This is a genomic window from Alicycliphilus denitrificans K601 (assembly GCF_000204645.1).
In the GTDB taxonomy this organism is placed as follows: Bacteria; Pseudomonadota; Gammaproteobacteria; order Burkholderiales; family Burkholderiaceae_C; genus Alicycliphilus; species Alicycliphilus denitrificans.
This window is the reverse complement of the sequence record NC_015422.1, coordinates 1,387,203-1,443,026: the sequence shown is the minus strand read 5'-3', so window position 1 is coordinate 1,443,026 and position 55,824 is coordinate 1,387,203. Positions and strand designations below refer to the sequence as shown.

The 55,824-nt window shown below is 68.3% G+C and carries 51 protein-coding genes and 1 pseudogene; 23 read left to right on the top strand and 29 right to left on the bottom strand.

Annotated elements, in window-relative coordinates:
- The first annotated feature begins 239 nt into the window (after positions 1-239).
- On the top strand, positions 240-1,085 hold the full coding sequence (locus ALIDE2_RS06855) for a symmetrical bis(5'-nucleosyl)-tetraphosphatase (RefSeq protein WP_013519880.1): 846 nt from the start codon (positions 240-242) through the stop codon (positions 1,083-1,085).
- A gap of 101 nt (positions 1,086-1,186) precedes the next feature.
- On the opposite strand, the gene ALIDE2_RS06850 is transcribed toward ALIDE2_RS06855, so the two are convergent.
- Together ALIDE2_RS06850 and ALIDE2_RS06845 are read right to left on the bottom strand one after the other, a co-directional pair.
- Positions 1,187-2,227 (bottom strand): FAD:protein FMN transferase, encoded by a 1,041-nt coding sequence (locus tag ALIDE2_RS06850; RefSeq protein ID WP_013721663.1) that lies wholly within the window; start codon positions 2,225-2,227, stop codon positions 1,187-1,189.
- Positions 2,228-2,246: 19 nt separating this feature from the next.
- Positions 2,247-2,660, bottom strand: coding sequence for a c-type cytochrome (locus tag ALIDE2_RS06845; protein WP_013519882.1), 414 nt, complete (start codon positions 2,658-2,660; stop codon positions 2,247-2,249).
- A 227-nt stretch (positions 2,661-2,887) separates the two neighbouring features.
- Between ALIDE2_RS06845 and ALIDE2_RS06840 the strand changes: the two genes are divergently transcribed.
- From ALIDE2_RS06840 to ALIDE2_RS06805, 8 genes are all read left to right on the top strand, one after another.
- The gene (locus ALIDE2_RS06840; RefSeq protein WP_013519883.1) at positions 2,888-3,247 is read left to right on the top strand and encodes a hypothetical protein; all 360 of its coding nucleotides are present in this window, start codon (positions 2,888-2,890) and stop codon (positions 3,245-3,247) included.
- Positions 3,248-3,268: 21 nt separating this feature from the next.
- Positions 3,269-5,203, top strand: a complete 1,935-nt coding sequence (gene nosZ / locus ALIDE2_RS06835; RefSeq protein WP_013519884.1) for a TAT-dependent nitrous-oxide reductase — start codon at positions 3,269-3,271, stop codon at positions 5,201-5,203.
- 63 nt (positions 5,204-5,266) lie between these two features.
- Positions 5,267-7,888, top strand: coding sequence for a NosR/NirI family protein (locus ALIDE2_RS06830; protein ID WP_013721662.1), 2,622 nt, complete (start codon positions 5,267-5,269; stop codon positions 7,886-7,888).
- The gene (locus ALIDE2_RS06825; RefSeq protein WP_013519886.1) at positions 7,885-9,153 is read left to right on the top strand and encodes a nitrous oxide reductase family maturation protein NosD; all 1,269 of its coding nucleotides are present in this window, start codon (positions 7,885-7,887) and stop codon (positions 9,151-9,153) included. Before ALIDE2_RS06830 ends, ALIDE2_RS06825 begins: the two co-directional genes overlap by 4 nt.
- Positions 9,154-9,157: 4 nt before the next feature.
- The gene (locus ALIDE2_RS06820) at positions 9,158-10,060 is read left to right on the top strand and encodes an ABC transporter ATP-binding protein (protein WP_202190501.1); all 903 of its coding nucleotides are present in this window, start codon (positions 9,158-9,160) and stop codon (positions 10,058-10,060) included.
- Positions 10,061-10,075: 15 nt separating this feature from the next.
- Positions 10,076-10,891, top strand: coding sequence for an ABC transporter permease (locus tag ALIDE2_RS06815; RefSeq protein WP_013519888.1), 816 nt, complete (start codon positions 10,076-10,078; stop codon positions 10,889-10,891).
- Positions 10,888-11,424 (top strand): nitrous oxide reductase accessory protein NosL, encoded by a 537-nt coding sequence (locus ALIDE2_RS06810; protein ID WP_013519889.1) that lies wholly within the window; start codon positions 10,888-10,890, stop codon positions 11,422-11,424. The genes ALIDE2_RS06815 and ALIDE2_RS06810 overlap by 4 nt, the downstream gene beginning before the upstream one ends.
- A gap of 51 nt (positions 11,425-11,475) precedes the next feature.
- Positions 11,476-12,090: a nitrous oxide reductase accessory protein NosL gene (locus tag ALIDE2_RS06805; RefSeq protein WP_013721661.1), complete on the top strand. Its 615-nt coding sequence runs from the start codon at positions 11,476-11,478 to the stop codon at positions 12,088-12,090.
- Positions 12,091-12,190: 100 nt separating this feature from the next.
- On the opposite strand, the gene ALIDE2_RS06800 is transcribed toward ALIDE2_RS06805, so the two are convergent.
- From ALIDE2_RS06800 to xdhC, 5 genes are all read right to left on the bottom strand, one after another.
- Positions 12,191-13,633 (bottom strand): DEAD/DEAH box helicase, encoded by a 1,443-nt coding sequence (locus ALIDE2_RS06800; protein ID WP_013519891.1) that lies wholly within the window; start codon positions 13,631-13,633, stop codon positions 12,191-12,193.
- Positions 13,634-13,721: 88 nt separating this feature from the next.
- Positions 13,722-14,585: a KPN_02809 family neutral zinc metallopeptidase gene (gene ypfJ / locus ALIDE2_RS06795; RefSeq protein WP_013721660.1), complete on the bottom strand. Its 864-nt coding sequence runs from the start codon at positions 14,583-14,585 to the stop codon at positions 13,722-13,724.
- Positions 14,586-14,649: 64 nt separating this feature from the next.
- A complete protein-coding gene (dcd, locus tag ALIDE2_RS06790; RefSeq protein WP_013519893.1) occupies positions 14,650-15,216 on the bottom strand; it encodes a dCTP deaminase in 567 nt (188 codons plus the stop codon).
- 117 nt (positions 15,217-15,333) lie between these two features.
- Positions 15,334-16,551: a urate hydroxylase PuuD gene (locus ALIDE2_RS06785; RefSeq protein ID WP_013519894.1), complete on the bottom strand. Its 1,218-nt coding sequence runs from the start codon at positions 16,549-16,551 to the stop codon at positions 15,334-15,336.
- A 281-nt stretch (positions 16,552-16,832) separates the two neighbouring features.
- Positions 16,833-17,666 carry a xanthine dehydrogenase accessory protein XdhC gene (gene xdhC / locus ALIDE2_RS06780; RefSeq protein ID WP_013519895.1) on the bottom strand — a complete coding sequence of 278 codons (834 nt, stop codon included), beginning with the start codon at positions 17,664-17,666 and terminating at the stop codon, positions 16,833-16,835.
- A gap of 137 nt (positions 17,667-17,803) precedes the next feature.
- Here xdhC and ALIDE2_RS06775 point away from each other — a divergent pair, with 137 nt between their 5' ends.
- Positions 17,804-18,256, top strand: a complete 453-nt coding sequence (locus tag ALIDE2_RS06775) for an energy transducer TonB (protein WP_174764560.1) — start codon at positions 17,804-17,806, stop codon at positions 18,254-18,256.
- Between the two features lie 158 nt (positions 18,257-18,414).
- Here the strand turns inward: ALIDE2_RS06775 and uraH are convergent, their stop codons facing one another.
- The gene (gene uraH, locus ALIDE2_RS06770; protein WP_013519897.1) at positions 18,415-18,765 is read right to left on the bottom strand and encodes a hydroxyisourate hydrolase; all 351 of its coding nucleotides are present in this window, start codon (positions 18,763-18,765) and stop codon (positions 18,415-18,417) included.
- Between the two features lie 142 nt (positions 18,766-18,907).
- On the opposite strand from uraH, the gene ggt reads away from it, so the two are divergent.
- Positions 18,908-20,698, top strand: a complete 1,791-nt coding sequence (gene ggt / locus ALIDE2_RS06765; RefSeq protein WP_013721659.1) for a gamma-glutamyltransferase — start codon at positions 18,908-18,910, stop codon at positions 20,696-20,698.
- On the opposite strand, the gene ALIDE2_RS06760 is transcribed toward ggt, so the two are convergent.
- The 5 genes and pseudogenes from ALIDE2_RS06760 to gcl all read right to left on the bottom strand — a co-directional run bounded on the left by ALIDE2_RS06760 (position 20,695) and on the right by gcl (position 25,315).
- Positions 20,695-21,240 (bottom strand): CcdC protein domain-containing protein, encoded by a 546-nt coding sequence (locus tag ALIDE2_RS06760; protein WP_013519899.1) that lies wholly within the window; start codon positions 21,238-21,240, stop codon positions 20,695-20,697. The genes ggt and ALIDE2_RS06760 overlap by 4 nt on opposite strands.
- 137 nt (positions 21,241-21,377) lie before the next feature.
- Positions 21,378-21,553 (bottom strand): annotated as a pseudogene (locus ALIDE2_RS24230) (NAD(P)-dependent alcohol dehydrogenase); the annotation flags it as partial.
- Between the two features lie 179 nt (positions 21,554-21,732).
- On the bottom strand, positions 21,733-22,647 hold the full coding sequence (gene glxR / locus ALIDE2_RS06755) for a 2-hydroxy-3-oxopropionate reductase (RefSeq protein WP_013519900.1): 915 nt from the start codon (positions 22,645-22,647) through the stop codon (positions 21,733-21,735).
- 47 nt (positions 22,648-22,694) lie between these two features.
- Complete coding sequence (gene hyi / locus ALIDE2_RS06750) at positions 22,695-23,495, bottom strand: hydroxypyruvate isomerase (RefSeq protein ID WP_013721658.1); 801 nt, start codon at positions 23,493-23,495, stop codon at positions 22,695-22,697.
- Between the two features lie 29 nt (positions 23,496-23,524).
- The gene (gene gcl / locus ALIDE2_RS06745; RefSeq protein ID WP_013721657.1) at positions 23,525-25,315 is read right to left on the bottom strand and encodes a glyoxylate carboligase; all 1,791 of its coding nucleotides are present in this window, start codon (positions 25,313-25,315) and stop codon (positions 23,525-23,527) included.
- A 110-nt stretch (positions 25,316-25,425) separates the two neighbouring features.
- Between gcl and ALIDE2_RS06740 the strand changes: the two genes are divergently transcribed.
- A complete protein-coding gene (locus tag ALIDE2_RS06740; RefSeq protein ID WP_013519903.1) occupies positions 25,426-26,355 on the top strand; it encodes a LysR family transcriptional regulator in 930 nt (309 codons plus the stop codon).
- 78 nt (positions 26,356-26,433) lie between these two features.
- Here ALIDE2_RS06740 and ALIDE2_RS06735 read toward each other — a convergent pair whose 3' ends face one another.
- Both ALIDE2_RS06735 and ALIDE2_RS06730 read right to left on the bottom strand, forming a co-directional pair.
- Complete coding sequence (locus ALIDE2_RS06735) at positions 26,434-27,324, bottom strand: amino acid ABC transporter substrate-binding protein (RefSeq protein WP_013519904.1); 891 nt, start codon at positions 27,322-27,324, stop codon at positions 26,434-26,436.
- A gap of 51 nt (positions 27,325-27,375) precedes the next feature.
- A complete protein-coding gene (locus ALIDE2_RS06730; protein WP_013721656.1) occupies positions 27,376-28,704 on the bottom strand; it encodes an aspartate aminotransferase family protein in 1,329 nt (442 codons plus the stop codon).
- 197 nt (positions 28,705-28,901) lie between these two features.
- Between ALIDE2_RS06730 and ALIDE2_RS06725 the strand changes: the two genes are divergently transcribed.
- A complete protein-coding gene (locus ALIDE2_RS06725) occupies positions 28,902-29,795 on the top strand; it encodes a LysR family transcriptional regulator (RefSeq protein WP_013519906.1) in 894 nt (297 codons plus the stop codon).
- Between the two features lie 27 nt (positions 29,796-29,822).
- On the opposite strand, the gene ALIDE2_RS06720 is transcribed toward ALIDE2_RS06725, so the two are convergent.
- The 3 genes from ALIDE2_RS06720 to ALIDE2_RS06710 form a co-directional block, all read right to left on the bottom strand.
- Entirely contained in the window at positions 29,823-31,145 is a 1,323-nt protein-coding gene (locus ALIDE2_RS06720; protein ID WP_013721655.1) for a glycerate kinase type-2 family protein, read from the bottom strand.
- A 78-nt stretch (positions 31,146-31,223) separates the two neighbouring features.
- On the bottom strand, positions 31,224-32,207 hold the full coding sequence (locus ALIDE2_RS06715; protein ID WP_013519908.1) for a tripartite tricarboxylate transporter substrate binding protein: 984 nt from the start codon (positions 32,205-32,207) through the stop codon (positions 31,224-31,226).
- 34 nt (positions 32,208-32,241) lie between these two features.
- Positions 32,242-33,309 (bottom strand): tartrate dehydrogenase, encoded by a 1,068-nt coding sequence (locus ALIDE2_RS06710; protein ID WP_013519909.1) that lies wholly within the window; start codon positions 33,307-33,309, stop codon positions 32,242-32,244.
- A gap of 126 nt (positions 33,310-33,435) precedes the next feature.
- Here ALIDE2_RS06710 and ALIDE2_RS06705 point away from each other — a divergent pair, with 126 nt between their 5' ends.
- The 5 genes from ALIDE2_RS06705 to ALIDE2_RS06685 all read left to right on the top strand — a co-directional run bounded on the left by ALIDE2_RS06705 (position 33,436) and on the right by ALIDE2_RS06685 (position 39,128).
- A complete protein-coding gene (locus tag ALIDE2_RS06705) occupies positions 33,436-34,350 on the top strand; it encodes a LysR family transcriptional regulator (protein WP_013519910.1) in 915 nt (304 codons plus the stop codon).
- A 54-nt stretch (positions 34,351-34,404) separates the two neighbouring features.
- Entirely contained in the window at positions 34,405-35,082 is a 678-nt protein-coding gene (locus ALIDE2_RS06700) for a GntR family transcriptional regulator (protein WP_013519911.1), read from the top strand.
- Entirely contained in the window at positions 35,079-36,038 is a 960-nt protein-coding gene (gene puuE / locus ALIDE2_RS06695; protein ID WP_013519912.1) for an allantoinase PuuE, read from the top strand. Before ALIDE2_RS06700 ends, puuE begins: the two co-directional genes overlap by 4 nt.
- A gap of 64 nt (positions 36,039-36,102) precedes the next feature.
- Positions 36,103-37,878, top strand: coding sequence for a 2-oxo-4-hydroxy-4-carboxy-5-ureidoimidazoline decarboxylase (gene uraD / locus ALIDE2_RS06690; protein WP_013519913.1), 1,776 nt, complete (start codon positions 36,103-36,105; stop codon positions 37,876-37,878).
- Positions 37,875-39,128, top strand: coding sequence for a M20 family metallopeptidase (locus tag ALIDE2_RS06685; protein WP_013519914.1), 1,254 nt, complete (start codon positions 37,875-37,877; stop codon positions 39,126-39,128). Before uraD ends, ALIDE2_RS06685 begins: the two co-directional genes overlap by 4 nt.
- A 61-nt stretch (positions 39,129-39,189) precedes the next feature.
- Here ALIDE2_RS06685 and ALIDE2_RS06680 read toward each other — a convergent pair whose 3' ends face one another.
- The 3 genes from ALIDE2_RS06680 to ALIDE2_RS06670 form a co-directional block, all read right to left on the bottom strand.
- Positions 39,190-39,615 carry an EAL domain-containing protein gene (locus tag ALIDE2_RS06680; RefSeq protein WP_049787096.1) on the bottom strand — a complete coding sequence of 142 codons (426 nt, stop codon included), beginning with the start codon at positions 39,613-39,615 and terminating at the stop codon, positions 39,190-39,192.
- A 15-nt stretch (positions 39,616-39,630) separates the two neighbouring features.
- The gene (locus ALIDE2_RS06675; RefSeq protein WP_041700734.1) at positions 39,631-39,816 is read right to left on the bottom strand and encodes a hypothetical protein; all 186 of its coding nucleotides are present in this window, start codon (positions 39,814-39,816) and stop codon (positions 39,631-39,633) included.
- Between the two features lie 500 nt (positions 39,817-40,316).
- A complete protein-coding gene (locus ALIDE2_RS06670) occupies positions 40,317-41,792 on the bottom strand; it encodes a methyl-accepting chemotaxis protein (protein WP_013721654.1) in 1,476 nt (491 codons plus the stop codon).
- Positions 41,793-42,142: 350 nt separating this feature from the next.
- Here ALIDE2_RS06670 and ALIDE2_RS06665 point away from each other — a divergent pair, with 350 nt between their 5' ends.
- On the top strand, positions 42,143-43,630 hold the full coding sequence (locus ALIDE2_RS06665; protein ID WP_013519916.1) for a nucleobase:cation symporter-2 family protein: 1,488 nt from the start codon (positions 42,143-42,145) through the stop codon (positions 43,628-43,630).
- 137 nt (positions 43,631-43,767) lie between these two features.
- The gene (locus tag ALIDE2_RS06660; RefSeq protein WP_013519917.1) at positions 43,768-46,077 is read left to right on the top strand and encodes an NADP-dependent malic enzyme; all 2,310 of its coding nucleotides are present in this window, start codon (positions 43,768-43,770) and stop codon (positions 46,075-46,077) included.
- A gap of 69 nt (positions 46,078-46,146) precedes the next feature.
- On the opposite strand, the gene ALIDE2_RS06655 is transcribed toward ALIDE2_RS06660, so the two are convergent.
- Genes ALIDE2_RS06655 through ALIDE2_RS06645 form a run of 3 tightly spaced genes read right to left on the bottom strand, consistent with a single transcriptional unit; the run spans position 46,147 to position 47,981 of the window.
- The gene (locus ALIDE2_RS06655; protein ID WP_013519918.1) at positions 46,147-46,722 is read right to left on the bottom strand and encodes a YceI family protein; all 576 of its coding nucleotides are present in this window, start codon (positions 46,720-46,722) and stop codon (positions 46,147-46,149) included.
- A 54-nt stretch (positions 46,723-46,776) separates the two neighbouring features.
- Positions 46,777-47,397: a YceI family protein gene (locus ALIDE2_RS06650; protein ID WP_013519919.1), complete on the bottom strand. Its 621-nt coding sequence runs from the start codon at positions 47,395-47,397 to the stop codon at positions 46,777-46,779.
- Entirely contained in the window at positions 47,394-47,981 is a 588-nt protein-coding gene (locus tag ALIDE2_RS06645; protein WP_013519920.1) for a cytochrome b, read from the bottom strand. Before ALIDE2_RS06645 ends, ALIDE2_RS06650 begins: the two co-directional genes overlap by 4 nt.
- A 257-nt stretch (positions 47,982-48,238) precedes the next feature.
- On the opposite strand from ALIDE2_RS06645, the gene ALIDE2_RS06640 reads away from it, so the two are divergent.
- From ALIDE2_RS06640 to ALIDE2_RS06630, 3 genes are all read left to right on the top strand, one after another.
- A complete protein-coding gene (locus tag ALIDE2_RS06640) occupies positions 48,239-48,928 on the top strand; it encodes a DUF3334 family protein (RefSeq protein WP_013519921.1) in 690 nt (229 codons plus the stop codon).
- Positions 48,929-49,105: 177 nt separating this feature from the next.
- Positions 49,106-49,594, top strand: coding sequence for a peroxiredoxin (locus tag ALIDE2_RS06635; RefSeq protein ID WP_013519922.1), 489 nt, complete (start codon positions 49,106-49,108; stop codon positions 49,592-49,594).
- A gap of 156 nt (positions 49,595-49,750) precedes the next feature.
- Positions 49,751-51,490 (top strand): PhoH family protein, encoded by a 1,740-nt coding sequence (locus tag ALIDE2_RS06630; RefSeq protein ID WP_013519923.1) that lies wholly within the window; start codon positions 49,751-49,753, stop codon positions 51,488-51,490.
- 71 nt (positions 51,491-51,561) lie between these two features.
- Here ALIDE2_RS06630 and amaB read toward each other — a convergent pair whose 3' ends face one another.
- The 5 genes from amaB to priB form a co-directional block, all read right to left on the bottom strand.
- Positions 51,562-53,094, bottom strand: a complete 1,533-nt coding sequence (gene amaB / locus ALIDE2_RS06625) for an L-piperidine-6-carboxylate dehydrogenase (protein WP_013519924.1) — start codon at positions 53,092-53,094, stop codon at positions 51,562-51,564.
- A gap of 70 nt (positions 53,095-53,164) precedes the next feature.
- Positions 53,165-54,580, bottom strand: a complete 1,416-nt coding sequence (gene dnaB, locus ALIDE2_RS06620; RefSeq protein ID WP_041700731.1) for a replicative DNA helicase — start codon at positions 54,578-54,580, stop codon at positions 53,165-53,167.
- A gap of 184 nt (positions 54,581-54,764) precedes the next feature.
- Entirely contained in the window at positions 54,765-55,217 is a 453-nt protein-coding gene (gene rplI / locus ALIDE2_RS06615) for a 50S ribosomal protein L9 (protein WP_013519926.1), read from the bottom strand.
- Between the two features lie 14 nt (positions 55,218-55,231).
- The gene (gene rpsR / locus ALIDE2_RS06610; protein WP_011794373.1) at positions 55,232-55,513 is read right to left on the bottom strand and encodes a 30S ribosomal protein S18; all 282 of its coding nucleotides are present in this window, start codon (positions 55,511-55,513) and stop codon (positions 55,232-55,234) included.
- Between the two features lie 18 nt (positions 55,514-55,531).
- Positions 55,532-55,822 (bottom strand): primosomal replication protein N, encoded by a 291-nt coding sequence (gene priB, locus ALIDE2_RS06605; protein ID WP_013519927.1) that lies wholly within the window; start codon positions 55,820-55,822, stop codon positions 55,532-55,534.
- Between the last annotated feature and the right edge of the window lie 2 nt (positions 55,823-55,824).

The following is a 55,824-nucleotide window of genomic DNA, read 5'->3' as shown; positions in this document are numbered from 1 at the left end:
TGCTCAATTCATGGAGCCGCCTTGTAACAGACTATGGTTCCCGATCCCGGTCCGCTCCCGGATTTTTCACCTTGCTTCACCGGCATCTCCGAAAACACCGTGAATCGACGTGCCTGATTCAACCTGTTACTAATGAAAACCCGCTGCGGCGGGGCTGCCGGATTCACGCGGCAGGCGCCAGGACCGGGCGCGGCGCGAGACAATCGCGGTTTTCCACCACCACTACCAACGACAAAAACATGGCTCTTTATTGCGTGGGCGATATCCAGGGCTGCGACGAAGCCTTCGGGCGCCTGCTTTCCACCATTGGTTTCTCTCCCAGCCGCGACACCGTCTACCTGCTGGGCGACCTGGTCAACCGCGGCCCCGGCTCGGCCGCGGTGCTGCGCCGCTGCATGCGGCTGGGCGACAGCGTGCGCGCACTGCTGGGCAACCACGACCTGCACCTGCTGGCCACGGCCCATGGCGTGCGCCCGCCCTCGCGCCGCGACACGCTGCAAGACGTCCTGCAGGCGCCCGACAGGCAGGCCCTGCTCGACTGGCTGCGCCAGCAACCCCTGGCGCGGCGCGTGCGCCACGGCGGCACCGACCTGCTGATGGTGCACGCGGGCGTGCTGCCGCAATGGTCCGCAGACGACGTGCTGGCGCTTGCGGACGAGGTGCACGCCATGCTGCGCGGCCCGGCGCTCCCGGACTTCCTGCGGGAGATGTACGGCAACAGCCCGGACCAGTGGGACGCGGGCCTGCAGGGGGCGGACCGCCTGCGCATCATCGTCAACGCGCTCACGCGGCTGCGCTTCTGCACGCCCGAGGGGCGCATGGACTTCGAGAGCACCGAGAGCGCCGCGCATGCGCCCGCCGGGCTGCTGCCCTGGTTCGATGCGCCGGGCCGGCGCACCAGCGGCACGCTGATCGCCTTCGGCCACTGGTCCACGCTGGGCTGGATCAGCCGGCCCGACATACAGGGGCTGGACACGGGCTGCGTCTGGGGCGGCGCCTTGAGCGCCGTGCGCTTCGGCGCCACGCTGGCCGAGCGCGAGCACTGCAAGGTGCAGTGCGCGCAGCAGCAGCGGCCCGGGGAATAGGTCGCTATCAAAAGCAAAGCTGCCAGCGCTTTCCACGGGCCGATTCCATGGTAGAAACCACCTGGAATCGGCTTACAAAAAGCGCTGGCAGCTATCGTTTTCTAGATGCTGACGGGCTTGAGCGCCTCTGCCATGGCGTCCGATCGCCACAGCACGCCATCGGCGCCGGCGGCCAGCACGGCCACGCCGGGGTGGCGCGCGCTCCAGGCCGGCACGGCTGCCATGCCCTGCACCATGAGCGCCGTACCCCAGCCGTTGACGGCACGCACGTCGCGCGCGAGCAGCGCCACGCCGTGCACGCCCGTGGTGGGCCAGCCGGTGTGGGGATCGAGCACATGGTGCAGGCGCCGGCCCTGGTGCACGAAGCCGCGCTCGTAGTCGCCCGAGGACGCGACTACGCCGAAGCCCTCGACCTCGATCGCGCCCAGCAGCCTGTCGGGCGCGCGCGGATCGCGCACCCCCACGCGCCAGGGACGGCCCTGCAGGCGGCCGCTGGCGAGCACGTCGCCGCCGCCATTGACGAGCGCATTGGCGACGCCCTCGCGTTCGAGCACGCGCAGGCCCGCCGCCAGGATGGGCAGCTTGGCGATGCCGCCCAGATCGAGCGCCATGCCGCGCCCGGCCAGGTAGGCCGTGCCCGCGCGCTCATCGAGTTGCAGCTGGCGCGCGTCCACGTGGCGCAGCGCCGCGGCGATCTCGGCCGACGCGGGCATGGACTGCCGGCCGGGCTCGAAATGCCAGCCCGACAGCGCACCCACGGTGGGGTCGAACGCGCCCGCGCTCTCGCGCCAGACCCGCTGGGCGCTCGCCAGCACGTCCATGACCTCGGGAGGCACGGCCACCGGGTGGCGCCCGGCCGCCTGTCCGATGCGCCGCACCACGCTGTCCTCGCGGTAGCGGCTCAGCGATGCCTCCAGACGCTGCATCTCCTCGAAGGCCAGGCCGATCGCGGCCTGCAGCTGCCGGGCATCGCCGCCGTCGGCGACGATGTCCACGCGCGTGCCCATGAGGTTGCGGCTCGCGCGCTGCGGCCCCGCGGCCCGCGCCATGCCCGCAGGGGCCCAGGCCACGGCGCCCAGCAGGGGCAGCGCCAGGGCGAAGCGCCGCCGCGACAGCCGTCCGCCTTGCCATCCGTTGTTCATGGCGCGCACTCCCTCCTTGTCAGATCGACTGGTCGGCCATGAAGTCCACGGCGGCCTTCACGTCCTCGTCGCTCATCGACGCATTGCCGCCGCGCGCGGGCATCTGGCCCTTGGCGCCGGTGAAGCCCTCGAGCGCGTGCTTGTAGAGCGTCTCCTTGCCCTGGGCGATGCGCGGGCCCCAGTCGGCCTTGTCGCCGGGCTTGGGCGCGCCGGCCACGCCGGCGGCGTGGCACATGGCGCAGGTCTTGCCGTACGCGCTCTTGCCGGCGGTGTTCTCCGCAACCGGCGCGGCGGGTGCCGGAGCAGCGGCCGGTGCTTCTGCCGCCGGCGCGGGTGCGGGTGCCGGCGCGGATGCCGGCGCCTCGCTCTTGCCGCAGGCGGCAAGCACCAGGGCGGCGGCGGCCAGCGCCATCGTGAGGGATGTCTTGTTCATCGAGAAAGCCTTTCTTTTGTAGTCCAGACGTCCAAAGCCAGGGGCATCGCAGCTCGCGCTCCATGCGACGAGCCTGCCCTCTGGCATGGGGCGCCAGTTTGGTAGTTTCCAGAATAGCTTGGTTGATGTAAATCAACATCCAAACAAACATTTGAAGTGAACATTTGTCTGCCCCCGCCAAAGGGGGCGATCCGCATTCACACCCCACCAGACTCCCTACCGCCGCCATGGACACCCTACGATCCCTGAACCGCCTGCGCTGGTGGATCGCCGCGTGGTTCATCTTCAGCCTGGGCGCGACGCTGGCCTCCCCGCTGGTGCAGCCCCGCAGCATGGAGCTGGTCTGTTCCGCCGGCAGCGGCGCCACCCTGGTGGTGCATGCCAAGACCGGCAACGCCGTGCTCGACACGCTGGGCATGGATTGCGGGCTGTGCCTGCTGGGCAGCGCGCCGCCGCAGCCCGCCGCGCACGCCCAGCCTGCCCTGCCAATCGTTCACTCCCAGCCCGCGCCGCCACCCGAGGCGCCGGCCATCGCTCCCATGGCCGCGCCGCCGCCGGCGCGCGGCCCACCATCGTTTTCCGTTTAACACACCCTGAAAGAGGACCTCATGAGCAAGAAAGAAGACCTGGGCACCGAAACCGTCGGCATGGGCCGGCGCCGTTTCATCAACACCGCCGCGCTGGCGGGCCTGACGGTAGGCGTCGCTGCTTGCAACGACAAACCCGCCGCGTCCCCGGCGGCATCGGGCACCCCCGCCTCCGCGCCCGCACCGGCCGCGCATGCCGGCAGCGGCGCGAACGTGCACCTCAAGCCCGGTGAGCTCGACACCTACTACGGCCTGTGGAGCGGCGGCCACAACGGCGACGTGCGCGTGCTGGGCCTGCCTTCGGGCCGCGAGATCCACCGCATTCCCTGCTTCGTGCCCGACGCGCTCGTGGGCTGGGGCATCACCAACGAATCCAAGGCCGTCATGGGCACCAAGCCCGACGGCAACCTGCGCTACACGGTGGCCGACACCCACCACCTGCATGCCTCGTACAAGGACGGCAATTACGACGGTCGCTACGCCTGGGTCAACGACAAGATCAATGCCCGCATCGCACGCATCCGCCTGGACTACTTCGTCTGCGACAAGATCACCGACCTGCCCAACGTGCAGGGCTTCCACGGCATCTTCCCTGACAAGGCCGACCCGGTCGATCCCGCGATCAACTACACGACGCGCGTGTTCTGCGGCGGCGAGTTCGCCATTCCCCTGCCCAACGACGGCAAGGACGTGAATGCTCCCGAGAAGTACCGCTCGCTGTTCACCTGCGTGGACGCCGAGACCATGGAAGTGCGCTGGCAGGTGCTGATCGACGGCAACTGCGACCTGGTCGCCACCTCGTACGATGGCAAGCTCGCGGCCACCAACCAGTACAACACCGAGAACGGCATCCACTACGAGGACATGATGTCCGCCGAGCGCGACGCCTGCCTGTTCTTCAACGTGGCGCGCATCGAGGAGGCCGTGAAGGCCGGCAAGTTCAAGACCTATGGCAACAAGGTGCCCGTAGTGGACGGCACGCACGAGGCCAACAAGGACCCGAAGACGGCCCTGGTCGCCTACGTCAGCGTTCCGAAGAACCCGCACGGCGTGAACGCCAGCCCCGACGGCAAGTACTTCATCTGCGCCGGCAAGCTCTCGCCCACCACCACGACCATCGAGCTCGCCAAGGTGCTGGACTGGTTCGACGGCAAGATGGAGAAGCTCGACGACGCCATCGTCGCCGAGGTCGAAGTGGGCCTGGGCCCCTTGCACACCGCCTTCGACGGCCGCGGCAACGCCTACACCACGCTGTTCCTGGACAGCCAGATCGTCAAGTGGAACGTGGAGAAGGCCATCGCCTTCCACAAGGGCGACAAGAACGCCAAGTACGTGGTGGACCGCATCGACGTGCACTACCAGCCCGGCCACATCAACGCATCGCAGTCCGAGACCAAGGCCGCCGACGGCAAGTTCCTGGCCGTGGGCTGCAAGTTCTCCAAGGACCGCTTCCTGCCCGTGGGCCCGCTGCACCCCGAGAACGAGCAACTGATCGACATCTCGGGCGAGAAGATGGTGCTGCTGGCCGACCACCCGGTGCGCGGCGAACCGCACGACTTCATCATCTTCAAGCGCGACCTCCTCAAGCCCAAGCAGGTGTACGAGCTGGACGAGTTCCCGCTGGCCGTCAAGGACGCCAAGGAATCAGGCGTGTTCCGCAACGGCAAGAAGGTCACCGTCAAGCTCACCTCGCAGGCGCCGGCCTTCAGCATGCGCGAGTTCACCGTGAAGAAGGGCGACGAGGTCACGCTGATCCTGACCAACCTGGACAAGATCGAGGACCTGACGCACGGCTTCGCCCTGCCCAAGTACAACATCCAGTTCGTCATCAACCCGCTGGAGACCAAGTCGGTCACCTTCGTGGCCGACAAGCCTGGCGTGTTCTGGGCTTACTGCTCCACGTTCTGCCATGCGCTGCACCTTGAGATGCGCACGCGCATGATCGTCGAGGCCTGATAGGCCCCCCGGGCAGGTGCTGCGCTTGCCGCAGCCCTGCCTTTTTTTATCTGGACAAGTGTGATGTTTTCCCTCGGTCAACGGTTCGCAGCCTTCTGTTTCGCCCTGTTCATGGCATTGGCCCTGCAGGCGCCCCGCGCCCACGCCGGCGCCTACGAGGCCGAGCTGCCCGCCAACCTGGCAAGCACGCCCGACATGTGCTCGCTGCTGCCGTGTACCGAGGTCTTTCCGGGCGCAACGCATTTCTCCGAGCGCAAGGGCCAGCCACCCTACGTCGAGGCCTACGACAACGACTCGGCCCAGAAGAAGCTGCTGGGCTACGTGATGTTGTCCACCGACATCACCGACACGCCCGCCTACTCGGGCAAGCCGGTGGTGACCCTCATCGGCATGGACACGAAAGGCCATTTCGTCGGCCTGAAGGTGCTCAAGCATTCCGAGCCCATCCTGCTGCTGGGCATCCCGGAATCGGCCCTCATCAATTTCAACAACCAGTACGTCGGCAAGTCGGTGACCGACACCATCGAGGTCGGCCCCTCGCGCCCCGACGAGAACGTGACCGGCGTGGACGCCATCTCGGGCGCCACCGTCACCGTCGTCGCGCAGAACCAGGTGGTCATGACCTCGGGCGCCGCCGTCGCGCGCCAGACCGGCATCATCGCGCCCACGGTGCGTGAGCCCGCAAAGTTCGCCACCACCGGCCAGAAATACGACTGGGCGCAGCTCGTGAAGATGGGCGCGGTGCAGCAGCTGCTCGTCAAGCCCGAGCAGGTCGGCCTGCCGCGCGGCCCCGAGCCCTTCATCGAGCTGTGGTTCGGCGACCTGAACCAGCCCGACATCGGCCGCAGCGTGCTGGGCGACAACGCGTTCGACAGCCTGCGCTCGCGCCTCAAGGAGGGCGAGAACGCGCTGTTCGTCATCAAGACCGCGGGCCAGGAGTCCTTCAAGGGCTCGGGCTTCGTGCGCGGCGGCATCTTCGACCGCGTGCAGGTCAAGCAGGGCGCGGACTCCTTCACCTTCCGCGATCTGGATTCGTACAACCTCTACGGCCTGGAGGCCGGGGGCGCGCCGCGCTACACCGAGTCGGCCATCTTCATCATCCGCTCGCCCTCGTTCTCCGCGGCCTATCCCTGGAAGCTGGCCTTCCTGGGCAACCGCGTGGACCGCGCCACTGGGCACCGCAGCTTCGCCGTGTTCGAGTCCAAGTACTGGCTGCCCGCCAGCAGCCTCGAAGGCGGCCGCCCCAAGGTCGAGGAACCCGCCGCCCCCTGGGTGCGCATCTGGAAGTCGCAGGCCCTGCCCATCAGCCTGTTCGGCCTGCTGCTGGTGGCCGTCACGGTGGTCTACGCTCTGCGCGAGAGGCTCACCCGGCTGTCCACGCACAAGAACAAGTGGCCGGTCAACGGCTTCAAGTACACGTTCTGGGCGCTCAGCATCTTCTGGATCGGCTTCGGCTACATGGCCCAGCCCTCCATCACCCAGGTGCTGACCTGGTTCCACTCGCTGCTGTTCCAGTGGACCTGGTCGCTGTTCCTGTCCGATCCGTTCATCTTCCTGTTCTGGATCTTCATCATCGTCACCGTGTTCCTGTTCGGCCGCGGCCTGTTCTGCGGCTGGATGTGCCCGTTCGGCTCGCTGCAGGAGGCGATCTTCAAGATCGCCAAGGCCATCGGCCTCAAGCGCTTCCAAACGGCGCTGCCGCAGAAATGGCATGACCGCCTGAAGTGGGTCAAGTACGCCGTGTTCTTCTTCCTGCTCACGGTGTCCATGTTCTCCATGGGCCTGGCGGAGAAGCTGGCCGAGGTCGAGCCCTTCAAGACCACCTTCCTGGTCGGCGTGATGAACCGCGCCTGGCCCTACGGCCTGTTCGTGGCCGCCATCCTGGGCGTGTCCATCTTCATCGAGCGGCCCTACTGCAAGTACATCTGCCCGCTGGGTGCGTCGCTGGCCATGCCCAGCACCTTCCGCTGGTTCGGCCTCAAGCGCAAGCAGGATTGCAACAGCTGCAAGGCCTGCGCCGTGGGCTGCGGCGCCCAGGCCATCGACGCCGACGGCCGCATCGACCACCGCGAGTGCCTGCACTGCCTGGACTGCATGATCCTGTACACCGACACCAAGGGCTGCCCGCCCCTGGCCAAGGAGCGCAAGCGCCGCGAGAAGGACGGCCTGGAGATCACGCCCATCGGCAAGAACGGCTACTTCATCCCGATCCACCCGGCCAAGGTGGAGGACCAGATCTCGCCCAAGGCCAAGGACGGCGTCGACCCGCGCATGCCCACCGACCGCACCCTGCCCGCGCACAAGGAAGACGTGGGCCTGCTGCAGTGGCTGTGGCTGGAGCTGCGCGACCACCTGTGGCCCTGGAGCCGCGAGGGCTGGCACAGCCAGAGGGCGCTGCAGATCGCCGGCCTGGCGCTGGCCATTGCCGCCACCATCGCCTGGGTGCAGGCCGCCCTGGGCCACCTGTCCTCGGGCGCTATCATCGGCTGGTGGTTCGGCTGGAGCGTGTACGAGGTGTTGATCCGCCTGTCCGGCCGCCGCTATGTGAAGGATGGCCCCTGGTGGCGCGACCAGTACCGCGTCGCCGGCGTGATGGACATGATGAGCTACGTGGGATTCAAGAACCTGATGATTGGCGCTGCGCTGTTCCTGGTGCTCAAGACCCTGGGCTGGCTCATCGCATGACCTCCCTGTCCCACTTAGGTGCGGCCCTGGCGCTGTGCATCGCCGGGGCCTGCCAGGCAGCCACCCTGAGCGTGCGCCCCGGCGACGACCTGGCCGCCGCGGTGGCCAAGGCCCGGCCAGGCGACGTGATCGAGGTGGCGCGCGGCCAGTACCGCGCCAACCTGCTGATCGACAAGCCCCTGACCCTGCGCGGCCTGGACCGCCCTACCATCAGCGGCGGCAACCAGGGCGACACCATCCGCGTCACCGCCCCCGACGTGGTGATAGAGGGCCTGATCGTGCGCGACTCGGGCGACGACCTCAAGGACCAGAACGCCGGCATCTACCTCTACCCCGGCGCGCACCGCGCCATCGTGCGCCGCTGCGACCTGACCTACAACCTGTTCGGGCTGTGGATAGAGAAGGCCGACGACGTGCTCATAGAGCACAACACCATCACCGGCAAGCGCGAATACGCCTCGCCCCAGCGCGGCAACGGCGTGCAGCTGTACAACACCAAGGGCGCGAAGATCCTGGGCAACGACATCAGCTTCGTGCGCGACGCGCTGTACGTGGACGTGTCGCACCACGCCGTGTTCCGCGGCAACCGGCTGCACCACAGCCGCTACGGCACGCACTACATGAACTCCTACTACAACCTGTGGGAGGACAACGACACGTACTACAACCGCGGCGGCCTGGCGCTCATGGAGGTGCGCAACCAGGAGGTGCGGGGCAACCGCGCCTGGGGCAATTCGGACCACGGCATCATGCTGCGCACGCTGCAGGACTCGGTGATCGAGGGCAACGTCGTGGCCGGAAACAACCGGGGCTTCTTCATCTACGACGTGGAGTACATCAAGCTCAACGACAACCTGGTCGTGGACAACACCGTGGGCGTGCACCTGTCGGCGGGCTCCACGCGCAACGAGGTGGAGGGTAACGACTTCATCGCCAACCGCGAGCAGGTGCGCTACGTGGGTGCGCGCGACGAGCGCTGGGGCACCAGGCGCGGCAACTACTGGAGCAACTACCTGGGCTGGGACCGCAACGGCGATGGCATGGGCGACGTGCAGTACGAGGCCAACGACATGGTGGACCGTCTGACTTGGCGCCACCCCAGCATCAAGCTGCTGCTGGCCAGCCCCGCCGTGCAAGCGCTGCGCCTGGTGGGCCAGCAGTTTCCCGTTCTGCGCGTGCCCTCGGTGGTGGACCCCCACCCGCGCATGCGCCCCTACCACCAAGACTGGAGTCAATGGCGTGGCAAGCATTTCCCCGGCCAGTGAGCAGATGGCCATCTCCCTGCGCGGCGTGCACAAGCACTTCGGCGCGCTGCATGCCGTCGACGGCGTCGATCTGGACATTCCCCCGGGCGAACTCTTCGGCCTGATCGGCCACAACGGCGCGGGCAAGAGTACGCTGTTCAAGATGATGCTGGGCCTGCTCGCGCCCACCGCGGGCTCCATCCTGGTGGCCGGCACGCCCGTGGGCGGGCGGCACTTCCGCGCCGCGCGCAGGCAGCTCGGCTACCTGCCGGAAAACGTCGTGCTGTACGACAACCTCGACGGCCTGGAGACGCTGCACTTCTTCGCGCGCCTGAAGGGCGCGCCGCTGCAGGACTGCCCGGCCATGCTGGAGAAGGTGGGCCTGGCGCACGCAGGCAAGCGCCCGGTGCGCGAATACTCCAAAGGCATGCGCCAGCGCCTGGGGTTCGCCCAGGCCCTGCTCGGCAAGCCCCGCGTGCTGTTCCTCGACGAGCCCACCAACGGCTTGGACCCCCAGGCGATCCGCGACTTCTACGCCACGCTGCGCGACCTGCAGGCCGGCGGCGTCACCGTCATCATCACCTCGCACATCCTCGCCGAGCTGCAGGAGCGCGTCGACCGCCTGGCCATCCTGGCCTCGGGCCAGGTGCAGGCGGTGGGCAGCGTGCAGGAGCTGCGCGAGCGCACGGGCCTGCCGCTCATCGTGGAGGTGGACATGGCCCCCGAAGACTGCCACGAGGCCCTGCACGCCCTGCTCGCGACCACGGGCGCCAAGCCCGCGCAGACGCCCACGGGCCTGCAGCTGCAGTGCGCGCGCACGCACAAGATGGCCGTGCTCGCCGCCCTCGCCCCCCTGGGCGCGCGCGTGCGCGACCTGCGCCTGCAGGAGCCCTCGCTCGAAGACATGTTCTTCGGTCTTTCCGCCTGATAAAGGATGGCCGCCATGGAATTGACCCCCATCCTCACCGTCGCCGCGAAGGAATTCCGCGACCGCATGCGCAACCGCTGGGTGCTGGCCGTCGCGCTCGTCTTCACCGTGTTCTCGCTCGTCATCGCCTACTTCGGCGGCGCGCAGCAGGGCCAGGTGGGCTTTCGCTCCATCGAGTTCACCATCGCCAGCCTGGTCAGCCTGGTCATCTACCTGATCCCGCTGATCGCCCTGCTACTGGGCTTCGACGCCATCGTCGGCGAGCGCGAGCGCGGCTCGCTCGACCTGCTGCTGGCCCTGCCGATCACGCGGCTGGAGCTGCTGCTGGGCAAATACCTGGGGCTGGCCGCCGCACTCGCCCTCTCCACCGTGGCCGGCTTCGGCCTGGTGGCCGTGCTGCTGTGGCGCCACATGAGCGCCAACGCGCTGTTCCACTACGGCGGCTTCATGCTCAGCTCGGTGCTGCTGGGCCTGGCGTTCCTGAGCCTGGCGGTGCTCATCTCGGTGCTGGCGCGCGAGCGCACCCGCGCCTCGGGCCTGGCCATCGCTACCTGGTTCTTCTTCGTGCTGGTGTTCGACCTGCTGCTGCTGGGCCTGCTCGTGACCACCGGCGGGCAGTTCGCGGGCGACGCCTTCGCCTGGCTGCTGCTGCTCAACCCCGCGGACGTGTTCCGCATCCTCAACGTGTTCTCGCTCGAGGACGTGCGCACCCTCTACGGCCTGGCCAGCGTCGTGCCCGCATCGCTGGGCAACCCTTTGATCATGGGCGGCGTGATGGCCGCCTGGATCGTGCTGCCGCTCGCTCTTGCCCAATGGAGATTCAAGCCATGACGACCTGTTCCTGCCTCACCCGCCGCCGCGCGCTGGGCCTGGCCGCCTTCACCGTCCTGCTGGCCGCCTGCGGCGACAAGCCCGGTGAGGCGCAATCGCTCGCTCCCGTGGAGATCGACCGCTCCACCTCCTGCGAGCTCGACGGCATGCTGCTCTCCGACTACCCCGGCCCCAAGGCGCAGATCCACTACGCCGGCCAGGACAAGCCCGCCTTCTTCTGCGACACGGTGGAGCTGTTCAACACCCTGCTCGCGGGCGAGCAGGTGCGGCCCGTGCGCGCCGTCTACGTGCAGGACATGGGCCAGGCCAGCTGGGACGAGCCCAAGGGCCATTGGATAGACGCCAAGGCGGCCGTCTACGTGCTGGGCAGCAAGCGCCACGGCTCCATGGGCCCGACCATCGCCAGCTTCGCCCAGGAGGCCGACGCCACCAGGTTCGCCGGCGAGTACGGCGGCAAGGTGCTGCGCTTCGCCGACATCAAGCTGGACATGGTGGACCTGAGCGGCGGCGCGCTGCACGACACGCGCATGTAAGCCATGCCCGCCGCGCCCCTACTCCCGCCACTACAGCAGCGCCGCAGGCGCATGCTGGCCATGAGCGCGCTCGCGGCCCTGGCGGCCAGCGCGCCGTGGAGCGTACCCGCGGTGCGCAAGGCACTCGCGCCCCAGGCGGCACCGGCACCGGCACCGGACGTGTGCATCGTCGCCCCGCCCACGCACTACGACCCCGCCTCGGGCCTGCCGCCCACGGCGGCGCGCGCCATACCGGCGGACGCCCGCTGCCCCGTCTGCGGCATGTTCCCGGCGCGCTCGCGCGAATGGGCAGCGCAGGTCATCTTCGACAACGGCGACGCGCAGTTCTTCGACTCGCCGCTGTCGCTGTTCATGTACCTGCAGGACGTGGCGCGCTACAGCCCCGGCCGCAGCGCCGAGAGCATCGTGGCCCACTACGTCACCGATGCCTCCGCGCCCGCGGGGGACGGCGGCGCGCGCTGGATCGACGCCCTGGGCGCCTACTACGTGCACGGATCGTCGGCCAGGGGGCCGATGCGCGCGGGCAACCTGCCCGCCTTCGCCACGCGCGAGGCCGCCCAGGCCTTCGCCGCGCAGCGCGGCGGCACGGAGCTGGCCTTCGGCGCGATCGACGCGGCGCTGATCGCGGAACTGGCCGGCAGAGGCGGCCACGTCCACCAGCACTGACGGACTATCGAAATCATAGCTTCCAGCGCTTTCTGCACAAGCGCTAGAAGCCTTTTTTGCATGAAATTTCAACGGGAGCCCGGCGCGACTCCCGGCGCGATCACTGGGCCGAAGGCTCGGCCTCGGGCTGGGGCGCCTTGAACAGGGCCGGCAGCTTGCGCTTGTGCTTGATGTTGGCGGAGATGCTGCCGCGCGCCACGGCCGCCTTGGGGGCCACCTCCCAGCTCGCCGCACCGCTGCCGGTGGCGCTGGGCTCGTAGGGCTTGTCGAAGAAGGCGTCGCGCACCACGGCCGGTGCGCCGCGGTAGCCGCCGCGCTCGCGGCCGCCGCTGCGGGGGGCGTCGCCGCCCTCCTCGCGCCAGGCGCGCCGGCCATCGTTGAAGCGCCCGCGCGGGCGCTCTTCCTGCAGTTCCAGCGGTTCGAGCTCGACCTTCTTCTTGATGAGCTTCTCGATGTCGGCCACCAGGCGCGCATCGCCGCTGCCGACCAGCGTGACGGCCAGGCCCGATGCGCCCGCGCGCCCCGTGCGGCCGATGCGGTGCACGTAGTCCTCGGCGTTGAACGGCACGTCGTGGTTGAACACGGCCGGCACGTCCTTGATGTCCAGGCCCCGCGCCGCCACGTCGGTGCACACCAGCAGGTCCACGTCGCCGCTCTTGAAGGCCTCCAGGGCCTTGAGGCGCTCGTCCTGGCTCTTGTCGCCGTGCAGCGCCGCGGTCTTCAGGCCGTCGCGCTCCAGGCTGCGCGCCAGGCGGGCGCAGCCGAGCTTGCTGTTGACGAAGATGAAGGCCTGCTTGAGCCCGCGCTCGGTCAGCACGTGGCGGATGGCGCGGCGCTTGTCGTCGTCCTGCACGCTGAAGAAGCGCTGCTCCACGGTGGAGGCCGTCTCGTTGGGGCGCGCCACCTCGATGGTGACGGGATCCTGCAGGTAGCTGCCCGCCAGGCGCTTGATCTCGGGCGAGAACGTGGCCGAAAACAGCAGCGTGGTGCGCTGCTTGGGCAGGTACGAAAGGATGCGCTGCAGGTCGGGCAGGAAGCCGATGTCCAGCATGCGGTCGGCCTCGTCGAGCACCACGTACTCGACCTGGTTGAGCACCGCGTTCTTGGCCTCGATGTGGTCGAGCAGCCGCCCCGGCGTGGCCACCAGCACCTCGACGCCCTTCTTGAGCTCGGCGGTCTGCGGCTTCATGTCCATGCCGCCGAACACCACGGTGCTGCGCAGCTTGGTGTACTTGGCGTACATGGCGATCTGCTGCGCCACCTGGTCCGCCAGCTCGCGCGTGGGCAGCAGCACCAGGGCGCGCACGGGGTGGCGCGCGGGCGAGGCGGAGCTGTTCTCGTGCTTGAGCAGGCGTTGCAGCAGCGGAAGCGAGAACGCAGCCGTCTTGCCGGTGCCGGTCTGCGCGGCGCCCATCACGTCCTTGCCCGTCAGCACCACGGGGATCGCCTGGGCCTGGATCGGGGTCATGTTCTCGTAGCCCATATCGGCTACGGCGCGCTTGAGCGGTTCGGCCAGCGCAAGGGTGGAGTAGGGTTGTGTCATCAAGCCGTTATTGTCGCACCGCAGCAAACAAAAGGGCCAGGCACCCAGTCGCGGCGCCCCGACCCATGCCCCGAATGCGCCGCAAAAACTACAGTGACTGCGCCCGGAACGTGTCGCAGGCCTGCACGCTGCCGGTCTTCAGGCCCTGCGTGAACCAGCGCACGCGCTGCGCGCTGGAGCCATGGGTGAAGGCGTCGGGCCGCACGGTGCCCGTCTGCTGGCGCTGCAGCGTGTCGTCGCCGATCTGCTCGGCGGCGTTCACGGCCGATTCGATGTCGCCCTGGTCCATCCAGTTCTTGGCCTGCTGCGAGTGGTGGGCCCAGATGCCAGCATAGCAGTCGGCCTGCAGCTCCAGCCGCACCGACAGCGCGTTCTGCTCGCGCTGGCTCACGCGTCCGCGCATGCCGTCCACCTTGGCCGTGGCGCCCAGCAGGGTCTGCACGTGGTGGCCCACCTCGTGGGCGATCACGTAGGCGCGCGCGAACTCGCCCGGCGCGCCGAGCTGGCGGCTCATGGTGTCGAAGAAGTCCATGTCCAGGTACACCTTCTGGTCGCCGGGGCAGTAGAACGGCCCCATGGCGCTCTGCCCCGTGCCGCAGGCCGTGGGCGTCGCGCCGCGGTAGAGCACCAGCTTGGGGTCGCGGTACTGCGCCCCGCCCTGGCGGAAGATCTGCGCCCACACGTCTTCGGTCGAGGCCAGCACGGTGGAGACGAAGGCTGCCTGGCGGTCATTGGCCGGCGGCCGCTGCGCCGGCGCCTGCTGCTCCTGGGGCGCGCCGCCGCCCGACAGCACGCCGATGGTGGTGAGCGGGTTGATGCCGAACACGCCCCAGCCGATCAGCGCCAGCACCACCGTGCCGATGCCGATGGAGCGCCCGCCCACGAAGCCGCCGCCGCCACCGCTGCGGCGGTCCTCCACGTTGTCCGATTCGCGGTTGCCTTCCCATTTCATGGACCGTCTCCCATGCGCACCACGCGCCAGCGGCAGATATTACGCCTGCATTCAGAACGTGCTCTCAGGCCTTGGGCAGCGTCACGCCGTGCTGGCCCTGGTACTTGCCGTTGCGGTCCTTGTAGCTCACGGCGCATTCCTCGTCGCCCTGGAAGAACAGCACCTGCGCGCAGCCCTCGCCCGCGTAGATCTTGGCGGGCAGCGGCGTGGTGTTGCTGAACTCCAGCGTCACGTAGCCCTCCCACTCGGGCTCGAAGGGCGTGACGTTGACGATGATGCCGCAGCGCGCGTAGGTGCTCTTGCCCAGGCACACGGTGAGCACGTCGCGCGGGATGCGGAAGTATTCCACCGTGCGCGCCAGCGCGAAGCTGTTGGGCGGGATGATGCAGTAGTCGCCCTCGAAATCGACGAAGCTCTTCTCGTCGAAGTTCTTCGGGTCCACCACGGTGCTGTGGATGTTGGTGAAGACCTTGAATTCGCGCGCGCAGCGGATGTCGTAGCCGTAGCTGCTGGTGCCGTAGCTGATGATCTTGCGGCCCTCGCTCTCGCGCACCTGGCCGGGCTCGAAGGGCTCGATCATGCCGTGCTGCTCGGCCATGCGGCGGATCCATTTGTCGCTCTTGATGCTCATGGGTAAAGACTCCTGGCGCGCATTCTGCCACGGTCTCCATGCTGTCCACTCACAAAAAAAGAGCTGCAGGTGCTTGACTGGCAAGCGCTGCAGCCCTTTTTCATTCATAAACCCCAATCAGGGCGCGACCGGCGCGCCGCCTTCGTACCAGCGCTTGAAGGTGTTGCGCTCCTCGTCGGTCAGCGCGCCGGGGTTGCCGAAGGGCATCTTGCGCAGCTGCACGACCTGCTGGTAGATCTGCTGCGCGTGGCCCTTGACCTCCTCGGGGGTGTCGAACTTCACGTTCTTCTGCGCAACCGTGCTGGCGCTGTGGCAGACCACGCAGTGCTTCTGCATGACGGCGTGCAGTTGCTCGTAGCCAGCGGCGGCCGGCGCTGCGCCGGCCTGCGCCGCGACCGCGGCCTGCGGTGCGGGCCTGAGCCAGCCCAGCACGCCCAGCAGGACCACAACGCCCACGGCCGCATAGGGCCAGGGATGGGCGTTGCGGCCCAGCTTGAAGCCATGGCGCATCACGAAGAACTGGCGGATGGCGGCGCCGGCGAACATCATCAGGATAAGCACCAGCCAGTTGCGCGGGTGGTTGTAGAGCCAGCCGTAGTGGTTGGACAGCATGGCGAACAGCACGGGCAGCGTGAAGTAGGTGTTGTGCACGCTGCGCTGCTTGCCGCGCTTGCCGTGGATGGGGTCCACCGGCTGGCCGGCCTTGAGCGCCGCGACCACCTTGCGCTGGCCGGGAATGATCCAGAAGAACACGTTGGCGCTCATGGACGTGGCCAGCATGGCGCCCATGAGCAGGAAGGCCGCCTGGCCGGGGAAGATGTGGCAGGCGAGCCAGGCCGCGATGCACACCAGCACCAGAACCAGCGCGCCCACGATGGCGTCGCCCTTGTCCTTCTGGCCGAAGACGCGGCAGATGCCGTCGTAGAGCAGCCAGAACACCACCAGGAAGGCCAACGCCGCCACGATGGCCATGGAGGGCGGCATGAGCGGGTTGGACGGGCTCACCAGGTAGATGCCGGCGTTCCACAGGTACGACACGGTGAGCAGCGCGAACCCGCTGAGCCAGGTGGTGTAGCTCTCCCAGTAGAACCAGTGCAGGTGGTCCGGCAGCTTGGGCGGCGAGACGTTGTATTTGACCGGGTGATAGAACCCGCCGCCGTGCACGGCCCACAGCTCGCCGGTCACGCCGTCGCGCTTCATGCGCTCGTCGTTCGGGGGCGTGAGACTGCTGTCCAGGAACACGAAATAGAACGACGAGCCCACCCAGGCGATGGCGGTGATGACGTGCAGCCAGCGCAAGAGCAGATTGGACCAGTCCAGAAGGTAGCTTTCCATAGTGCTTCAACCTCGGTGGCACGCAAGTGCCACAGCCAAGCTGCTCACCACTGCGGGCGCTCTGAGCAGGAAACAACAGGCCGCGCACCTTGGCAAAGAGCTACCGGGGCACCGCTGCGACCAATCTGTAGACATTAAGTGTATGCAATTTTTGTAGCCTCCGCCACGGGAAACGCTACGGGATATCCCTGTGCCGCCACCTATCCACGGCGCCTGCATCCACCAGAAAACTACCGGAAGAATAGCTGCAGGCGCTTGCCGCACAAGCCTTGCAGCCCGTTTTATGCCAAATCCCTGGGCAGCAACTGCAACAGCTGCGCCGCCACCGCCACGGCGATCACCTCGGGCTCCTTGCCCGTGATGCCGGGCACGCCGATCGGGCAGGTGATATGCGCGAGCTCCTCGTTCGAGAAGCCGCGCGCCGCCAGGCGGTGGCGGAAGGTGGCCCACTTGGTGCGGCTGCCGATCAGGCCGATGAAGGGCAGGTCGCCCCGCTCGCGCTGGCGCAGCAGGCAGGCGGCGACGATGTCCAGGTCCTCGGCGTGGCTGAAGCTCATGATGAGCACGCAGGACTGCGGCGCCAGGTCCGGCACGGCGGCCTGCACCGGGTCGGAATGTTCGCAGACCGTATCGGCATCCACCTGCGGGGGGAATACGCCCTCGCGGCTGTCGATCCAGTGCAGCGCGAACGGCAGCGGCGCCAGCACGCGCGCCAGCGCGTGCCCCACGTGGCCGCCGCCGAACAGCGCCACCGGCTGCAATCGCGGCGCTAGGCGCCGGCGCAGGGCCGGCGCGTCGGCCGCGGCCACGCATTCGAAGCGCAGGTGCACCACGCCGCCGCAGCACTGGCCTAGGCTGGGGCCCAGCGCCCGGCGCACCACGGCCGCTCGCGCCGGGCGGCCGGCCAGGTGATCTGCCAGGCGCTCGTGCGCCTCATGCATGGCCTGCAGTTCCAGATGGCCGCCGCCGATGGTGCCCAGCGGCTGCGGATCTCCCGCAAACAGGGCCATCCAGGCGCCGGGCTCGCGCGGCACCGAGCCTTGGGTAGACTCCACCGTCACCAGGCACGCGGGTGCGGCCTCGATGCGCCGCAACAGACAATCCAATACCGTCACTCGCCATCACCTCCAGTTCACGAGCAGCGCGCCACCGCCGGCTCAGCATAGCGACACCCTCCATGCCCCAGCAATCCTCCGACGCCCCGCCGCCCAGAGAGCCGGCCAGACGCCCCTTCTGGCTGCCCGCCAGTCTGATGGCGATGGTGGCCGCCATCGTCGCCGCCTGCAAATCGGGCCCGCAAGCGCCGCCGCCGCAGGACAGCGGCGTCCCTGGCGCCGCCGGCGCCGCTCCGGCCGCGGTGCGCGCCTCGGCGGCCGCCACGCCGCGCGCCTACCGCCAGGACGCGGCGCGCCACCTCTACGGCCTGAACGCGCAGCGCATCTACCAGGGCAAGCTGCCGCCGCTGCTGTACGCCATCGGCGTGCTGGAGGTCGACATCGACCGCAACGGCCGCGTGACAGCCCTGCGCTGGATGCGCGCGCCGCGCCACGCGCCCGAAGTGGTGGCCGAGATCGAGCGCACGGTGCGCGCCGCCGCGCCCTTCCCCATGCCCGCGCGCATGCAGCGCGTGACTTACACCGACACCTGGCTGTGGGACAAGTCCGGAAACTTCCAGCTCGACACGCTGACCGAGGGGCAACTTTGAGACATCCCCCTGGGGCGCTTCGCGCCCTCCCCCTTCTCTCGCGCTGCGCGCGGGAAGGGGGACGCCGCCCGCGCGGCGGGGCGGCCCTTGCACGGCAGCCCTGACCTGGGTCGCGCCAGTTGCATGCGTCATCCGCAATGGCGTCGCAGTGGGCAGATTCAGGATCCGCGGTAGGTGGAATAGCTCCACGGACTGACCAGCAGCGGCACGTGGTAATGCTCGTCGGCATGGGCGATGCCGAAGTCCAGGCTCACGCTGCCGAGGAAGTTGGGCTCGGGCAGCACCACACCCTTGGCCTTGAAGTACGCGGCCACGTCGAAGGTCAGCCGGTAGGTGCCGGTGCGCAGGCTGGCGTTGTCGAACAGGGGCGCGTCCGTGCGCCCGTCGTGGTTGAGCACCAGGCGCTTGATCAGCGTGGCCTGCTCGCCCTGGGTCGAATACAGCGCAACCGCCATGCCCGCAGCGGGGCAGCCGTGCATGGTGTCTAGAACGTGGGTGCTGAGGCCCATGGATGTCTCCTGAAATTCGTTGGCCGCGCCGGACTGGATGGGATGTGGCGCAAGGCAAAGTGTATACATTTTTTGTACGCGCTTGTCAGCATCCGATCAGGCGTTTACCCTGCTGCCCATCCACCAACATCAGGAGACGCAAATGAACTTTCGTTCGACCCTGCTCGCCGGCAGCCTTGCGCTGACCCTTGCCAGCATGGTGGCGTGCAGCAGCCCGCAGCCACCGTCGGCCGCCACGGCGCAGCCACCGGCAGCGACACAGACCGGCGCCGCGCAGGCCGCCGCAGCGGCCTACGACTTCGACATGGACGTGTTCCACCCCGTGGCGGCCAAGAACGGCATGGTGGCCAGCGAGCAGGAGATGGCCTCGCGCATCGGCCTGAACATCCTCAAGGCCGGGGGCAACGCCGTGGATGCCGCCGTGGCCATGGGCTTCGCGCTGGCCGTGGCGCTGCCCAACGCGGGCAACATCGGCGGCGGCGGCTTCATGATGGTGCACGACGCCAGGACGGGCAGGAGCGTGGCACTGGACTTCCGCGAGGTGGCCCCATCCAGGGCCACGCGCGACATGTACCTGGACGCGCAGGGCAAGGTGATCGACGGCAAGTCGCTCTACACCCACTACGCCGTGGGCGTGCCGGGCACGGTGGCGGGCATGGAGCATGCCCTGAAGAAATGGGGCACGCTGCCGCTGTCCAAGGTGGTCGCGCCGGCCGTGGCGCTGGCGGACAAGGGTTTCCCGGTCAGCGAGACCCTGGCCAAAATCCTGCAGCAGGAGCAGAAGAACATGGGCCGCTGGCCCGCCACCCAGGCCATCTTCTGGAAGAACGGCCAGCCGCTCAGGCAAGGCGACGCCCTGGTGCAGAAAGACTTGGCGCAGTCGCTGCGGCTGATCGGCGAGCAGGGCGCCAAGGCCTTCTATGAAGGCGCGATCGCCACGAAGATCGCGGCCGAGATGGCGCCGCACGCGGGCGCGATCACGCTGGCCGACCTGAAGAACTACAAGGTGGTGGAGCGCGAGCCCGTGCGCGGCAGCTACCGCGGCTACCAGATCGTGACCATGCCGCCGCCGTCATCGGGCGGCGCGCACCTGATCCAGATCCTGAACATGATGGAGCGCTGGCCCATGAACCAGTGGGGCGCCAACAGCGCCAACAGCGTGCACCACATGGCAGAGAGCATGAAGCTGGCCTACGCCGACCGCTCCGAGTACCTGGGCGACCCCGACTTCGTGAAGGTGCCGCTCAAGGGCCTGACCTCCAAGCGCTACGCCGACCAGCTCGCCGCCGACATCAACCCCACCCAGGCGCGCACGGCCAAGGACATCAAGCCCGGCAAGCCCCAGCCCTACGAGAGCGACCAGACCACGCACTTCTCGGTGGTGGACAAGGCCGGCAACGCCGTGGCCGTAACTTACACGCTGAACACCAACTTCGGCAGCGGCATCGTCGCCAAGGGCACGGGCATCCTGCTCAACAACGAAATGGACGACTTCTCGGCCAAGCCCGGCGTGGCCAATGCCTACGGCCTGGTGGGCGGCGACGCCAACGCCGTGGCCGCGGGCAAGCGCCCGCTGTCGTCGATGACGCCGACCATCGTGCTCAAGGACGGCAAGCCCTGGCTGGTGACCGGCAGCCCCGGCGGCGCGCGCATCATCACCACGGTGCTGCAGCAGGTGGTCAACGCCATCGACTTCGGCATGAACCCGGCCGAGGCCGCGGCCACGCCGCGCTTCCACCACCAGTGGACACCGGACGAGCTGCGCATAGAGAAGGGCTTCTCGAACGACACCCTGGCCCTGCTGCGCCAGTGGGGGCACAACGTGGCGCTCAAGCCCTCGATGGGCCGCACGCAGACCATCCAGATCCGCGACGGCATGCTCTACGGCGCGTCAGACCCGCGCAACCCCGACGGGCAGACGCTGGGGTATTAGCGGTATGCAGCCGCCTCGCGCTCGCGCCTGGCGGCCAGCACGCGCCGGCGCCACAGGAACAGCGCCACGGCATAGCCCGTGGCGTGCCCGGCCATGAGGCCGAACACCGCCATCGTCAGCGGGCTGGCGATGAAGGAGTGCAGGCCCGCCCCCTGCGACGGCGGCAGCAGCCAGACCACCTCCACGATGCGGTAGGCGATGCGCGCGGCGAACAGCAGCAGCAGGGCCACGCCCAGGTGCGTGTGCGGCGTGTAGTAGAGCCCCTCGCGGGTGGCTTCGAGCACGGTGCGCCGCCATGCCCAGCGCGAGAGCAGCCAGCCCGCCGCCAGTCCGCCCGCCAGGGCCTGCAGCGCCGGCCACTGGCCCCACACCGCCCAGGCCAGGGCACCCAGGATGGCGGCGTAGATGCCCAGGGTGATCCACGGCCGGTACTTGTTCGTGCGCTGGCGGCCGACCAGGCGCCGGTAGCGCGCGCGCAGCCGCCAGAACAACAGCGGCAGCAGGACGATGAGCGTGGCGGTGGTCGAAGCGTGGGCGGCCATGGGGACGTGCATGCAGGGCGCAGGAGTCCGCCAGTGTGAAGGCTGGCCCTGCCCAGCGCAAGGGGCGCGGGCCGGCGCGGCCTGTTCTACGGCCGGTCCGCCAGGCTCGCGCAGTCGATCACGAAGCGGTACTTCACGTCGCGCTTGAGAAGCGCGAAGAAGGCATCCAGGTCGTGCGGCGCCGCCACGGTGTTCAGGATGAAGTCCAGGCTTTTGGCGCGCGCCTTCCTCTCGCCCTGGTTGCGCGGACGACGGCTTCATGCGCGCCCAACGCCTGGGCCTCCTCGCGCTTGGATTCGGACGTGGTGAACGCCGCGCGCCCACGGCCGTGACGCGGCCCACGATCTCGTGCCCCGGCACGCAGTGGTAGAGCGTGCCCGCCCATTCGTAGCGCACCTGGTGAGAGCCAAGGAGTGGCAAGCGCCAGCAGCTACGAAATCAGGAGCGCGCGAAGGCCGTTTCCGGTAGCGGCCGGAAAGCCCGGCCACCGGATCAGGCCCCTGCCTTCTGCCCCACCTCGAAGTTCGCCATCGTCTCCAGCGCGCGCACCATGCCCGAATGGTCCCAGCCCGCGCCGCCGTGCGCCACGCAGGCGCTGAAGAGCTGCTGCGCGGTGGCCGTGTTGGGCAGGGCCACGCCCAGCTCCCTGGCGGCGGACAGGGCGAGATTCAGGTCCTTCTGGTGCAGCGCGATGCGAAAGCCCGGCTCGAAGGTGCGGCGGATCATGCGCTCGGCATGCACCTCCAGGATCTTGGACGAGGCGAAGCCGCCCAGCAGCGCCTCGCGCACGCGGGCCGGGTCGGCGCCGGCGCGCGAGGCGAACAGCAGCGCCTCGGCCACGGCCTCGATATTCAGCGCCACGATGATCTGGTTGGCCACCTTGGCGGTCTGGCCGTCGCCGTTGCCGCCCACCAGGGTGATGTTCTTGCCCATCTTTTCGAACAGGGGCCTGACGCGCTCGAACACGTCCTCATGGCCGCCCGCCATGATGGACAGCGTGGCGTTCTTGGCGCCCACTTCGCCGCCGGAGACCGGCGCGTCCAGATACCGCGCGCCCACGGCCTCGATGCGTCTGGCGAAGTCCTTGGTCGCCACGGGCGAGATGGAGCTCATGTCCACCACCACCTTGCCGCTGCTGCCCTTGAGGCCCGCGGCCACGCCGTCCTCACCGAACAGCACCTTCTCCACGTCGGGCGTGTCGGGCAGCATCAGGAAGACGATGTCGGCGCGCTCTGCCACGCCGCGCGCCGTGGTGCACTGGGTGGCGCTGCTCTCGGCGATCGCGCCCGGCACCTTGCCGCGCGTGTGCACGAACAGCTGGTGGCCGGCCGCGATCAGATGGCCGCACATGGGTGCGCCCATGATGCCCAGGCCGATGAAGCCAAGCTTGAGGGACGATGCGTTCATGGTTTTCTCTCCTGTCTTTCTTCAAAACGAATAGCGCCCGGCGCCCGTCAGGCGGGCACTGCGGCCTTTTTTCCCGCAATCTTCTCCAGCCAGCCCAGGCCCGCCTCGGTGCCGTTGGCCGGCTTGTATTCGCAGCCCACCCAGCCGCCATAGCCGATGTGGTCCAGGTGCGCGAACAGGAAGGGGTAGTTGAGCTCGCCGGTGCCGGGCTCGTTGCGGCCGGGGTTGTCGGCCAGCTGCACGTGGGCGATGCGCGCCAAGTGCTTTTGCAGCGTGCTGGCGATCTCGCCCTCGGTGCGCTGCGCGTGGTAGATGTCGTACTGCACGAAGGCGTTGTCGGCGCCGACTTCGTCCAGGATGGACAGCGCCTGGTCCGTGCGATTCAGGTAGAAGCCTGGGATGTCGAACGGGTTGATGGGCTCGATCAGCAAGCGCAGGTTCGCCGCCTTGAGGGCGGCCGCGGCGAAGCGCAGGTTGCCGACGAAGGTACTGCGCAGCAGGGCCGCATCGACGCCGGCCGGCGCCTTGCCCGCCAGGCAGTTGAGCTGCGGCACGCCCAGGGCCTTGGCGTAGGCGATGGCCGTGGATACGCCGGTGCGGAATTCATCCACGCGGGCCGGGTCGCAGGCGATGCCGCGCTCGCCGGCGTCCCAGTCGCCGGCGGGCAGGTTGTGCAGCACGATTTCGAGGCCCGTGGCGTCCAGGCGCTCCTTGATCTCGTCCACCGTGTGGGCGTAGGGGAACAGGAATTCCACGGCTTCGAAGCCGGCCTGGGCGGCGCGCTCGAAGCGTTCGAGGAACGGCACCTCGGTGAACAGCATGCTGAGGTTGGCGGCAAAACGGGGCATGAAAAATCTCCGGTGAATGAGCGAAGGAATCAATCGAGCAGGGCCAGCGCGCTGGGCACGTCGGCCTTGCTGTGCGCCAGTTCCTCGAACTCGATCACGTTGTCGATCTCGGTGCCCATGGATATGTTGGTCACGCGCTCCAGAATGCACTCGATGACGACGGGCGTGCGGTGCTCGGCCATCCAGGCCTCGGCCTGGCGCATGGCGGGCGCGAAGTCCTCGGGGCGGTGCACGCGGATGGCCTTGCAGCCCAGGCCCTCGACGACCTTGACGTGGTCCACGCCGTAGCCGCGCGATGCCTCGCCCTCGTCCATGTTGATGTTGTCGAAAGCGAGTTGCACGCAGTAGTCGATGCTGAAGGCGCGCTGCGCCTGGCGGATCAGGCCCAGGTAGCTGTTGTTGACCAGCACGTGCACGTAGGGCAGCTTGAACTGCGCGCCCACGGCCAGTTCCTCGATCATGAACTGGAAGTCGTAGTCGCCCGACAGCGCGACGATCCTGCGCTCGGGGTCGGCCACGCGCACGCCCAGAGCGGCCGGCACCGTCCAGCCCAGCGGGCCGGCCTGGCCGCAGTTGATCCAGTGGCGCGGCTTGTACACGTGCAGGAACTGGGCGCCGGCGATCTGCGACAGGCCGATGGTGGAGACGTAGCAGGTGTCCTTGTCCAGGTTGCGGTTCATGCACTGGTAGACGCGCTGGGGCTTCATGGGCACGTCGTCGAACTGCGTCTTGCGCAGGTACTCCACGCTGTTCTTGCGGCCCTGGCATTCGGCGACCCAGCCGCTCCTGTCCTTGAGCCTGCCGGCGGCCTTCCATTCGCGCGCCACCTCGACGAACAGCTTCAAGGCCGCGCCGGCGTCGGAGACGATACCGTAGTCGGGCGCGAACACGCGGCCGATCTGCGTGGGCTCGATGTCCACGTGCACGAACTTGCGGCCCTTGGTGTAGACGTCGACCGAGCCCGTGTGGCGGTTGGCCCAGCGGTTGCCGATGCCAAGCACGAAGTCCGACGCCAGCATGGTGGCGTTGCCGTAGCGGTGGCTGGTCTGCAGGCCGCACATGCCGGCCATGAGCGGGTGGTCGTCGGGGATGCTGCCCCAGCCCATGAGCGTGGGGATCACGGGCACGTGCAGCAGCTCGGCCAGCTCGACGAGCAGCGCGGACGCATCGGCATTGATCACGCCGCCTCCCGAGACGATCAGCGGGCGCTCGGCTTCGTTGAGCATGCTGATCGCCTTCTCGGCCTGGTTGCGCGTGGCCGCGGGCTTGTACGCCGGCAGGGGCTCGTAGGTCTCGATGTCGAACTCGATCTCGGCCAGTTGCACGTCGATCGGCAGGTCGATCAGCACGGGGCCGGGGCGGCCCGAGCGCATCAGGTGGAAGGCCTGCTGGAAGGCGCGCGGCACCTGGGCCGGCTCCAGCACGGTGGTCGCCCACTTGGTGACGGGCTTGGCTATTGCGGCGATGTCCACCGCCTGGAAGTCCTCCTTGTGCAGGCGCGCGCGCGGCGCCTGGCCGGTGATGCACAGGATGGGGATCGAGTCGGCGCTGGCCGAGTACAGGCCGGTGATCATGTCGGTGCCGGCGGGGCCGCTGGTGCCTATGCACACACCGATGTTGCCGGCCACGGCGCGGGTGTAGCCCTCGGCCATGTGGCTCGCGCCCTCGACGTGGCGCGCCAGGATGTGGCCTATGCCGCCGTGCGCCTTCATCGCCGCGTACAGCGGGTTGATGGCGGCGCCGGGCACTCCGAATGCCACGCTCACGCCTTCCTTCTCCAGCACGCAGACCGCGGCCTCGATCGCTTTCATTCTTGCCATGAGTTCATCTCCTTGAAGCTGGGTCAACTCTAGGCAAGCAGGGGCGGCAGCGGAAGGCGGTCATGGGCCATAAAATTTATTCCATACAGGAATGAACGAGGAGTCAGGCCATGGACAGGCTCGATGCCATGCAGATGTTCGTGCGCGTGGTGGAGACCGGCAGCTTCACCCGCGTGGCGCACGAATTCACCACCACCCAGCCCACGGTGACCAAGCAGATCGCGGCCATGGAAGCGCGCCTGAAGGTACGCCTCCTGAACCGCAACACGCGCGGCGTGAGCCTGACCGAGCCGGGCACGCTGTACTACGAGAAATGCAAGGCCATCGTGAACGACGTGGCCGACGCCGAGAGCGTGGTCAAGGTGCGCCAGAGCCAGGTACACGGCCAGCTGCGCGTGGGCAGCTCGGTCGCCTTCGGGCGGCGCGTGGTGGTCCCGCTGGCGCTGGAGTTCATGCAGCAGAACCCTCAGGTGCAGATCGACCTGAGCTTCGAGGACCGCTACACCGACCTGGTGGCCAGCGGCATCGACGTGGCGCTGCGCCTGGGCAAGCTGGCCGACTCCAGCCTGGGTGCGCGCACGCTGGGCGTGAACCCGTGGGTGCTCGTGGCCTCGCCCACCTATCTGAAGAAGCACGGCACGCCGCGTCGCCCGTCCGACCTGAAGGAGCACGCCACGCTGATCTACAGCAGCGTGCAGGGCAACGACCTCTGGCGGCTGCGCAACGCCAGCGGCGAGGCGGTGTCCGTGCCCGTCACCGGGCGGCTGCGCTCCAACAACCTATCGGCCCTGCTGGCCGCGGCGCGCTCGCACATGGGCATCGCCGCCCTGCCCTGGTACGTGGCCCACGAATCGCTGAAGGCCGCCCGCGTGGTCGAGGTGCTCAAGACCTGCCGCCTGCCAGAGCAGGAGATCCACGCCGTCTACCCCTCGCCGCGCCTGGTGCCGCAGAAGGTGCAGGCCTTCATCGCCTTCCTGCAGGGGCGCTTCGGCAAGGAATGGTGGGAGCAGCTGCCGCGCGAGGGCTCATCCAAAAAGTGAGCCGCCAGCGCTTACTGAGAAAGCGCTGGAAGCCAAAAACCAATTTGCAAATCTATCCGTTGCGCCTGCCAAGCCGCCCTACGGCATGGCGTAGGCCTCGGCCGGATCGGAGTTCGGCTGTGAGAAGGCCGTCTCGAGCGATGGGGGGAACGGCAGGTTCAGGCTGACGTTGGCCGGTGGAATGGGCGACATGAACCATTTGTCGTACATGGCGCGCAGTTCGCCCGATCGGATGAGCTTGGAGATCTCTGCGTCCACCGCCTGCTTGAAGGCCGCATCATTGCGCCTGAGCATGAGCGCGATGGGCTCGCGCCCGAGCGGCGTGCCGACGATGCGGAAATCCTGCGGATTCTGGAGCATGGCGATGTTGCCGGCCAGCGTGTTGTCGTCCATCGCAAAGGCATCGGCGCGGCCCTGGGCCACCATGAGCATGCTCTCGGCATGGTCCTTGGCCATGACGAGGTTGAACTTCAGGCCCTCGCGCTCGAGCTTGCGCAGGCGCGGCACCAGCGTAGTGCCGGTGGTGGTGACGATGGTCTTGCCCGCGAGCTGCCCGGTGCTCTCGATGCCCGAGCTTTTCTTCACTGCGTAGCGCGCCTCGGTGATGTAGGTGGTGTTGGCGAAATCCACCTGCTCCTTGCGGGAAGCCGTGTTGCTGGTCGAGCCGCATTCCAGGTCGACCGTGCCGTTCTGAACCAGCGGCATGCGGTTCTGCGAGGTCACGGCTTGGTAGCGGACCTGCGCCTGCGGGAACAGGTTTTTGGCGATGCGCTCGCACAGTTCCACGTGATAGCCCACATACTGGCTGCTGCCCAGCAGGTACGACAGCGGCGCCGAGGCTTCGCGCACGCCGAGCACGATGGCTCCGCTGGCCTTCACTTTCTCCAGCGTGCCCTGTGGCTGGGCGATGGCGGGCAGGTGCAGCAGGGTGGCCAGAACGGCGCCCCATGCGATGGGATTGGGTTGCATGCTTGTCTCCTTGGTCTATGTCTTTTGTCTCTTCCGGGCCGCAGGCGCCGCTCAGGCCGGGACCAGCCGGTTGCGGGCGATCTCGTCGATGCTGCGGCGCAGCGCCTCATCCAGCATGTCCACGCCGCGGTCGATCTCGCCCTGCGTGGCGGTGAGGGGCGGTGCGATGCGCCACACCGAACCGCGCTCCGGGCGGCGCCGAATGTTCATGCTCAGGCCCAGCTCGTAGCAGCGCTGCGTGGTGATGGCGCCCAGCGCGTGGTAGGGCTCGCGCGTCTCGCGGCTCTTGACCAGTTCCACGCCCAGCAGCATGCCTTCGCCGCGCACATCGCCAATGGCTTCGTAGCGCGACTGCAGTTCCTCCAGGCGCCGGCGCAGATAGGCGCCCATGCTCTGGGCACGCTCGATCAGGCGCTCCTGCTGGATGGTGCGCAGCACGGCCAGGCCCACGGTGGCGGGCAGCGGGTCGGATACGTGGCTGGTGTAGAAGGTGAAGCCCTTGGCGTGGATGTCTTCCTCGATCTCCGGCGTGGTGGACACGGCCGCCAGCGGAAGGCCGCCGCCCATGGTCTTGGAGACCGCCATGATGTCCGGCGTAACGCCGAAGAAGTCCGCCGCGTGGCGGTGACCGATGCGCCCGAACGCGGTCTGCGCCTCGTCGAAGATCAGCAGCATGCCGCGCTCGTCGGCCGCCTTGCGCAGGGCCTGCATGTAGGACTTGGGCGGCACCAGCACGCCGCCCGCGCTGATGATGGGCTCGATGATGATGGCCGAGCGCCGCCCGGTGCTGGCCATGTCGTACATCTTCAGGCCGATTTCCAGGCAGGCGAGGGCCGAGGCCTCGCCGTCCATCCCCTGGATGTAGGGGCGGTACATGTTGGGCTCGGGCATGACGAAGACGCCAGGCACGTGCACGCCGTAGCCTTTGCGGTCGCTGGCGAAGGACGCGGCCGACGCCGCGCCGGTCACGCCATGCCAGGAGCCGCCCACTGCCAGAATCTCGAAGCCCTGCGTATACATCTTGGCCATGCGCAGCGCCACCTCGTTGCTCTCGGAGCCGGTATTGATGAAGATGGATTTGCTCAGGCCCTGGGGCATCCAGTCCCGGGCCATGGTCTGTGCGAGCCGGGCCACGACTTCCGGGATCATGCCGCTGAACATGTGGTAGGCCTTTTCGCCGGCCTCCTGCACGGCCTGGACGATGGCCGGATGGTTATGGCCGATGGTGGCGCACATCTGGCCGGAGGTGAAGTCCAGGATCTCGCGGCCGGTGTCGTCCGTGACGACGCAACCCTTGGCGCTGCGAAACAGGCTGGGAAAGGTGTCTCCGCCGTAGCGGACCATGAATTCCTTGGCGGCTTCTCTGAGCTGGGTGTCCATTGCGCTGTCCTTGGTGGTGTGTGGATGGGCCCAGTATTTCGGGCGAGCGCGGGGGCGTCCAATGCCATTCGCGCAAATCGCGCCATGGACTGCACGCATGGGCCATGCGCAAAACCGATTGCGCGGCGCACGCCGGTTTGGTGTGATGACGGCCGTGACAATATGTGCGAAGTTCGCAAACACCGGAAGGAGGACGAATGGAGACCCGCTGGATTCAGGACTTCGTGACCTTGGCGGATGTGCGCAACTTCACGCGCGCAGCGGAGTTGCGCAATGTCTCGCAGGCGGCGTTCAGCCGGCGCATCCAGGCGCTCGAGCAGTGGCTGGGCACGGCGCTGGTCGACCGCACCTGCTTTCCGTTGCGCTTTACCGAGGCGGGCGAGCGCTTCCGGGCATCGGCCGTGGCTCTGCTCGCGCAGATCGATGACGTGCGCGCCGAGGCGGCAGGCGAAAACGCCAACAACAACGTGAAGCTGGCCATGCCCTATGCGCTGGCCGCCACCCGGCTTTCGCCGTGGTGGGACGACTGGAGCCAGGGGCTGGATGCGCGCCTATCCGTGAGCACGGGAAACGTGCTCGACACCATGCAGGCGCTGTCCGAGGGATCGGTGGATCTGGTGATCGGCTACCTCCACGCGGCCAGCCCCATCGCGCCGGATCTGAGCCGCCACGAGCACCTCCTGCTGGACACGGAAAAGGTGCGCCCCTACAGCGTGGCGGCCAGCGCAACCGACAGGTCGCCGCGCTTCGCGCTGCCGGACACTCCTGGCCACCCCGCGCCGCTGCTGATGTATTCGCCGACCGTTTATTTCTCGCGCGTGGTGCGCTCGATACTAGACGCCGAGGGCCCATCGCTGCATGGCCCTACCGTGGTCGAGTCGGCGATGACGGATGTGCTCGCATCCATGGCGGAAAAGGGCATGGGCCTGGCCTGGCTTCCGGACAGTTGCGTGGCGCAGGGCCGTTTTCCGTCGCTGGTGCCCGCGGCGGATGCACGCTGGTGCACTCATGTGGACGTCGTCGCCTTCCGGCTGCGCCACAACACGCGTCCGGTGGTGGAACGCGTGTGGAGCCGCATGGCCGCCGCTTGATGACGAGCGGCGGCGCAAGCCCTCCGCCTACAGTACCAGGATGGCCCGAAAGTCGTTCACATTCGTATTCGTGGGGCCCGTGACGACCAGATCGCCCAGCGCCTCGAAGTAGCCATAGGCATCGTTGCGGTCCAGGTACCCGCCGATGCGCAGGCCCTGCGCGGCGGCGCGCGCGAACGTGTCGGGCGCCACACGGGCACCGGCGTTGTCCTCCACGCCGTCGATGCCGTCGGTGTCGGCCGCCAGCGCCCATACCCCTTCCTGCCCCTGCAGCGCCTGGGCCAGGCCCAGGCAGAACTCGCCGGCGCGCCCGCCGCGGCCCCTTGGGATGCCGGGTTGCTGCGGGCGGATGGTGACCGTGGTCTCGCCGCCCGACAGGATCACGCAGGGGCGCGCGAACGGCTGGCCGCGCTGGGCCACGGCGCGCGCCAGCGCGGCATGCACCTTGCCCACTTCGCGCGACTCGCCCTCGATCTCGTCGGACAGGATGTGGGCCTCTATGCCGGCCGCGCGCGCCGCCGCCGCCGCGGCCTCCAGCGACTGCCGGGGCGTAGCGATCAGATGCACCTCGTGACCGGCAAAGCAGGCGTCGCCCGGCTTGGGCGTCTCCAGCGCGCCCGTCTGCAGCGCGGCGCGCACGGCGGCGGGCACCTCGATCCGGTAGCGGTCCAGGATCGCCAGCGCGTCGGCGCAGGTCGAGGCGTCGGGCACCGTGGGGCCGCTGGCGATGATGGACGGGTCGTCGCCGGGCACGTCGCTGATGGTGAGCGTGACCACCTTCGCCGGCGCGCAGGCCGCGGCCAGGCGCCCGCCCTTGATGCGCGACAGATGCTTGCGCACGCAGTTCATCTCGGAGATGGCCGCGCCGCTCTCCAGCAGCGCCTTGTTGATGCGCTGCTTGCCGGGCAGGTCCAGGCCCTCGGCCGGCAGCGTGAGCAGGGCCGAGCCGCCGCCCGAGATCAGGCACAGCACCAGGTCGTCCTCGGTCAGGCCCTGCGTGAGCGCCAGGATGCGCTCGGCAGCCTGCAGGCCAGCAGCGTCGGGCACGGGGTGGGCCGCCTCGACGACCTCGATGCGCTGCGCCAGCCCCTCGGGGCGCGGCGGGACATGGTGGTAGCGCGTGACCACCAGCCCCGACAGCGGCGCGTCCTGCGGCCACAGCGCCTCCAGCGCCTGGGCCATGGAGCCGCCCGCCTTGCCTGCGCCCAGCACCACCGTGCGGCCCTTGGGCGGCGGCGGCAGGTGGGCTGCCATGCTGTGCAGCGGCTGCGCCCGCTGCACCGCCACGCGGAACAGGTCGAGCAGGAAGGCCTGGGGGTTTGCGCTGGGCGCCTGGGGTGTCTCGGTCATGGTGTGCGGTGTCTCCTGCCGGACATTATGGAAGAGCGCCCGCCGCCCAAAGCCCGCAGGCGGGTCAAAACTGCTTTCTCAATCCAGCGATACCTTGGCATCCTTGACCAGCCTGGCGAAGCGCGCGGTGTCGTCGTGGATCCTGCGCGCCATCTGCTCGGGCGCATCGCCGATCGGCACGGCGCCGATGTCGTCCATCTTCCTGCGGAAATCGGGCGAGTGGATGATCTTCACCATGTCGGCGTTCAGCCGCGCCACCACGTCCCTGGGCGTGCCCGCGGGCGCGAGCATGCCGAACCAGGTGCCCATGTCGAAGCCCTTGAGGCCCGCCTCATCCAGCGTGGGCACGTCGGGCAGCGCCACCGAGCGCCTGGCCGTGGTGACGGCCAGCGCGCGCAGCTTGCCGGCCTTGATGTGCGGCAGCACGGGGGTGACGGTGTCGAACGACATGTCGATCTGCCCGCCCAGCAGGTCGGTGGTCAGCGGCCCGCTCCCCTTGTAGGGCACGTGCAGCAGCTGCGCGCCGCTCATGCCCTCGAACTGCGCGCCGATCAGGTGCTGGCCCGTGCCCGCGCCGTTGGAGCCGTAGGTCAGCTTGCCGGGCTGGGCCCTGGCCAGCGCCAGCAGTTCCTGCACGGTCCTGGCGGGGACCTGCGGGTTCACGACGAGCACGTTGGGCACCAGGGCCACGGTGGTGATGGGGGCCAGGTCCTTCTCGAAGTCGTAGCCGAGCTTCTTGTAGACGCTGGTGGCGATGGTGTGGTGCACTGCGCCCATGAGCAGGGTGTAGCCGTCAGCCTTTGCCTTGGCCACGTAGTCCGCGCCCAGCGTGGCGCCGGCGCCGGGCTTGTTCTCCACCACCACGGGCTGGCCCAGGGTCTTGGACAGCTCCTGCCCCAGCGCACGCGCCAGCACGTCGGTCGTGCCCCCTGCCGGGAAGGGCACGATGATGCTCACCGGCCGGGCCGGCCAGGCCTGCGCCGCGGCGCCGGATGCCCAGCCCGCCGCGGCCAGCGCCAGGGCGCCGAGGAAGGCGCGCTTGTGGATGCGATGCGTCGTCATGGTGTTGTCTCCTTCGCTTGGTTTTCGGGGAATGTCAGGCGAGCCGCGCGCAGACCGCGTCGGTCACCTGCCGGGTGGTGGCCTTGCCGCCCAGATCGCCCGTGTGGAGCTGCAGGTCGGCGGTCACCTGCTCCACGGCGCGCATCAGGCGCCCGGCGGCGGCCTGCTCGCCCAGGTGCTCCAGCAGCAGCACGCAGCTCCAGAACGTGCCCACGGGATTGGCCAGGCCCTTGCCCATGATGTCGAAGGCCGAGCCGTGGATGGGCTCGAACATGCTGGGGTAGCGGCGCTCGGGATCGATGTTGCCGGTGGGCGCTATCCCCAGGCTGCCCGCGAGCGCGGCGGCCAGGTCGCTCAGGATGTCGGCGTGCAGGTTGGTGGCGACTATGGTGTCCAGCGTGGCCGGGCGGTTGACCATGCGCGCGGTGGCGGCGTCCACCAGCTCCTTGTCCCACTTCACGCCGGGGAACTCCTGGGCGATCTGCACGGCGATCTCGTCCCACATCACCATGGCGTGGCGCTGGGCGTTGCTCTTGGTGATGACGGTGAGCTGCTTGCGCGGGCGGCTCTGCGCCAGCCTGAACGCGAAGCGCATGATGCGCTCCACGCCGGCGCGGGTCATCATGCTCACGTCGGTGGCGGCCTCCAGCGGATGGCCCTGGTGCACGCGCCCGCCCACGCCGGCGTATTCACCCTCGGAGTTCTCGCGCACGATCACCCAGTCCAGGTCTCCGGGGGCGCAGCGCTTGAGCGGCGCGTCGATGCCCGGCAGGATGCGCGTGGGCCGCACGTTGGCGTACTGGTCGAAGCCCTGGCAGATCTTCAGGCGCAGGCCCCAGAGCGTGACGTGGTCGGGAATGTGCGGGTCGCCCGCCGAGCCGAACAGTATGGCGTCCTTGTCCCTGAGCGCCTGCAGGCCGTCGGCCGGCATCATCTCGCCGTGCTCGCGGTACCAGTCGCCGCCCCAGCCGTAGCTGGTGAACTCGAAGGCCAGGCCGGGCTGCGAGGCGGCCAGCGCCTGCAGCACCTCCTGGCCCGCGGGGATGACTTCCTTGCCGATGCCGTCGCCGGGAATGCAGGCGATGCGATAGGTCTTGGTCATGGGAATGCACGCTCCTTGGGGTTGGGTCCGGGCCACGCGAAACGCATGGCGTGGCCCGGAATCTACCGATGGCGCGCCGCCGCCGCATGCCGCTAAAGTGATGCCATCGTTAACTTTCATTCAACAATGAGCCCCCCCTCCAACGCCCCTTCGGAGATGGCTTTCTTCAGCCTGCTGGCGCGCCTGGGCAGCCTGTCGGGCGCCGCGCGCGAGCAGGGCGTCAGCACGGCCGCGGCCAGCAAGCGCCTGGCGCAGATGGAGTCGCGCCTGGGCGTGCGGCTGGTGAGCCGCACCACGCGGCGCCTGCACCTGACGGCCGAGGGCGAGACCTACCTGCGGCACGCGCGCCGCATCCTGGCGGAGATCGACGCCATGGAGCAGCTCGTGGCCGACATGCAGTCAACCCCGCAGGGGCTGCTGCGCGTGAACGCCACGCTGGGCTTCGGGCGCAGCCACATCGCGCCGCTGGTGCCGGCCTTCGTGCGCCGGTACCCGCAGATCCAGCTGCAGCTGCAGCTGTCGGTGCAGCCCCCGCCGCTGGCGGACGACGGGTTCGACGTGTGCATACGCTTCGGCGAGCCGCCCGACGCGCGCGTGATCGCGCGGCGCCTCGCGCCCAACCGGCGGCTGCTGTGCGCAGCGCCCGCCTACCTGGCCAGGCGCGGCACGCCGGCCAGGCCCGCCGACCTGCAGCAGCACGACTGCATCGACATCCGCCAGGGGGACGACGCCCACGGCGTGTGGCGCTTCGCCGGCGCGCGCAAGCACGAGTCGGTCCGGCTGCGCAACCACCTGGCCACCAACGACGGCGAGATCGCCGTGAACTGGGCCCTGGCCGGCTTGGGGCTGGTCATGCGCGCCGAATGGGACGTGGCGCGCTACCTGCGCAGCGGCCGGCTGGTGCAGGTGCTGCAGGACTGGCAGACGCCCCCGGCCGACATCCACGCCGTGTACCCGCAGCGGCACGCGGCCACCACGCGGGTGCGGGCCTTCGTGGACTTCGTGGCCGAGCACTTCAGCGCTTTCACGCCGAATTTTTAGGGTAGTTCACAGAAACTGTATACAAAAGTTGTGCTCTGGGTCTATGATGGCCGGATGGAAACATCTACCACTGGTTTCATCGTCGAGAGCCTGACCCGCGCCATCGTCGAGCACCGGCTGCTGCCCGGCACCAAGCTGGCCGAGCAGAAGCTGGCAGACCATTTCGGCGTGTCGCGCACCCTGGTGCGCCAGGCACTGTTCCAACTGTCGCAGAACCGGCTGATCCGCCTGGAGCCGGCACGCGGCGCCTTCGTCGCCACGCCCTCGGTCGAGGAGGCACGCCAGGTGTTCGCCGTGCGCCGCATGCTCGAGGCCGAGATGGTGCGCGCCTTCATGGCGCAGAAGACGCCGGCCAAGATCCGCGCGCTCAAGGCGCATATAGCCGCCGAACAGAAGGCCATGGAGCGCGAGGACGTGGGCCAGCGCACCGAGCTGCTGGCCGACTTCCACGTGCGCATCGCCGAGCTCATGGGCAACGAGGTGCTGGCCCAGCTGCTGGGCGAGCTGCTCTCGCGCTGCGCGCTGATCACGCTGATGTACCAGTCCACCACGGCGGCCGCGCACTCGCACGAGGAGCACGAGGCCATCGTGGCCGCGCTGGCCGGCAGCGATACGGCCGCCGCCGTGCTGCTCATGCAGCAGCACCTGGACAACGTGGAAGCGGGCCTGACCTTCGACCGCGACCTGCCGACCAACGACCTCTCCATGGCCCTCTCCGCCATAGCCCCATGACCTACGACGCCTGCAGCCCCTACCCCCGCGACCTCATCGGCTACGGCCGCACGCCCCCGCACCCCGCCTGGCCCGGCCAGGCGCGCGTGGCCGTGCAGTTCGTGCTGAACTACGAGGAAGGCGGCGAGAACTGCGTGCTGCACGGCGATGCGGCCAGCGAGCAGTTCCTGTCCGAGATGTTCAACCCGGCCGCCTACCCCGCGCGCCACATGAGCATGGAGGGCATCTACGAATACGGCTCGCGCGCGGGCGTGTGGCGCCTGCTGCGCGAGTTCGAGCGCCGCGGCCTGCCGCTGACCGTGTTCGGCGTGGCCACGGCCCTGCAACGGCACCGCGAGGTGGCCCAGGCCTTCCACGAGCTGGGCCACGAGGTGGCCTGCCACGGCCTGAAGTGGATCCACTACCAGGACGTGCCCGAGGAGGTCGAGCGCGCCCACATGGCCCAGTGCATGGAGATCTTCGGCGAGCTGTACGGCCACGGCGGCGACCACGGCCTGGGCTGGTACACGGGCCGCGACAGCCCCAACACCCACCGCCTGGTGGCCGACGACGGGCGCTTCGCCTACGACAGCGACTACTACGGCGACGACCTGCCGTTCTGGATGAAGGTGCAAAAGACCGGCGGCGGCACGCACCACCAGCTCGTCGTGCCCTACACGCTGGACGTGAACGACATGCGCTTCGCCCTGCCCCAGGGCTACTCGCACGCCGACCCGTTCTTCCAGTACATGAAGGACACCTTCGACGTGCTCTACGCCGAGGGCGACCCCGCCGGCGACGACGCACCCAAGATGATGAGCATAGGCATGCACTGCCGCCTGCTCGGCCGCCCCGGGCGCATCACGGCGCTGCAGCGCTTCCTGGACCACGTCCAGCGCCACGACCGCGTGTGGGTGGCGCGGCGCATCGACATCGCGCGCCACTGGGCGCAGCGCTTCCCCCAGCCCGCCGTATAAGACAAAACGGCCTCCAGCACTTGCCCAGCAAGCGCTGGCAGCTCACTTTTTGATAGGAGACGCCATGACCTTGACCCTGGAACAACTGAACGCCGCCCCCGCCGCCGAGGCCGCGGCCTTGCTGGACGGCCTGTACGAGCACTCGCCCTGGATCACCGAGGCAGCGCTCGCCCAGCGCCCCTTCCGGTCGATGGCGCACATCAAGCACGCCCTGGTGCAGGTGCTGGCCCAGGCGGCGCCGGAGCAGCAGCTCGGCCTGATCCGCGCCCACCCGGAGCTGGCGGGCAAGGCCATGGTCAGCAAGACGCTGACCGCCGAGTCCACCAACGAGCAGAACAAGGCGGGCCTGACGGACTGCACGCCCGAGGAGTTCGCGCGCATCCAGCAGCTCAACGCGGACTACAACGCGCGCTTCGGCTTCCCGTTCATCCTGGCCGTGCGCGGCCCGCGCGGCACGGGGCTGACGAAGAAGGAAATCATCGACACCTTCGCGCGGCGCCTCTCGAACCACCCCGACTTCGAGCGCGCCGAGGCACTGCGCAACATCCACCGCATCGCCGAGATCCGCCTGAACGACAAGTTCGGCTACGAGCCGGTGCTGGGCAACGACGTGTGGGACTGGCAGGAAAAGCTCAGCGTGCACACCGACCCGGGCTATGCCGAGCTGGGCCAGCTCACCGTCACCTACCTCACCGACGCGCACCGCGCCTGCGCCCAGCGCATCAGCCACTGGATGCGCGACTGCGGCTTCGACGAGGTGGAGATCGACGCCGTGGGCAATGTGGTGGGCCGCTATCGTCCGGCCGCGGAGAGCGGCAAGTACCTGATGACCGGCAGCCACTACGACACCGTGCGCAACGGCGGCAAGTACGACGGGCGCCTGGGCATCTTCGTGCCCATGGCCTGCGTGCGCGAGCTGCACCGCCAGCACAGGCGCCTGCCCTTCGGCATCGAGGTCGTCGCGTTCGCGGAAGAGGAAGGCCAGCGCTACAAGGCCACGTTCCTCGGCTCCGGCGCGCTGATCGGGGACTTCAAACAGGAATGGCTGGACCAGAAGGATGCCGACGGCATCACCATGCGCGAGGCCATGGAGCACGCGGGCCTGTGCATCGCCGACATCCCCAGGCTGCGGCGCGACGCGGCGCAGTACCTGGGCTTCGTCGAGGTGCACATCGAGCAGGGGCCGGTGCTCAACGAGCTGGACATCCCGCTGGGCGTCGTCACCTCCATCAACGGCGGCGTGCGCTACGTGTGCGAGATGACCGGCATGGCCAGCCATGCCGGCACCACGCCCATGGACCGCCGCCGCGATGCCGCCTTGGGCGTGGCCGAGCTGGCCCTGTACATGGAGCAGCGCGCGGCCCAGGATGGCGACAGCGTGGCCACCATCGGCATGCTGCAGGTGCCCAATGGCTCCATCAACGTGGTGCCGGGCCGCTGCCAGTTCAGCATGGACATGCGCGCGCCCACCGACCCGCAGCGCGACGCTATGGTGGCCGACGTGCTCGCCAGGCTCGAAGAGATCGCCCAGCGCCGCGGCCTGCAGTACAAGGCCGAGCTGTCCATGAAGGCCGCCGCCGCGCCCAGCGCGCCCGAATGGCAGCAGCGCTGGGAGGCCGCTGTGCAGGCCCTGGGCGTGCCGCTGTACCGCATGCCCAGCGGCGCAGGCCACGACGCCATGAAGCTGCACGAGGTCATGCCCCAGGCCATGCTGTTCGTGCGCGGCCTGAACGGCGGCATCAGCCACAACCCGCTCGAATCCTCCACCGCCGACGACATGCAGCTGGCCGTGGACGCATTCGCACATGTATTGAACCAACTCGCGCAGGAGACAGCATGAGCATTTACCAACGCCTGGACGCCTGGATCGACCAGCACTTCGACGAGCAGGTGCAATTCCTGCAGGCGCTGGTGCGCGTGCCCACCGACACGCCGCCCGGCAACAACGCCCCGCACGCCGAACGCACGGCCGAGCTGATCCAGGGCTACGGCTTCGACGCCGAGAAGCACGCCGTGCCCGAGGCCGACGTGAAGGCCTACGGCATGCAGAGCATCACCAACCTCATCGTGCGCCGCCCCTACGGCCAGGGCGGGCGCACCGTGGCCCTCAATGCCCATGGCGACGTGGTGCCCCCCGGCGAAGGCTGGACGCACGACCCCTACGGCGGCGAGATCGCCGATGGCGCCATGTACGGCCGCGCCACCGCGGTCAGCAAGAGCGACTTCTCCACCTTCACCTTCGCGGTGCGCGCGCTGGAGGCCGTGGCAAGGCCCGCCAAGGGGAGCATCGAGCTGCACTTCACCTACGACGAGGAGTTCGGCGGCCTCCTGGGCCCCGGCTGGCTGCTGGAGCAGGGGCTGACGAAGCCCGACCTGATGATCGCCGCCGGCTTCTCCTACGAAGTGGTCACGGCGCACAACGGCTGCCTGCAAATGGAAGTCACCGTGCACGGCAAGATGGCCCACGCCGCCGTGCCGCACACGGGCGTGGACGCGCTGCAAGGCGCGGTCGCCATCATGAACGCGCTGTATGCCGAGAACACACGGTACTTGCAGGTCACGTCCAGGGTGCCGGGCATCAAGCACCCCTACTTGAACATCGGCCGCATCGAGGGCGGCACCAACACCAACGTCATCCCCGGCAAGGTGGTGCTCAAGCTCGACCGCCGCATGATCCCCGAGGAAAACCCCGCCGAGGTCGAGGCCGGCATCCGCGCCGTAATCGCCCAGGCCGTGGAGCGGTTCAACGCCGAGCGCGGCTACCAGGGCGGCGACGCCGTGCGCGTAGACATCAGGCGCCTGCTGCTGGCCAACGCCATGACGCCGCTGGCGGGCAACAAGCCCCTGGTCGATGCAATCCAGCAGCATGGCGAGGCCGTGTTCGGCGCCAGGCCCCCGGCCGTCGGCACGCCGCTGTACACCGACGTGCGCCTGTACGTGGAACGCGGCATCCCGGGCGTGATCTACGGCGCAGGCCCGCGCACCGTGCTCGAATCGCACGCCAAGCGTGCCGACGAGCGCATCGTGCTCGAAGACCTGCGCCGCGCCACCAAGGTGGTGGCGCGCACGCTGCACGACCTGCTGGCCTAACGCATCCCGCTACTTAAAACAGAGCTGCCAGCGATTTCCACACAAGGCCTAGCGGCCTTTTTCACGCCAAAACCGGCGGGAGCACGTCGTCCGCCGCCGCGGGGCGGCCATACAGCCAGCCCTGCGCCAGCTCGACGCCGCAGGCGCACAGCGCGTCGTGCTGCGCCTGCGTTTCCACGCCCTCGGCCAGCACGCGGCAGCCCAGCTGGTGCAGCTGCGCGACGGAGCCGGCGATGTCCGCGTCGAGCAGGGTCCCCAGGCCCGCATGGCGCACCACGGTGATGCACAGCTTGGCGATGTCGGGCCGCAGCACGCGCGCCGTATCGAGATCGGCGAAGCCGCAGCCCGTGTCGTCCAGGGCCAGGCCAAAGCCCTGCGTGCGCAGGCCGGCCACCGCGGCCGAGAGCTCCATGACCCCGTCCAGCGGCAGGTGCTCGGTCAGTTCGAACAGCACGTCCCGGCGCCCCTGCAGCGGCAGCCGCTGCATGGCACAGGCCAGGGCCTACGGCCCCAGGTTGAGGGCCAGGCAATGCAGCTCCATGTCCACCGTGCGGCCGCAGGCGCCGGCGGCGGCGAAGAGCCGGTCCGACTGCTCCAGCGCGCTGCCTTGCGGGCCCCGGGAAAGCGCTTCGTAGCCGACGACGGCGCGGTCGCGCATGCGCACGACGGACTGCAGCAGCGTGCGCACGTTCTGCGAGGATGGCCGCGACGGCTTCGGCGGCTCCGTCCTCCAGGGCGCCGCCGGGCGGGGCGCGCAAGTCCGGCTGCAGCCAGTCGGGCGAACACTGCCCGCCCTGCGCGGCCCATGCATCCGCGGCCAGCGGACGCGCCAACAGCCCGAGAGGCATGCGCATTCCCGTGCCCGCGCCCAAAACTTGCGCCGGCAGTGGCTGCGGCTGCGCCAGGCCGCGACCCGCGGCCTCGATGACGCCACAGGTTTCCTGCAGGTCGCGCGCCAGCACGCCGCGGCGCAGGCGGAACAGCACCGACCAGCGCCCGACCGCATCCTGCCGGTGGCGCTCCAGGATCTCGTGCTGGGCCAGCAGGCGGCGGATCAGCGCGTCGGCTGCACTGCCCAGTTCCCGCAGCGCCTGCCGCGCCGCCCGCTCGCCGAAGATGGCCTCCAGGCGCGCCGGGCCGGGCATGGCGATGGCCAGCACGCCGGTGGCCGCCTGCCGCCGTCTGGCGTCAGAAGGACTCCCATTCGGCATCGCTGGTCTCCTGCCCGCCGCGGCCCGGTTCGGGCAGCCTGGCCGGTGTGGCGCGCGGCGCCAGGGGGCGGGCCTGCGCCTTGACGGCCGCGGGCAAGGGCCTGGCCACTGCGGGCCGTGGCTGCGCGGCGGGCTGCACCTGCGCTTGCGCCACCGCATCGCTGCCCAGCTTGAAGACGCTCACGGCCTGCTGCTGCAGGGCATCGGCCGCCGCGGCGCTTTGCTCGACTAGGGCCGCGTTCTGCTGCGTGGCGCGGTCCAGATGGGTGACGACGCCGCCCACCTGCGCGATGCCCTCGGTCTGCTCGACCGTGGCGTTGCTGATCTGCGCGATCAACTCGGCGACGTGCTGCGCCTGGGTCACGATGTCGGTCATGGTGGCGCCTGCGTCGCCCACCAAGCGCGAGCCCTCCTCTACCTTGGAGACGCTGCTGCCGATCAACGCCTTGATTTCCCGGGCCGCCTCGGCACTGCGCTGCGCCAGGCTGCGCACCTCGCCGGCTACGACGGCGAAGCCCCGGCCCTGCTCGCCGGCGCGCGCGGCCTCCACGGCCGCGTTGAGCGCCAGGATGTTGGTCTGGAACGCGATGCCGTCGATCACGCCGATGATGTCCACGATCCTGTTCGAGCTGGCGGTGATCTCGTGCATCGTGCTCACCACCTGGCCGACCACGGCGCCGCCCTCGTGCGCGGCCTCGCTGGCGGAAGCGGCCAGCTGCGTGGCCTGGCGCGCTGAGTCGGCGTTGTTCTTGACCGAGGCGGTCATCTGCTCCATCGACGCCGCCGCCTGCTGCAGGTTGGAGGCCTGTTCCTCGGTGCGCTGCAGCAGCCCGGCATTGCCGCCCGCGATTTCCTGCGAGCCCGTGATCACGGCGTTGGACGCCTGGCGCACCTTGCCGACCACCGCGGCCAGGCTGGCCTGCACGGTCAGGAAGCTGCCCGCCTGCTCCAGCGCGGTGCGGTTCTCGGCCTGGATGCGGGCCTCCTCGAAGTCGATGAGCCGGTTGATCGCCGCGAGCCACTGCACGTACTGGGGCTTGGCCTGCTGCCACAGCGTCTCGCGCGCGGCGGCATCGCCTGCCTCGGCCTGGGCGACGATGGCGCGGGTGGTGGCGACGGCCTGGGCCTCGATGTCGCGGATGTCGGCGTACAGCCGGGCCATCTCGGGCTCGGCACCCGGCCGCGCGACGAACTTTTCCAGCGGACCGGCGGATGCCGCGTAGAAGGCGGCCAGGGATTCGATGGTGGCGATCTCCTTTTGCCGCTCGGCGCTCGTGCTGCCGAGCACCACGTCGCGCACGGCAATGGAGCGGTCATGCGCCGAGCCTCGGAAGTTGATGGCGTAGCGCTGCACCTGCACGTGTTCTTCGCTGTTGGCGCGCAACGCGCCGTTGATGCGCTCGACCTTGACCATCGCGATGCCGGTGACAACGACCAGCAGCGCCAGGATCAATCCAAACCCGGCATACAGGCGTGCAACGACTGTGATTCGGGAAACGGCATAAAGGCTTTTTTATTGTAATAAATTGCGAAATTAATTATATAAATGAAAATTTAAATGGCGAAAGTTAATTTTTATTACATCTAAGGAGGCGGACTATGGGGCACGCCTCGTCCCAGGACCAGGACAGCCGCACGGAGTCTTCCGCCCGGCAACCAGGGATCACCCCTATGGTTGTGGCACGGTTTGTTTGTATACACTTTTTGTATGGATTACGGTGTGCAAGCACTTGCTGTGCACTGGTTCGGGCCGCTGCGGTGGCGGCCTGCCGGTCGCGCAGAAACATGACCCGAGGAAGACCCATGTCCACGAACGTCCACCCTGTCGATGAAATGCTGCCCATGGGGCGGCTGACCGCCCTGGGACTGCAGCACGTGCTGGTGATGTACGCCGGCGCCGTGGCGGTGCCGCTGATCGTCGGCCGTGCGCTCAACCTCACGCCCGACCAGGTCACCAAGCTGATCTCGGCCGACCTGTTCTGCTGCGGCCTGGTCACGCTGATCCAGGCGCTGGGCGCCACGCAGTGGTTCGGCATCAGGCTGCCGGTGATGATGGGCGTGACCTTCGCCGCCGTCGCGCCCATGGTGTCGATGGCGCAGGCCACCTCGGGCCAGGCGGGGGCGGGGCTGATCTTCGGCGCGGTGATAGGCGCGGGCGTGATATCGATCCTGATAGCGCCGCTGGTCAGCCGCATGCTGCGCTTCTTCCCGCCGGTGGTCACGGGCACCATCATCGCGGTGATCGGCATCAGCCTGATGCGCGTGGGCATCAACTGGATCTTCGGCAACCCCGTGGGGCCGACGGCGCCGAGCGTCGTCAACCCCGAGTACACCAAGTGGCTCAGCGAGGCACAGGCCATGGCCGGCGCGCCGGGCAGCTCGCTGCCGCCCGTGCCCCACGGCCTGAAGCTCATGCCCACGGTGCCCAACCCCAAGTACGCCGATCTTTCGGGCGTGGGCATCTCGGCCCTGGTGCTGGTGTCCATCCTGCTGATCGCCCGCTTCGCCAAGGGCTTCATCGCCAACATCTCGGTGCTGCTGGGCATCGTCATCGGCGCCGTCGTGGCCGCGGCCATGGGCCTGATGACCTTCGAGAAGGTGGGCAAAGCACCCTGGCTCGACATCGTGCTGCCGATGGAGATCGCCACGCCGATCTTCGACCCCATCCTGATCCTGACGATGACGCTGGTGATGATCGTGGTGATGATCGAATCGACCGGCATGTTCCTGGCGCTCGGCGAGATGACCGACCGCCACATCAGCCCGGAAGACCTCAAGCGCGGCCTGCGCACCGACGGCCTGGGCACGCTCATCGGCGGCATCTTCAACACCTTCCCCTACACCAGCTTCTCGCAGAACGTGGGCCTGGTGGCCGTCACGGGCGTCAAGAGCCGCTTCGTCTGCGTGGCCGGCGGCGTGATCCTGATCGTGCTGGGCGTGCTGCCCAAGATGGGCGCGCTGGTCGAGTCGCTGCCCACCGTGGTGCTGGGCGGCGCGGGCCTGGTGATGTTCGGCATGGTGGCCGCCACGGGCATCCGCATCCTGAGCGCGGTGGACTTCAAGACCAACCGCTCCAACGCGATGATCGTCGCCGTCTCCATCGGCGTCGGCATGATCCCGCTGGTGGCGCCGCAGTTCCGCCAGTGGATGCCGCATGCCATCCACCCGCTGATCGAATCGGGCATCCTGCTGTCCTCGATCGCCGCCGTGCTGCTCAACGTGTTCTTCAACGGCGCCAACGGCGACACCTCAGCCGCCGTGGAGGCGGCTCGCCAGGCGGAAGCGCATTGATGCCCGGCCGCTGAGAAGCCCTCGCCCGAACCCGCGCACGCATGCAGGTTCGGGCTTTTTTGCGTTGCGCCACCACTATGATGCTAGGCGTCAGTTGCCTGTAAGCCCTGTATATCTCTCTCTGTTGGAATCCCGTCATGACCTCGCCCCTGTCTGCCGCCGAACAAGCCCTGCGCGAAGCCGCACTCGAATACCACCGCAGCCCCACCAAGGGCAAGGTCTCGGTCGCCCCGACCAAGCCGCTCTCCAACCAGCGCGACCTGTCCCTCGCCTACTCGCCCGGCGTGGCCTATCCCTGCCTGGACATCCAGGCCGACCCCACCAAGGCATTCGACTACACCTCGCGCGGCAACCTGGTGGGCGTGATCACCAACGGCACGGCGGTGCTGGGCCTGGGCGACATCGGGCCGCTCGCGGGCAAGCCGGTGATGGAGGGCAAGGGGTGCCTGTTCAAGAAGTTCGCGGGCGTGGACGTGTTCGACATCGAGCTGGACGCGCGCGACCCCGACAAGATCATCGAGATCGTCGCGTCGCTCGAACCCACGCTGGGCGGCATCAACCTTGAGGACATCAAGGCGCCCGAGTGCTTCTACATCGAGCGCGAATTGTCCAAGCGCATGAACATCCCGGTGTTCCACGACGATCAGCACGGCACGGCCATCATTTCGAGCGCCGCGCTGCTCAACGGCCTGGAGCTCGTGGGCAAGCAGATCGACAAGGTGAAGGTGGCCGTCTCCGGCGCCGGCGCCGCGGCCATCGCCTGTGTGGACGTGATGGTCGGCCTGGGCGTGAAGCGCGAGCACATCTTCATGGTGGACTCCAAGGGCGTGATCTACGAGGGCCGCCCCGGCGGCATGGACGAATCCAAGGCCCGCTACGCGCAGAAGACCGATGCGCGCACGCTGGCCGACGTGGTCCATGGGGCCGACGTATTCCTGGGCTGCTCGGCCCCCGGCGTGCTCACGGCCGAGATGGTCAAGACCATGGCGGACAAGCCCATCATCCTGGCGCTGGCCAACCCCGAGCCCGAGATCCGCCCCGAGCTCGCCAAGGCCGTGCGCCCGGACTGCATCATCGCCACGGGCCGCTCGGACTATCCCAACCAGGTGAACAACGTCCTGTGCTTCCCCTACATCTTCCGCGGCGCGCTGGACTGCGGGGCCACCAAGATCACCGAGGCCATGAAGCTCGCCTGCGTGCGCCAGATCGCCGCGCTCGCCAAGGAGAACATCAGCGAGGAAGTGGCCGCCGCCTACGCCGGCAAGGAACTCGCCTTCGGCCCCGACTACCTGATCCCCACTCCGTTCGACTCCCGCCTGATCCTCAAGATCGCACCGGCGGTGGCGCAGGCGGCGGCGGAATCGGGCGTCGCCACGCGCCCGGTCGCCGACCTGGAGGTCTACAGGAACAGCCTGACGCGCTTCGTGTACCAGACCGGCATGCTGATGCGCCCCGTCATCAACGCGGCCAAGGCCCAGCCCGATGCGCACAAGCGCGTGGCCTACGCCGACGGCGAGGACGAGCGCGCGCTGCGCGCGGCGCAGATCGCCATCGACGACCGCATCGCGCGCCCCATCCTCATCGGCCGCCCCGCCGTGATCGCAGCGCGCATCGCCAAGGCCGGCCTGCGCATGCAGCCGGGCAAGGACGTGGAGATCTGCGACCCCTCGGACGATCCGCGCTTCCGCCAGTACTGGGAGGCCTACCACCAGCTCATGAAACGCAACGGCGCCACGCCCGAGATGGCCAAGGCCGCCGTGCGCCGGTCCAACACCATCATCGCCGCGCTCATGGTCCGGCTCGGCGACGCGGACGCGATGATCTGCGGCCTGGTGGGAACGTACGAGACGCACCTGGAGCGCATCCACAACATCCTGGGCCACGCCGCGGATGCGAAACAGTACGCCGCCCTGAACGCCGTGATGACCCCCCACAACGGCACGTTGTTCATCGCCGACACCTACGTCAACGAAGACCCGACGGCCGAAGAGCTTGCCGACATCGCCTGGGCCGCCGTGCAGGAGGTGCAGCGCTTCGGCCTGCCGCCCAAGGTGGCGTTCCTGTCGCACTCGAGCTTCGGCTCGTCCAAGCGCAGCTCGGCCCGCAAGATGCGCGCCGCGCGCGACCTGTTCGTGGCGCGCCACCCCGACATCGAATGCGACGGCGAGCTGCACGGCGACGCGGCCCTGGAGCCCCGGATCCGCGCCAACTATCTGCAGGACTCCACGCTCACCGGCGCGGCCAACCTGCTGATCTGCCCGAACCTCGACTCGGCCAACATCCTCTACAACGTGCTCAAGACCACGACCAGCGGCGGCGTGACCGTGGGCCCCATCCTCATGGGCACCGCCGCCACGGCCTACATCCTCACGCCCGCATCCACCGTGCGCCGCGTGCTGAACATGACGGCCCTGGCCGTGGTGAGCAGCGCCACGCGCCGGCAGTAACCGCAAAAGCACGAAGGGCCGGCGCCACATCAGGCGCCGGCCCTTCCGTGCGTCCAGGCCGCGCGGAAATTACTGCTTGATGGCCTCGATCTGCGCCACTATGCGCACGTTCTTCGGGAAGCCGTACTGCACGCCATAGTCCACGCCGAAGGCGGTGCGGTCGATGGTCGCCTCGAAGTCGCCGCCGCACACCTCGCGCTTGAGCATAGGGCTGTCGTAGCAGGCGAACTGGTTGGCCTTGAAAGTCACGGGCTGGGTCTTGCCCTTGATGGTCAGGTTGCCGGACACGGCCGTCACCTTGTCGCCCTCGAACGTGAACTTGTCACCAACGAAACGCGCGGTGGGGAACTGCGCAACGTCGAAGATCTCCGCGCTCTTCAGGTGCTTATCGAACGGCAGCGTACCCGTGGTGAGGGAGTCGATCTGCAGCGTGAGCTCCACCTTGCCGGCCTTGCCCGCCTTGTCGAACTGCACCACGCCTTCCTTCTTGTCGAAACGGCCGCGGTTCACGCTGGCGCCAAAGTGGCTGATTTCAAACGTGGCGAAGGTGTGCGTGGGATCCACTGCATAGGTTGCAGGCTCGGCGTGCACGGCGCCTGCGGACAGGGCTGCGGCTGCGGCAAGGGCCAGAAGGGTCGAACGCATGGGCTTGTACTCCGTGAGGGCTGATGAAAAGGGTGATGGGTAAAGGGGGCGTGGTCAGAGCTTGGGCACGCCGGCAAAGGCCAACTTGAACTTGACCTGCACGTCGTCGGCCACCATGGACGTGTCAGCCCATTCGTTCTCGCCGATCTTGAAGGCCAGCCGCTTGATGACGAAGCTGCCGGCGGCGGTCGTCGTGGCTCCGCTTTGCGTGAGCGTGACGGGCACCACCACGTCCTGCGACGCACCCTTGATGCTGAGCTTGCCCGCCACCTCGTACTTGCCCGCGCCCACGGCCTTGATGGCGCTGGACTGGAAGGTGGCCTGCGGGAACTTGGGCACGTTGAACCACACGGCCTTGGGCAGTTCGGCGTCGGTCTCGCGCACGCCCAGCGTGGCGCTGCCGGTATCCACCGTGAACGCCACCTTGCTCGTGGCCAGCTTGGCCGGGTCGAACGCCACCTGGGCGTCGAACTTCTTGAACTTCCCCTCCACGGGCACGCCCATCTGCTTGCTCACGAAGGCGATCTCGCTCTGCTCGGACACGAGCCGCTGCTGCGCAAGGGCGGGGCCGCCCGCAAGGGCGGCGGCAGTGGCCAGCACCAGGCCGGCGCGTCGGGTCAAGGTCGATACTGTCACGGTGGAATGCTCCGTTCTGTAATGGCGAAAACAGGTCATGCGCGCTCCGCTGCGCACCGGCCCCAGCCGGGCAGCATGCGGGCCATCAGGCCGTCGCGGTCGATGAATTGATGCTTGACCACCGCCGCCACGTGCAGCGCCACCAGGGCGGCCAGCGCATAGGCCGTCAGCGCATGCCAGGGCTTGAGGGCATCGGCCAGCGCGGGGCTGGGGGACACGAAGTCGGGCAGCGGAACCAGGCCCAGGAACACGATGGGGAACCCCGCCGCCGAGCTGTAGGCCCAGCCCACCAGCGGCACGATGAAGAACAGCGCGTACAGCAGATGGTGCACGCCATGGTGCGCTAGCCGTTGCCAGCGCGGCATGGAGGACTGGACGTCGGCAGGCAGCGGCGGCGGCCGCCGGATGAGGCGCGCCACAAGGCGCAGCACGGACAGGGCCAGGATGGCCACGCCGGCCCATTTGTGCCAGTTGTAGAGCTTCAGCCGCTGCGGCGAGAACGGCAGGCCCGCCATGTACCAGCCCATGCAGAGCATGGCAACAATGGCCAGCCCCAGCACCCAGTGCAGCGCAATGGCGGTGGCGCCGTAGCGTGCGGCAGGTCGCGTGATGACAGAACTCATGAAGTGCAGGTGTTAAAAAAGCCACTCCCAGCGCACAGAGCCGCCGGGATGACAAGAGGGGTATCCGTGATTCCTGCAGTCTAGAGTCGGCAGCATGCGTGAAGTTTCAACCGGTTTGACGTTTTTATTCAAAGTTTATGAACGCACGAATATGAATATTTCACGTCGCCGGGCCTCGCCCCTTCGCCCTCGCCCGGCTGTCGTGCCATGATCGGCCTTTCGCGGCACCGTCCGTCCGCTCCTTTTTCAGCAGCTCCATGACCCCTTCGAACACCCCTGTCGTCTACGGTACCGAAGACGTGCTGATCTCCCTGTGCAACTCCGTGACGCGCGTACTGTCGATCGCCACGCAGGGGCCGGTGCATTACTCCGGCATGGTCCAGCGCATCACGAAGACCTGCCTCAAGCCCGACATCGGCTGCTTCGTGCTGTTCGACGGCGGCTTCTCGGGCCTGGTCATCATCAATTTCTCGGCCGCCGCAGCCATGGAAATCTATGAGCGCTACATGCTGAGCATGGGCATGTCCGAGAGCGATCTGGCGGGCTCCTTCACGGCCGACGAGGTCGGCAACGTCATGGGCGAGCTCATGAACCAGGTGGTAGGCGACTTCACCGGCAAGGTGCGGCGCGAGCTGCAGACCCACATCACGCAGAACCAGCCCAAGATGCTCGTGATCAACCAGCAGGTGGTGCTGAGCGTGGACGCCAACCTGGACCAGCCCGAGGCGCGCCGGGTTTCCTTCTACACCGCCAGCAACAACATCTTCTACCTCGAACTGGCGATCGACCGCACGCAGTTCGTCAAACTCTGCGACTTCGAACCCCAGGACGCGCCCGACCCCGATGCCCTGATGGCCGAGGCAGCGGCAGCACCAGCCGCAGCGGCACCCGCCCCTTCCGCGACGGACGACGACACTCAGGCGCTGCTCAAGTCCCTCGGCATGTAGTCCCGCCCGCCCCGCAGGGCCGCCGCGCGCCGCAAGCCCGCGGTGGGAATGGCCATGCGGTGCGAGTACAGATGATTCAAGGTAAAATAGCCTGTTGCGGTCGGGGGCACCTGCCAAGAGTCCACCTACCTACTCCCCCGGCTTTTCATCGACTAATTCCTGAGAGATAGAAGTGCCATGGCGATCGTTGTCAACAAGCCCCTTCCCGAATTTGAAGCCAACGCGACCGGAGGAATCAAGGTCTCCAACGTTTCGCACCAGGGCCAAATTCTGATCCTGTACTTCTACCCGAAGGACAACACTCCGGGCTGCACCACCGAGGCCATGCAGTTCCGTGACAAGTTCAAGGACTTCGAGAAGGCCGGCGCCGTGGTTTTCGGCGTGTCGCGCGACAACATGAAGTCTCACGACGACTTCAAGGAAAAGCTGGAGCTGCCCTTCGAGCTCATCGCCGACACCGAAGAGAAGATGTGCCACATGTTCGGCGTGGTCAAGAACAAGATCATGTACGGCAAGAAGGTCAAGGGCATCGAGCGCAGCACCTTCCTCGTCAACCCCGAAGGCATTCTGGTGCAGGAGTGGCGCGGACTGAAGGTGCCGGGCCACGTGGACGAGGTGCTTAAGGCCGTCAAGACCATCAAGGCCCCCGTCAAGAAGGCTGCCTGAACGCCACTGCCCCGCTCCGTGCCGCCGCATGGAGCATGCATAATGGGCCGATGCTGCTGAAAAACGCAACGCACTCCTCTCCAACCAAAGCCGCCTCGGTCTCCAGGCGGCTTTGTGCTTTTTGAACCTCCCTCCTCCAGCGAGACCTTTCGCACCATGCCCCTGCCCCCCGCCCCGACCAAGCGCGCCGCCCTACTCAAGCCCGAGGCGTACCTCCTGACGGCCCCCCAGGAGGAAGCGCAAGAATCCGCCGCAGCCGAGACGGCGCCCCCGCCGCGCAAGCGCGCCAAGGCCAGGGCCGGCGGCGTGACGACCGCCGCGCCCGCTGCCGCCAAGGCGGCCGAGGTGCCCGGCCTGCCCGCCAAGGCCGCAGCAGCCACGCAGGCCCGCGGCCAGCCGGCGCAGGACAGGCCCGCGCATGACGCGGCCCCTGCCGGGGCGAGCAACGTCACTCCCATCCGCACCGCGGCGGCCGTCGCCCCGCGCAAGCGCCGCGCCACGGGCCCGAAGAAGATGTTCGTGCTCGACACGAACGTGCTGCTGCACGACCCGACGAGCCTGTTCCGCTTCGAGGAGCACGACATCTTCCTGCCGATGATCGTGCTGGAGGAGCTCGACGCCCACAAGAAGGGCATGACCGAAGTCGCCCGCAACGGCCGCCAGGCCAGCCGCACGCTGGATGCGCTGGCCGCGGCCCATGGCGCCGACGACATGGCGCACGGCCTCAGGCTCGATGCCACGGGCCAGCGCGCCGCCACGGGCAGCCTGTTCTTCCAGACGGCGCCGCTGTCCTACCAGTTGCCCTCCAGCCTGCCCCAGGGCAAGGCGGACAACCAGATCCTGGGCGTAGTGGAGGCCCTGCGCAAGCTGCACGCGCCGCGCGAGGTGGTGCTGGTGTCCAAGGACATCAACATGCGCGTGAAGGCCCGCGCCCTGGGCCTGGTCGCCGAGGACTACCAGAACGACAAGGCCCTGGAGGACGGCGACCTGCTGTACACCGGCAGCCTAGCCCTGCCCCCGGACTTCTGGACCAAGGCCGGCCGGAACGTAGAGAGCTGGCAGAGCGGCGCGCACATGTACTACCGCATCGGCGGCCCGGTGGTGTCGCAGCTCATGATCAACCAGTTCGTGTACTTCGAGGCGCCGGGCGAGCCCAGCCTGTACGCGCGCGTGACCGAGATCCGCGACAAGACGGCTGTGCTGGAGACGCTCAAGGACTACGGCTCGGCCAAGAACGCCGTCTGGGGCGTGAACACGCGCAACCGCGAGCAGAACTTCGCCATGAACCTGCTCATGGACCCCGACGTGGACTTCGTCACGCTGACCGGCACGGCGGGCACGGGCAAAACGCTGATGGCGCTGGCCTCGGGCCTGACCCAGGTGCTGGACGAGCGCCGCTACACCGAGATCATCATGACCCGCGCCACGGTGAGCGTGGGCGAGGACATCGGTTTCCTGCCAGGCACCGAAGAGGAGAAGATGGGCCCCTGGATGGGCGCGCTCGACGACAACCTCGAATTCCTGGCCAAGGGCGACGGCGGCAACGCCGGCGAATGGGGGCGAGCCGCCACCAACGAGCTGATCCGCAGCCGCATCAAGATCAAGAGCATGAACTTCATGCGCGGGCGCACCTTCCTGAACAAGTATGTGATCATCGACGAGGCGCAGAACCTGACCCCGAAGCAGATGAAGACGCTGATCACGCGCGCCGGCCCGGGCACCAAGATCATCTGCATGGGCAACCTAGCCCAGATCGACACGCCCTACCTGACCGAGGGCAGCTCCGGCCTGACCTACGCCGTGGACCGCTTCAAGGGCTGGCCCCACAGCGGCCACATCCTGCTCGCGCGCGGCGAACGCTCGCGCCTGGCGGACTTCGCCAGCGAGGTGCTCTGATAACGATAGCTTGCAGCGCTTGATCTGCGGGCGATAGAACAGGGTTCTGGCACTAGAACCCGGTTTCAGCCTCAAACGTCGAAACGCACGCCCTGCGCAAGCGGCAGCGCGCCGCTGTAGTTGATGGTGTTGGTGGCGCGGCGCATGTAGCCCTTCCAGGCATCCGAGCCGGATTCGCGCCCGCCGCCGGTCTCCTTCTCGCCGCCGAAGGCGCCCCCGATCTCGGCGCCCGAGGTGCCGATGTTCACGTTGGCGATGCCGCAGTCGCTGCCCGCGGCCGACATGAAGCGCTCGGCGTCGCCAAGGCTGGCGGTGAAGATGGCCGACGACAGGCCCTGCGGCACCGCGTTCTGCAGCGCGATCGCCTCATCGGTACCGCCGCCGTAGCGCACCACGTAGAGGATGGGCGCGAAGGTCTCCCGCTCCATCACCGCGGACTGCCGCGGCATGTGCACCAGCGCCGGGCGCACGTACCATGCGTGCGCGCCGAGGTCCTCGCGCACGCGCTCGCCGCCCAGCACCTGCCCGCCCTCGGCGCGGGCCTGCTCCAGCGCCCGCTGCATGGCGTCGAACGCCGCGCGGTCGATCAGCGGCCCGACCAGCGTGCCCGCCTGCAGCGGGTCGCCGACCGCGATGCTCCGGTAGATCCGCTCCAGCCGCGCGAGCAGCGCATCGGCCACCGATGCGTGCACGATCAGGCGCCGCAGCGTGGTGCAGCGCTGGCCCGCCGTGCCCACCGCCGCGAAGGTGATGGCGCGCGCGGCCAGCTCCAGGTCGGCCGTGGGCGTGACGATCATGGCATTGTTGCCGCCCAGCTCCAGGATGGCGCGGCCCAGGCGCTCGGCCACCTTCACGGCCACCTGCCGGCCCATGCGCACCGAGCCGGTGGCGCTGAGCACCGCCACCCGCGTGCTGGCCGCGAGCACCGCGCCCACGTCGCGCCCACCGATCAGCAGCTGGCTCAGGCCCTCGGGCACGGTGCCCGGCCTTTCCTGCTCGAACTCCGCGATGGCCCGCTGCAGCAGGTGCTGGCAGGCGATCGCCGCGAGCGGCGTCTTCTCCGACGGCTTCCAGACGATGGCGTTGCCACAGACCAGGGCCAGCGCGGCGTTCCACGACCACACCGCCACCGGGAAGTTGAAGGCCGAGATGATGCCGACCACGCCCATGGGGTGCCAAGTTTCCATCATGCGATGGCCGGGCCGTTCGCTGGCGATCGTCAGGCCATGGAGCTGGCGCGACAGGCCGACGGCAAAGTCGCAGATGTCGATCATCTCCTGCACCTCGCCCTGCCCTTCGGAGGCGATCTTGCCCGCCTCCAGCGACACCAGCTCGCCCAAGGCCGCCTTGTGCCGGCGCAGCAGCCCGCCCAGGCGGCGCACCAGTTCACCGCGCACCGGTGCGGGCACGCTTCGCCAATCCAGATAGGCGCGGTGGGCGCATTCAACCACGGCTTGCGCCTGCTCCGGGGTGTGCGACGCCAAGCTGGCCAGCACCACGCCGTCGCGCGGCGCGCGGATGGTCAGGTCTGTGCCCTCATGGGCCCGCAGATCCAGGTCCAGTGCCTGCAGGACCTGCTGCAGGCATGTGTGGGAGTCCGTCATTGCACACCTCCATCAAAAATAGCCTCTAACGCTTATGCAGCAAGCGCTGGGAGCTATCAAATCCGAAGAATCAGTAATCGTCGCCCGCGCCCATGGCCAGGTTCTCGAAGCGCGTCTGGTTCTTCTGGAAGAACAGCTTCACCGTGCCCGTGGGGCCGTTGCGCTGCTTGCCGATGATGACCTCGGCGATGTTGGGCTCCTTGCTGTCCTTGTTGTAGTAGTCGTCGCGGTAGATGAACATGATGATGTCCGCGTCCTGCTCGATGGCGCCCGATTCGCGCAGGTCGCTCATCATGGGGCGCTTGTCGGTGCGCTGCTCCACCGAGCGGTTGAGCTGCGAGAGCGCGATCACCGGGCATTGCAGTTCCTTGGCCAGCATCTTCAGGCCCCGCGAGATCTCGCCGAGCTCGGTCGCGCGGTTGTCGGAGCTGCTGGAGCCCGAGCCGCTCATGAGCTGCAGGTAGTCCACCACGATCAGCCCCAGCTTGCCGCACTGGCGCGCCAGGCGCCGCGCGTTGGCGCGCAGCTCGGACGGCGTGAGGCCGGGCGTCTCGTCGATGTGCAGGCTCACGGTGCGCAGGCGCTCGATGGCCTCGGTCAGGCGCGGCCACTCCTCGTCGGAGAGCTTGCCGGTGCGCAGGTTGCCCTGGTTCACGCGGCCGATCGAGCCCACGATACGCACCGCGAGCTGCGCCGCGCCCATTTCCATCGAGAAGATGGCCACGGGCAGGCCCTCGTTGAGCGCAACATGCTCGGCGATGTTCACCGCGAACGAGGTCTTGCCCATCGACGGGCGCGCGGCCAGCACCACGAGGTCGCCCGCCTGCAGGCCGCTGGTCATGCGGTCCAGGTCCATGAAGCCCGTGGGCACGCCGGTCACGTCCATGGGGTTGTCGGCCATCTCCTGCACGCGGTCGAGCAGGTCGATCACCAGCGAGTCGAGCGACTGGAAGCCCTGCTTCATGCGCGAGCCCTCTTCGCCGATGGCGAAGATCTTCTGCTCGGCCTCGTCGAGGATGCGCTCGACCGGCCTGCCCTGGGGGTTGAATGCGTTGGTGGCGATCTCGTCGCTGGCCGTGACGAGCTTTCGCAGGATGGCGCGCTCGCGCACGATCTCGGCGTAGCGGCGGATGTTGCTGGCGCTGGGCACGTACTGCGCCAGGCTGTTGAGGTAGGCCAGGCCGCCGGTTTCCTCGGCCTTGCCCAGGCCCTGCAGGTGCTCGTACACCGTGATCACGTCGGCGGGCTTGCTGGCGTTGATCAGCGCGCCAATGGCCGAATAGATCTGCTGGTGCTCGTGGCGGTAGAAGTCGCCGTCCACCAGCAGGTCGCCCACGCGGTCCCAGGCCATGTTGTCCAACAGCAAGCCGCCAAGCACGCTAGACTCGGCCTCGATGGAATGCGGCGGCACGCGCAGCTGGGCGACCTCGCGGTCCGGCGGCGCGGCGGCATAGCCGTCGATCAGATCGGGCAGAACGGCAGACATGGGGGAATGGCTTTCGAGAGAGGGCAAGCGTGGAATGCTAGCGGCCGCGGGGATGCCCGTCATTGCACAACTCTGTGGATAACGGGTGCACAGGCGGTGGGATCCCCGTGCAAAAGGAGGCGGACAAAAAACAAGAGCCGCCCCTGGGGGCGGCTCTCGTCGGCAACGCCTGGGCGCGTGCGCGTCAGGCGGTTTCGCCGTAGACCGACACGGTCACTTCGACGACCACGTCCGTGTGCAGCGCCACCGTGATGGTGTTGTCGCCCACGGTCTTGATCGGGCCGTTGGGCAGGCGGATCTGCGACTTCACCAGGTCGTAGCCTTGCTTGTTCAGCTCTTCGGCGATGTCACCGTTGGTCACGGAGCCGAACAGGCGGCCGTCCACGCCGGCCTTCTGCGTCAGCTTGACGGCGGAGCCGGCCAGCTTCTCGCCTTGCGCCTGGGCAGCGGCCAGCTTCTCGGCGGCGGCCTTCTCCAGTTCGGCGCGGCGGGCTTCGAACTCGGCCTTGGCGGCCTCGGTGGCGCGGCGGGCACGGCCCGAGGGAATCAGGAAGTTGCGGGCGTAACCGTCCTTGACCTTGACGATTTCGCCGAGGCTGCCGAGGTTGACGACCTTGTCGAGCAGGATGACTTGCATGGGAATCGTGCTCCTTAGATCTTGTGCTGGTCGCTGTAGGGCACCAGGGCCAGGAAGCGGGCGCGCTTGATGGCGGTGTTGAGCTGGCGCTGGTAGATGGCGCGCGTGCCGGTCAGGCGCGCGGGGATGATCTTGCCGTTCTCGGCGATGAAGTCACGCAGCGTGTCCACATCCTTGTAGTCGATTTCCTCGACGCCAGCGACGGTGAAGCGGCAGAAGCGCTTGCGCTTGAACAGCAGCGACTGGGTGTTGCGCTTCGGGCGCTTGTCCTTGTTGAATTTCTTGAACGTGGCCATTTTCGAGCCTCTTGAAAGTTAATCTTGTTGAATATCCTGGATGTGAAACACCAGACCCTTGCCGCCCCGCCCCGTGGCCAGAAACCCCCGGAACGTCCAGAGACTTCCCAGCGCCTGCCGGGCCAGCCGCTCGGCCAAACTGCCGAAGGCGACCGCCTTGACGCTGGCCTTGACCTGGCGCTCGGCGCCTGCCTCGTGCTGCAGCGACTCGTGCTCGAGCCGCAAATCCAGCGCCGGCAGGCCGGCAGGCGTGTAGCGCAGGGGCTGAGCCTCAGCGATACAGGCCGTCAGGGCACAGTGGTTGTTCACAC

Excerpts from the sequence above, each read along its gene's own strand:
- ALIDE2_RS06685 (WP_013519914.1), top strand. The coding sequence starts at position 37,875 with ATGAGCATTTACCAACGCCTGGACGCCTGGATCGACCAGCACTTCGAC.
- ALIDE2_RS06655 (WP_013519918.1), bottom strand. The coding sequence starts at position 46,722 with ATGCGTTCGACCCTTCTGGCCCTTGCCGCAGCCGCAGCCCTGTCCGCA.
- ALIDE2_RS06830 (WP_013721662.1), top strand. The coding sequence starts at position 5,267 with ATGTTTTCCCTCGGTCAACGGTTCGCAGCCTTCTGTTTCGCCCTGTTC.
- rpsR (WP_011794373.1), bottom strand. The coding sequence starts at position 55,513 with ATGGCCACGTTCAAGAAATTCAACAAGGACAAGCGCCCGAAGCGCAAC.
- uraH (WP_013519897.1), bottom strand. The coding sequence starts at position 18,765 with ATGGGCCTCAGCACCCACGTTCTAGACACCATGCACGGCTGCCCCGCT.
- ALIDE2_RS06710 (WP_013519909.1), bottom strand. The coding sequence starts at position 33,309 with ATGACCAAGACCTATCGCATCGCCTGCATTCCCGGCGACGGCATCGGC.
- dnaB (WP_041700731.1), bottom strand. The coding sequence starts at position 54,580 with ATGTCTGCCGTTCTGCCCGATCTGATCGACGGCTATGCCGCCGCGCCG.
- ALIDE2_RS06650 (WP_013519919.1), bottom strand. The coding sequence starts at position 47,397 with ATGACCTGTTTTCGCCATTACAGAACGGAGCATTCCACCGTGACAGTA.
- ALIDE2_RS06700 (WP_013519911.1), top strand. The coding sequence starts at position 34,405 with ATGGAAACATCTACCACTGGTTTCATCGTCGAGAGCCTGACCCGCGCC.
- ALIDE2_RS06840 (WP_013519883.1), top strand. The coding sequence starts at position 2,888 with ATGGACACCCTACGATCCCTGAACCGCCTGCGCTGGTGGATCGCCGCG.
- ALIDE2_RS06705 (WP_013519910.1), top strand. The coding sequence starts at position 33,436 with ATGAGCCCCCCCTCCAACGCCCCTTCGGAGATGGCTTTCTTCAGCCTG.
- ALIDE2_RS06850 (WP_013721663.1), bottom strand. The coding sequence starts at position 2,227 with ATGAACAACGGATGGCAAGGCGGACGGCTGTCGCGGCGGCGCTTCGCC.
- ypfJ (WP_013721660.1), bottom strand. The coding sequence starts at position 14,585 with ATGAAATGGGAAGGCAACCGCGAATCGGACAACGTGGAGGACCGCCGC.
- ALIDE2_RS06665 (WP_013519916.1), top strand. The coding sequence starts at position 42,143 with ATGTCCACGAACGTCCACCCTGTCGATGAAATGCTGCCCATGGGGCGG.
- ALIDE2_RS06740 (WP_013519903.1), top strand. The coding sequence starts at position 25,426 with ATGGACAGGCTCGATGCCATGCAGATGTTCGTGCGCGTGGTGGAGACC.
- ALIDE2_RS06785 (WP_013519894.1), bottom strand. The coding sequence starts at position 16,551 with ATGGAAAGCTACCTTCTGGACTGGTCCAATCTGCTCTTGCGCTGGCTG.
- ALIDE2_RS06725 (WP_013519906.1), top strand. The coding sequence starts at position 28,902 with ATGGAGACCCGCTGGATTCAGGACTTCGTGACCTTGGCGGATGTGCGC.
- ALIDE2_RS06730 (WP_013721656.1), bottom strand. The coding sequence starts at position 28,704 with ATGGACACCCAGCTCAGAGAAGCCGCCAAGGAATTCATGGTCCGCTAC.
- amaB (WP_013519924.1), bottom strand. The coding sequence starts at position 53,094 with ATGACGGACTCCCACACATGCCTGCAGCAGGTCCTGCAGGCACTGGAC.
- ALIDE2_RS06845 (WP_013519882.1), bottom strand. The coding sequence starts at position 2,660 with ATGAACAAGACATCCCTCACGATGGCGCTGGCCGCCGCCGCCCTGGTG.
- ALIDE2_RS06720 (WP_013721655.1), bottom strand. The coding sequence starts at position 31,145 with ATGACCGAGACACCCCAGGCGCCCAGCGCAAACCCCCAGGCCTTCCTG.
- ALIDE2_RS06820 (WP_202190501.1), top strand. The coding sequence starts at position 9,158 with ATGGCCATCTCCCTGCGCGGCGTGCACAAGCACTTCGGCGCGCTGCAT.
- ALIDE2_RS06775 (WP_174764560.1), top strand. The coding sequence starts at position 17,804 with ATGGCGATGGTGGCCGCCATCGTCGCCGCCTGCAAATCGGGCCCGCAA.
- ALIDE2_RS06855 (WP_013519880.1), top strand. The coding sequence starts at position 240 with ATGGCTCTTTATTGCGTGGGCGATATCCAGGGCTGCGACGAAGCCTTC.
- ALIDE2_RS06735 (WP_013519904.1), bottom strand. The coding sequence starts at position 27,324 with ATGCAACCCAATCCCATCGCATGGGGCGCCGTTCTGGCCACCCTGCTG.
- nosZ (WP_013519884.1), top strand. The coding sequence starts at position 3,269 with ATGAGCAAGAAAGAAGACCTGGGCACCGAAACCGTCGGCATGGGCCGG.
- ALIDE2_RS06760 (WP_013519899.1), bottom strand. The coding sequence starts at position 21,240 with ATGGCCGCCCACGCTTCGACCACCGCCACGCTCATCGTCCTGCTGCCG.
- puuE (WP_013519912.1), top strand. The coding sequence starts at position 35,079 with ATGACCTACGACGCCTGCAGCCCCTACCCCCGCGACCTCATCGGCTAC.
- ALIDE2_RS06635 (WP_013519922.1), top strand. The coding sequence starts at position 49,106 with ATGGCGATCGTTGTCAACAAGCCCCTTCCCGAATTTGAAGCCAACGCG.
- ALIDE2_RS06630 (WP_013519923.1), top strand. The coding sequence starts at position 49,751 with ATGCCCCTGCCCCCCGCCCCGACCAAGCGCGCCGCCCTACTCAAGCCC.
- ALIDE2_RS06825 (WP_013519886.1), top strand. The coding sequence starts at position 7,885 with ATGACCTCCCTGTCCCACTTAGGTGCGGCCCTGGCGCTGTGCATCGCC.
- glxR (WP_013519900.1), bottom strand. The coding sequence starts at position 22,647 with ATGAACGCATCGTCCCTCAAGCTTGGCTTCATCGGCCTGGGCATCATG.
- uraD (WP_013519913.1), top strand. The coding sequence starts at position 36,103 with ATGACCTTGACCCTGGAACAACTGAACGCCGCCCCCGCCGCCGAGGCC.
- ALIDE2_RS06715 (WP_013519908.1), bottom strand. The coding sequence starts at position 32,207 with ATGACGACGCATCGCATCCACAAGCGCGCCTTCCTCGGCGCCCTGGCG.
- rplI (WP_013519926.1), bottom strand. The coding sequence starts at position 55,217 with ATGCAAGTCATCCTGCTCGACAAGGTCGTCAACCTCGGCAGCCTCGGC.
- hyi (WP_013721658.1), bottom strand. The coding sequence starts at position 23,495 with ATGCCCCGTTTTGCCGCCAACCTCAGCATGCTGTTCACCGAGGTGCCG.
- ALIDE2_RS06640 (WP_013519921.1), top strand. The coding sequence starts at position 48,239 with ATGACCCCTTCGAACACCCCTGTCGTCTACGGTACCGAAGACGTGCTG.
- ALIDE2_RS06810 (WP_013519889.1), top strand. The coding sequence starts at position 10,888 with ATGACGACCTGTTCCTGCCTCACCCGCCGCCGCGCGCTGGGCCTGGCC.
- ALIDE2_RS06680 (WP_049787096.1), bottom strand. The coding sequence starts at position 39,615 with ATGCAGCGGCTGCCGCTGCAGGGGCGCCGGGACGTGCTGTTCGAACTG.
- dcd (WP_013519893.1), bottom strand. The coding sequence starts at position 15,216 with ATGAGCATCAAGAGCGACAAATGGATCCGCCGCATGGCCGAGCAGCAC.
- ggt (WP_013721659.1), top strand. The coding sequence starts at position 18,908 with ATGAACTTTCGTTCGACCCTGCTCGCCGGCAGCCTTGCGCTGACCCTT.
- ALIDE2_RS06645 (WP_013519920.1), bottom strand. The coding sequence starts at position 47,981 with ATGAGTTCTGTCATCACGCGACCTGCCGCACGCTACGGCGCCACCGCC.
- ALIDE2_RS06815 (WP_013519888.1), top strand. The coding sequence starts at position 10,076 with ATGGAATTGACCCCCATCCTCACCGTCGCCGCGAAGGAATTCCGCGAC.
- ALIDE2_RS06800 (WP_013519891.1), bottom strand. The coding sequence starts at position 13,633 with ATGACACAACCCTACTCCACCCTTGCGCTGGCCGAACCGCTCAAGCGC.
- ALIDE2_RS06660 (WP_013519917.1), top strand. The coding sequence starts at position 43,768 with ATGACCTCGCCCCTGTCTGCCGCCGAACAAGCCCTGCGCGAAGCCGCA.
- ALIDE2_RS06805 (WP_013721661.1), top strand. The coding sequence starts at position 11,476 with ATGCTGGCCATGAGCGCGCTCGCGGCCCTGGCGGCCAGCGCGCCGTGG.
- gcl (WP_013721657.1), bottom strand. The coding sequence starts at position 25,315 with ATGGCAAGAATGAAAGCGATCGAGGCCGCGGTCTGCGTGCTGGAGAAG.